Origin of the sequence: Allorhizobium undicola ORS 992 = ATCC 700741, from assembly GCF_000621665.1 — a bacterium.
Taxonomy (GTDB): domain Bacteria; phylum Pseudomonadota; class Alphaproteobacteria; order Rhizobiales; family Rhizobiaceae; genus Allorhizobium; species Allorhizobium undicola.
Map to the genome: position 1 here is coordinate 1 of NZ_JHXQ01000026.1, position 50223 is coordinate 50223.

Sequence of the window (50223 nt, forward strand, 5' to 3'; positions counted from 1 at the left end):
ACTGTCTCGAAATTGACAAGAACTCACCTCTCTCACTCCAAAAAGTAAGAGCAGTGTCCTTGCTTCAAAACGTGAAAGGCCTTCTGTCTTCAACGTCAGGGCACAAACCCCAACTCGCAGAAACCGCCGTCCACGTTTCTCTTTCTTCTCTATTCAATTGTCAAATAACAGACACATCAACGTGTCAAAACTCATCCGAACCAATCCATCCCTGGACCAGTCATACCAACTCGCGTCAGCCGGAAAAATCAGAGACAAACAATCCCGCCGCCAGAAGCGCCGCTGCCGTCGTCTCGTGAAGCGGCTTATAAGGCCCCAATACGCCAAACGTCAACAGGGTTTTTTGCCGAATTCCCATTTATTAGGCAAAATGCTGTTTTAATGGACATTTTTCCCTTTTTAGTCGCTATTGTTTTTCGGCATGACCGGCCAGGCTCGATCTTGCGGGCTCCCGACACCATTATGAGCATGAATTCTCATGTTTAGGCCATGCGGCCTGCTCGGTGGTTTCTCTTTGAAAAATCCACAAAATTAGGGTAGGCGCGTCTTACGGTTATCTTAAACCTTTATTCCATGTCCAAGGAGACCGATGCTATGCGCATCCTGTCAGACGCCGTTTTCCCTGAACTTCCCAATCATTACCGGGGCAAGGTGCGGGAGAACTACGATCTTCCCGATGGCACGCGCATTATCATCTCCACTGACCGCCTGAGTGCGTTTGATCGCATACTGGCCTGCATTCCGCATAAGGGCGAGGTTTTGACGCAGACAGCGCGTTACTGGTTTGAGGAAACAAGGGACATTTGCCCCAACCACGTGGTTGCCTACCCCGATCCCGCCGTCGTCGTCGGGAAACGTCTCGACATTCTGCCAGTGGAAGTGGTGGTTCGCGGCTATCTGGCCGGCACGACGGGCACATCTGTTCTGACGCTTTATAAAAAGGGCCAACGGTCCATGTATGGGCTCAGCCTGCCGGACGGCATGAAAGACAATCAAAAACTGCCAAATCCGATTATTACGCCCACCAGCAAGGAATTCGACGGTGGTCACGATGAGCCTTTGACGCCGGATGAGATTATCGGCCGCGGGTTGCTGACGTCCGGGCAATGGGAAACACTGTCGAGATACGCACTCGCGCTCTTTGCCCGTGGCCAGCAAAAGGCGGCAGAACGTGGCCTGATTCTGGTTGATACCAAGTATGAGTTCGGCACCGACGAAAACGGCACCATCATACTTGCCGATGAAATCCACACGCCGGACAGCAGCCGTTACTGGATTGCGGCTTCCTATGCCGAGGCCTTCGAAAAGGGCGAGCGTCCGCAGAGTTTCGACAAGGATTTCGTGCGTGCCTGGGTGGCCGAACGCTGCGATCCGTATAAAGACGAGATCCCTGCCATTCCGCAGGACCTTATCGAAGCGACCTCGAAGGTCTATATTCAGGCTTATGAAGCCATTACCGGCCAGACCTTCGTGCCGGATCTTGGCGAGGCAAGCCCGCTTGAACGGGTCCGGAAGAATGTGTTCAGTTATCTGAACCAGAAATAGGCAACGGGCGATGAAACCTGGCGCGCAATCAAAAACCTGCGGCAAGGGCTGCAACGGAGGCGATGAGAAGCCGCGGCGTTCGCGCCGTCCGGCCGAGCAGACGCGGCAGGACATTTTGCAAACAGCGGAAAACCTGTTTCGCGACCGGGGCTATCAACAGGTTGCCATGGCCGATATTGCCGCGCAGCTCGGAATGTCGCCTGCCAATGTGTTCAAGCACTTCCATTCCAAGGGCGCGCTCGTGGATGCCATTGCCTGCGCCCAGATCGACGACATGATGGGTACGCTGGATGGAATTGAAACCCTTCCAAACCCGCAACAGAAACTGCATGAGGTGGCCGAGCGTCTTCTTCGCGCGCTGCTCCAGCATGTTACCGAAAACCCCCACGTTTTCGAGATGATCGTACTGTGCTCCGATCCTTCCCGCATGGCCGGGGCCTTCTACCGTCACAAATTAGGAAAGGCCCTGGAGATCATCATAGAAGAAGGGCACCGCGACGGTATTTTTCACGTAAAGGACGCAGCCCACACCGCCTCGGTTGTCACGACGGCTCTCGGCGGTGTTCTCAACCCCTTGGCGGTGTGCCAGGAAGGGTCTGACATTCTATATTCACGCTGCCGTGATCTTGTGGTTCTCGTGATTGCGGCACTGCAAAATCCGCTTGCCAAGTGATGATTTCTAGCATACGTCACAAGCTGGATGGCAAGCGCGTTTCCATGCCCGATTGTCAAAAAATAATTTCGATTCCGGTAATATATACGGGATATTGTAACTGCGCGTCTGTCGGCCGGGCCTTTTACCCGGCTGCGGCGTGGGCATAGCAAGTTCGACACGGCACCCGATGGCGAGGATGTATTCGCTGGTGCGCCGTGCATTTCACCGGGCGTTTCCGTGGGAAGCGGAAACGCTTTCATGAATCGCGACAGCCCGCACTGGCCTGTTCGTGATTTGGCGCAGCACACTGAACGGAGCCAGGACGAAGCACATGTCCAGAAAACTCACCCTGATATCTCTTCTCGCCCTGACCGCCTTGACTGCCGTCGGGTGCAGCGACCAGGGAAAACAGCAGGGCAATGCCGGTGGCGCAGGTGCGCCTGGCGCTGGCGGGCAGCGTCCCCCAAGCCCCGTTAGCGTCGTCGTCATGCAGAAGTCGGAGCAACCCCTCACAACGGTTCTCTCCGGACGTGCAGATGCCTTTCAGTCGGCTCAGATCCGGCCACGTGTCGGCGGCGTGATCAAGCAGATCGCCGTGAAGGAAGGAAGCTTCGTCAAGGCTGGCGACATTCTCTACAAGATCGACGACGATACCTATCAGGCCTCGCTGGCGGAAGCACAGGCCGCCCTTGAAAAGGCTGAGGTCAGCGTGCCGGCCGCAGAAACCAACCTTCAGCGTTACGAGCGCCTCGCCAATACCGGCGCCTCGCAGAAGGACTATGAAGACGCCCGCACCACGCTGTTACAGGCCAAGGCTTCCGTCGCTGAGGCGAAAGCAACCCTTCAGACCGCGCAGATCAATCTCGACCTGACCTCGGTGCGGGCGCCCTTCGACGGCGTGACCTCCGCAACCAGCTATTCGGTCGGCAACGTGGTCACGGCAAGCCAGACCGATGCGCTGATGACCCTGCGCCAGATCAATCCGATCTATATCCAGCTCAACGAATCCAGCGTTAATTTGCTGCGCCTTCAAGCTGCGATCAAGGCCGGCAAGCTCGAACGCAAGGACGGCGATGCAACCACCGACATCCGGCTGACGCTGGAAGACGGGTCGGACTATGCCCATCCCGGCAAGCTCGACATGTCGGAAATGGCTGTCAGCACCACGACCGGCACGGTTTCCATCCGCACACTTTTCGATAATCCCGACAATGTCATCCTGCCGGGCGCCTATGTGCGCGCCACCATCACGGTTGGCAAGGAAACGGGTTATCTCATTCCCCAGCGTGCCGCTGGCCGCAATGCCAATGGCGAGTTGACCGCCAAATTCGTTACTGCCGAAAACAAGGTTGAAACGCGCACGTTCCGCAGCAGCCAGCTTTCCGGCAATAACTGGCTGGTGACGGAAGGCGTCAATGACGGCGACAAGCTGATCGTGGACGGCTTCCAGTGGATCGCCGACAGTGTCACCGTCAATCCCGTTCCTGCGGAAATCGATGCCAAGGGCTTCGTGATCCCGAAGCAGGGCGAGGCAACCGCTCCGGCGCCGAAATCATGATGTCACATGACATGCTCGGCAACATCGTGATCAGGAACTAGTCCATGGCCAAATTCTTCATTCGGCGGCCGATCTTCGCGTGGGTCATCGCCATCGTCATCATGCTGAGCGGCGCGCTCGCCATCAAGACGCTCTCGATTTCGCAATATCCCGAAATCGCGCCTCCGACGGTGCGCATCAGCGCGACCTATACCGGCGCCAGCGCCGATACCGTGCGAAAGACCGTGACACAAATCATCGAAGACGGCATGACAGGCCTCGATGGCCTGACCTACATGACGTCGTCGTCCGCGACCGGCTCATCGAGCATCACGCTGACCTTCGACAACAGCGTCAATGCCGATATTGCCCAGGTGCAGGTGCAGAACAAGCTGCAACTCGTCACCTCGCAATTGCCATCCGTGGTTCAGACGCTTGGCATCGAAGTCACCAAATCCACCTCCAGTATTCTTCTGGTCGGCGCGCTGGTGTCTACCGATAACAAGCGCTCCTCCGCCGATCTCGGCGATATTTTCTCCACGCAGATCCAGGATCAGGTGAAGCGTCTTGCAGGCGTCGGTTCCATCAACTCCTTCGGTTCGGCCTACGCCATGCGTGTCTGGCTCGATCCGTTCAAGCTGAAGAAATTCTCGCTCACCCCCTCCGACGTGACCTCCGCCATCGAGGCGCAGAATACACAGGTTTCGGTGGGTTCCGTCGGCGGTCTTCCTGCCGCCGAAGGCCAGCAGATCAACGTGACGATGACGGCGCAGAGCCAGCTCAGCACCGTTTCCGATTTCGAGCGCATCATCCTCAAGGTCGATACCAGCGGTGCGAATGTACGTCTGAGCGACGTGGCACGGGTGGAAATCGGCCAGGCGACCTATTCGACGGAATCGCGCTCCAACCGCCAGCCGGCATCCGGCTTCGCGGTCAACCTTGCCACCGGCGCGAACGCCCTGGATACGGCAGCCCTCGTCAAGGCGAAGCTTGCCCAGATCGCACCTTCCCTGCCGCAGAACATCAAGATCATCTATCCTTACGACACCACGCCCTTCGTCTCGCTATCGATCGAAAAGGTCGTACACACGCTGATCGAAGCCATCGTGCTGGTTTTCGTGGTCCTGTTGATCTTCCTGCAAAACCTGCGGGCCACGTTCATCCCGATGATCGCGGTTCCGGTCGTTCTGCTCGGCACCTTCGGCATTCTGGCCATCACGGGCTATTCCATCAATACACTCACCATGTTCGCCATGGTGCTGGCCATCGGCCTGCTCGTGGACGATGCCATCGTCGTGGTTGAAAACGTCGAGCGCATCATGGCCGAGGAGCATCTGGAGCCCCTGGAGGCCACGGAAAAATCCATGGGCGAGATCACCGGCGCAATCGTCGGCATCGCGCTCGTGCTGACGGCCGTGTTCATTCCCATGGCCTTCTTCGGTGGCTCCACCGGCATCATCTACCGTCAGTTCTCCGTCACCATCGTTTCGGCCATGCTGCTTTCGGCGCTGGTTGCCATCGTGCTGACGCCAGCACTGTGCGCAACGATGCTGAAGCCGATCGACCATCACAAGAAGGGTCGCGGTCTCGGCGCATGGTTCAACCGCAATTTCGACCGGACGACAAACGGCTATGTCGGCTCGGTCGGCTATCTTCTGAAGCGTCCGCTGCGCGTCATGCTGGTCTTTGCGCTGGTTATCGTCGGTTGCGGCTGGTTCTTCACCCGCCTGCCCTCCTCCTTCCTGCCGCAGGAAGACCAGGGCGTGCTGATGACCATCATCCAGCTGCCGAACAGCTCGACCAGCGCCCAGACGGCCAAGGTCATCGAGAAGGTGGAAAACTACTATCTCGACAAGGAAAAGGACACGATCGAAAGCGTTTTTGCCGTCAACGGCTTCAGCTTTGCAGGCAGTGGCCAGGGCTATGCGCTGGTCTTTGCCAAGCTGAAGGATTTCGATCTGCGCAAATCGCCCAACCTTGCCGCCGGTGCCATCGTGCAGCGCGCCATGGGCTATTTCTTCACCATCCGCGAAGCTCAGGTCTTCCCGATCCTGCCTCCGCCCATCCAGGGCATGGGCAGCTCCAGCGGCTTCTCCATGTATCTGGTCGATAACGGCAACCATGGCAGCGAAGCGCTCGTCAATGCCGCCAACCAGCTGATCCAGCAGGCCAATGCCAGCGGCGTGATTTCCTCCATGCGCGCCAATGACCGCAATCAGGAAAGCCAGGTCAAGCTGATGCTGGACCAGGAAAAGCTGCGCGCCATGGGCGTGAGCATTTCCGATGCCAACTCCATGCTGACCACGATCTTCGCCGGCAGCCAGGTCAACGACTTCACCTTGAACAACAAGATCAAGAAGGTCTATGTTCAGGCGGACGCGCCCTACCGGATGCAGGCTGAAGATCTGAAATACTGGTATATCGACAATTCCGATAATGAAATGGTGCCCTTCACCTCCTTCACCGATGCGAAGTGGGTCAACGGTCTGCCATCGATCTCGGCTTTCAATGCGGTGAACGCCTTCTCCATCGACGGGTCGGCGGCGCCGGGTGTCTCCTCCGGCGATGCCATGAACAAGGTCGAGGAACTGGTATCGAAAATGGGCGGCGGCTATAGCGTGGCCTGGACGGGCATTTCCTATCAGGAGCGGCTCTCGGGTTCGCAGGCGCCACTGCTCTATGCGCTTTCGGTTCTCATCGTCTTCCTGTGCCTTTCGGCCCTTTACGAAAGCTGGTCCATCCCCTTCTCGGTCATCATGGCCGTACCGGTGGGTGTTTTGGGCGCGTTGCTTGCCGCACATTTTCTCGGCCAGTCCAACGACGTCTATTTCAAGGTGGGCCTGCTGACGACCATTGGTCTTGCGGCGAAAAACGCGATCCTGATCGTGGAATTCGCCAAGGAGCGGCAGGAACATGGCCTCGGCATAATGGAGGCGACACTTCAGGCGGCGCGTCTTCGCCTTCGCCCGATCATCATGACCTCGCTTGCCTTCATTCTCGGTGTCGTGCCGCTGGCCATTGCCACGGGTGCCGGCTCCGCCGCACAGAATGCCATCGGTATCGGCGTTCTGGGTGGTATGCTTTCTGCAACACTGCTTGGAATTTTCTTCGTCCCCTCGTTCTTTGTGATTATTCGCAAGCTTTCAAGCCGGGGAAAAGCCAAGCAGGGCCTGTCCTAATGCAGGGAAACCCGCTAGGTTAAGAAATCATTGCCGCGCCCGGGAGGACGCGGCAATGTCGTGATTGCGTCGGCGGACCGGGCATGAAGGCCGTTCTCCGCCTTTCAGATGGAAGATAGGGAATTACGAAATGGTCTCCGTACGCATAGCAGCACCTCTCGCCATGCTGTTTCTGTCGGGCTGCGTCATGGGCCCGGAGCATACTCCTCCCCAGACTGCACTTCCGATCAAATTCAGCGAAGGCGGAAAAGAGTCAGCCGGTGACATTTCAACCGTCAAATGGTGGAGCGCTTTCAACGATCCCAAGCTGGACAAGCTGGTGGATCGCGGCATCGAGCAGAATCTCAGCGTGCTTCAGGCGCTTGAAGCCATCGAACAATCGCGTGCAGCCGTTGTTTCAGCCGGTGCAGGCGGCCTGCCGAGCCTCAGCCTGTCGGCCGACCACACGCAGAGCCAGACGAATGGCGGCTTCTCTTCCACGCCGCGCACGGCAAGCACCAGCGGTACGGTCACGGCCTCCTGGCTTCTCGACCTTTGGGGCGAATATCGCCGGTCCAAGCAGGCGGCCAAGGCCGAGCTGGATGGCGCCTATGATTCGGTCGATACTGCGCGCCTGACGCTGCTGAGCGACCTCGTCACCAACTATATCAATATGCGTTACTATCAGGCGCTGATCTCGATCTCCAACGACGCCGTGAAGTCGCGCCGCGAGACGCTGTCGCTGACCAAGCTCCAGCTCGATGCCGGCGCGGCATCGCGTCTTGACGTGGTTCAGGCAGAAGGTCTGGTCAACTCGACGCTGGCCAACCTCCCCGGCTACGAGGCCAACGCCTATAACAATGCCTACAAGATTTCGCTTTTGCTTGGCCTGCCAGCCTCGGCCCTTCTGGACGACCTGAAAAAGCCCGGCGGCCAGCCGATGGCGCGCAGCAAACCGATCACCGGCATTCCGGCCGACCTGATCCGCAACCGTCCAGACGTGCGCAAGGCCGAAAGAACGCTTGCCGCCGCCGTCTACGACATCGGCGTTGCCAAGGCCAAGCTTCTGCCCAGCCTGACGCTGAGCGGCGCGATATCGCCTTCCTATCTGCATCGCAGCAATCTTGCCGGAACGTCCAACAGCTGGTCCTTCGGCCCGTCCATCAACCTGCCGATCTTCGATGGCGGCGCGCTGCGCGCCAACGTCAAGAGCGCCGAGTCGGTTGCCCGCCAGAGCTATCTGGCCTGGAAGCAGACCGTGCTGACCGCCGTTCAGGAAGTGGAATCGGCCTTGGCCGCCTATAATCGCGACGCACGCGCCGTTGCTGCCAGCCGCAAATATGTGAAGTCCTATCAGGAGGCGCTGAGCCTCTCGACGGCATCCTACAAGGATGGCGCCTCCTCGCTGCTCGACGTTCTCGACGCGCAGCGCTCGCTGATCACCGCGCAGGAAAGCCTTGCCTCGGCGATCCAGCAGATGGCTGCGGATTTCGTGTCGCTGAATGTGGCGATCGGCGGCGGCTATGCCTTCAACGGCTCGGTGGAATCGGTTCTGGCCCGCACCCAACCGGCACAGGTGCCGGGCGTTGGCCCGACCCGCGTGGCGGCCGCTCAGAAGTAAACAGAACAGCGCTTCAAACAAAACCCCGGCCATCGCGTCGGGGTTTTTCTTTATATCACCATGACCGCGAAGACTTTACAGTGCCGTATTCTCGATAAAACGCTAAAATGACCGCCGAAGGCTTATGCAGCAGCTCGGCATCAGAAGGTCGGCGGCGTGTTGATCCAGATTGCAACCGTTTCACCATCGGCCGTGTTGCGCCAGGAATGGGGTCTCCGGCTTTCGAAATAGAAGCTGTCTCCAGCATCCAGCGTGAAGAACTGGTCGCCATCCAGCACGATTTCCATGCTGCCCGCCAGCACGTGGATGAATTCCTCTCCCTCGTGTTGATAGGCCCCTTCGCTGGAGGCGCCCGGAGCGAGCTGGAACCGATGGCATTCCATCTGGTTCCGCCCTTCGGACAGCACCTGCACCACCACCCCGGACGATGTCGCGGGCCAGGCCGGCCAGTGGCCGGAGCGAATGAGCGACTGGCTGTTTTCGCGCATCTCCTGCCCGCTCAAGGCCGCGATGGTCGTGCCAAAGTGGCGGGCCAGTTCATGCAGGGCGGGAAGCGAAAGTCCCTGCGACGTCCGCTCGAAAGTGGACAGCAGTGAGACGGCAATGCCGGTTGCACCGGCCACCACATCGAGGGTCTGGCCCGCTTCACGGCGCAAATGGCGGATTTTGATCCCAATCGATTGTGCGGACTTCTCCCGTTGAGAGCGCAAGTCTTTTGCCGGACGCCGCTTTTCCCCGCCCTGGCGCCGCGCGGATGGTAAAGCCGACAGGCTGTCCAAGGCGCTTTTCTCCAGCGTCTCCCGGATTGCTGCCGGATTGAGCCCTTTTTCCGTGCGCATCCAGCTGATCTGCTTCAGCCGTTCCACGTGCTGTCCATCGTAAAGCCTCTGGCCAGACGAGGTGCGATGCGGCTCGATCAGGCCATAGCCCTCCCACAGCCGCAGCGTGGAGGGAGATACCCCTGCCATGCGGGCCGCTTCCGCGATTTTGTAGCGAATGTCGTTCATGCGCTCTTCTTATACCAAGCCTCGAAGATGCTACTGCATAATTCCTTAAATCGGAATCGATTTAAGGTGAAAATTATGCAGCAGCTTTAAAGTGTTACAGCGTCCTTCGTGCGTTTGATAAAACGCACGGCGCCGTAAAGCACCATCGTCTTGAAGGCATTTCGAGTAGCGAGACGGCCCCAGAAACGTGAGATCTTCGAAAAAGAAAGGATGAAATCTTGCCGCAGAATGCGTTGAGATGTCGCCGTTCTTTCTGCCATGTGGGCGCTTGCAAAGCTACAGAAAAAATGTAGAGTTTTTTATAATAGATCAGCCTCAGAGGGAAAAGCCATGCTGAACACCGAGATTTCCGCCCGCAAGAATGACGCGATTTCACGCGGCGTGGGCATGACCACGCAGATCTATGCCGACCGGGCCGAGAATGCGGAAATCTGGGATGTCGAAGGCCGCCGCTATATCGATTTTGCCGGTGGCATTGCGGTTCTCAACACCGGCCATCGCCACCCCCGCGTCATCGAGGCCGTCAAGGCGCAGCTCGATCGCTTCACCCATACCTGCCATCAGGTCGTTCCCTACGAGAACTATGTGGCGCTGGCCGAACGGCTGAACCGGCTGACGCCCGGCCATTTTCCGAAAAAGACGATCTTCGCCACCACCGGCGCCGAAGCGGTGGAAAACGCCATCAAGATTGCCCGCTGCGCCACCGGCCGCTCTGCTGTCATTGCCTTTACCGGCGGCTTTCACGGCCGCACCTTCATGGGCATGGCGCTGACCGGCAAGGTCGTGCCCTATAAGGTCGGCTTCGGCCCGATGATGGGCGATGTCTTCCACGTACCCTTCCCCGTCGATCTGCATGGCATCAGCGTGGAAACGGCACTGGACGTGCTGGACAAACTGTTCAAGGCCGATGTCGATCCGAAGCGCGTTGCCGCCATCATCGTTGAGCCGGTGCAGGGCGAAGGCGGCTTTTATGACGTGCCCCGCGCCCTGATGAAGGCACTGCGCGAGATTTGCGACAGCCACGGCATTCTCCTCATCGCCGACGAGGTGCAGACCGGTTTTGCCCGCACCGGCAAGCTGTTTGCCATGGAGCATCACGATGTGGTGGCCGATCTTACCACCATGGCCAAGAGCCTGGCGGGCGGTTTTCCGCTTTCGGCGGTCACGGGCCGCGCCGAGTTGATGGATGCACCCGGACCAGGAGGCCTTGGCGGCACCTATGCGGGCAACCCGCTGGCCATTGCCGCCGCCCATGCCGTTCTCGACGTGATCGAGGAGGAAAAGCTGGTGGAGCGCGCCAACCAGTTGGGCGGCCGCCTGAAACAGCGGCTGGAGGGCTTGCGCGCCGACATTCCGCACATCATGGATATTCGCGGTCCCGGCTTCATGAATGCCGTGGAATTTGGCGTTGCGGGAACCGGAAAGCCCAATGCGGACTTTACCAATGCCGTGCGGGTCAAGGCGCTCGAAAAGGGGCTGATCCTTCTGACCTGCGGGGTCTACAGTAACGTTATCCGCTTCCTCGCCCCCATCACCATTCAGGACGAGGTATTCAATGAAGCGCTTGACATTATTGAAGCATCCATTCGCGAAACCGCCGCAGAGGCCTGATTCATGACCATTTCTCCCTCCCTCACCGCAAAGCTCAAAGATCCCACCCTTGCCACCGACAAGGCATTGGCGGGCGAGCGCTGGACCAGCACGGCCAAAAGCGGCAAAACCTTCGATGTCACCAATCCCTCCACAGGAGAGGTCATCGCCACTTTGCCGGATATGGACCGCGAAGAGCTTTCCGCGGCCATCGACGCCGCCCACAAGGCCCAGAAGGCCTGGGCGAAGAAGACCGGCAAGGAACGCGCCGCCGTGCTGCGCAAGCTCAACGACCTGATGGTCGCCAATGCCGATGACCTCGCCACCATCCTGACCATGGAAATGGGCAAGCCCTGGCCGGAAGCCCGTGGCGAAATTCTCTACGGCGCCTCCTATGTCGAGTGGTTCGCGGAAGAAGCAAAGCGGCTTTACGGCGATGTCATTCCCGGCCACCAGCAGGACAAGCGCATCCTCGTGATCCGCCAGCCTGTGGGCGTGGTGGGCGCGATCACGCCCTGGAATTTCCCCAATGCCATGCTGGCCCGCAAGGTTGCGCCGGCTTTGGCCGCAGGCTGCGCCATTGTTTCCAAGCCTGCTGCACAGACCCCCCTTTCGGCGCTGGCAATGGCGGTTCTCGCGGAGCGGGCGGGGCTTCCCGCCGGGCTCTATTCGGTGATCACCGCCACCGACGCCGCCATGGTCGGCAAGGAGTTTGCCGAGAACGACAAGGTGCGCAAGATCACCTTTACCGGCTCAACCAATGTCGGGCGCATTCTGATGCGCCAGGGCGCCGATCAGATCATGAAACTGGGGCTTGAGCTTGGCGGCAATGCGCCCTTCATTGTCTTCGACGATGCCGATCTCGACGCAGCCGTCGAAGGTGCAATGGTGTCGAAATACCGCAATGCCGGGCAGACCTGCGTTTGCGCAAACCGCATTTACGTTCAATCGGGCGTCTATGAAGCCTTTGCCGCCAAGCTTGCCGAAAAGGTGAAGGCGCTGAAAGTGGGCGATGGCTTTGCCGAAGGCGTGACCATTGGCCCGTTGATCGATGCCAATGCGGTGAAGAAGGTCAAAGACCATATTGCCGACGCCGTTGCCAAGGGCGCGAAGGTGGAACTGGGCGGCGACAAGGCGGAAGGCGGCGAGCTGTTCTTCCAGCCCACCATTCTGACCGGCGTTACCACCGAGATGAAGGTGGCGCGGGAAGAAACCTTCGGCCCCGTCGCCCCCCTCTTCCGCTTCGAAACGGAAGAGGATGTGATCGCCATGGCCAATGATACCGAATTCGGGCTTGCCTCCTATTTTTACGCCCGCGACATCGGCAAGATCTTCCGCGTGGCGGAGGCGCTGGAATATGGCATGGTCGGCGTCAATACCGGCCTGATCTCCACCGAAACCGCTCCCTTTGGCGGCATCAAGCAGTCCGGTCTTGGCCGCGAGGGCTCGAAATACGGGCTGGAGGATTATACGGAGCTTAAATATATGTGCCTTGGCGGCATCGAATAATTTCAATCTGCCGCCCGGAGATGGATTCCGGGCGGCAGACCAGGCTTCTGTAGCCGTCATTTTCAGACCCGCAGGGGCTCACTGCCGACCAATCCGGCCGCAATGGCCTTGCCCAGCGCCGCCAGCGCCTCGAAATGCGGCTTGCGGGCGCTGATGCGCCGCCAGTAAAAGCCGATCACGCGCTCCCCCGGCCAGCCATCCAGCCGCAACAGGCGCACATTCTCCTCCCGTCCCATTTCCGAGCGCACATAAAGTTCGGGAAACAGCGACAGCCCCATTTCGATGGAGACCATCTGCCGCAGGGCATCAAGGCTGGTGCCTTCGTAATCGTCGGCCAGCGTCGCGCCGGAGAGGCTGGCAAGCGCCCGCACATCGTCCAGCAGGCGGTGGCCGCTGCCAAGCGTCAGCAGACGTTCGCCCTTCAGTTCGTCCAGCGGCACATGATCGCGGGCCGCCAGCCGGTGGTCGCGGTGAACGCCAAGATAGATGATCTCCCGGCAAATTGGCTCGAAAGCAAAAGCATCCGGATCGTCAGGCTGCTGGCCAAGCCCGCAATCCACCTCGCCCGCCAGCACGGCCTGTTCCAGCGCCCTTGGCCTGTCCTCGCGAATATAGAGCTTCAGCTCGCGATGCCGGGCGTGAAGCCTGGGCAACAGATAGGGCAGGAAATAAGGCCCGAAGGACGAAACCACCCCAAGCCGCATCACCCCGCCCAGATGGTTGCGCGCACTGTCCGCCAGCACCTTGATGTCGTCCAGCCCCGCCAGAATGACACGGGCAGCGGCGATGATTTCCGCCCCAACCGGCGTGGGGCTGACCTTGCCGGGCGTCCGCTCCACAAGCTGCGTGCCGAGCTGCTTTTCCAAAAGCGCGACCTGCACGGAAAGCGTTGGCTGCGAAACATGGCAGCGGCGCGCCGCTTCGCCGAAATGGCCGGTTTCTCCGAGCGCCACGAGATATTCGAGCTGCCGATGGCTTGGACGAAAGGGCATGGGGCCTCATAGAAAAAATCTATCGGATCGATATTATCAATGAATTGGAATAATCGGCAAGGACCCCCCATATGGAAAGGGCAGAAAGGAGGTTGCATCATGGCTCTCTTGAACGCTCTCAAGGCACGGCACCGGATCCTGTGCATTAGCATGGATGAGGAAAGGCGCAAGCCAAGGCCCTGTGGCCAGCGGCTGATCGCCCTTCGCGACATCGCTTGCGGATTGCGCAACCAGATTGCCGCCCTTGAACGTCACGAACGCTTGAAATCAGCCCACTGATCTGTCCGGACACCGTCCGCCGTCCGGAAAACCACAACACGACCCTCAATCTGGCCGGTGAGATCCCTACACTCACCGGTCATTTCTCGCCACACATCCGCCGATGACCTTGCCAGTGCCGCTGCCCCCGCGACGCTGCCATGGCGTGCGGCCATAAACCTGTGCCAGAGCTTCACCATGACCTTTCTCGATATGGCGCTTGCCAATCTCGCTTCCGCACCCGTACTGTTTTTTCTGCTGGGCATTGCCGCAACGCTGGCCGGCAGCACGCTGTCCCTGCCGGAAGGGGCGGCCAAAATGCTTTCCATCTATCTCATGATGGCCATCGGCTTCAAAGGAGGGGCTGCCCTTGCCGGTGGCGAGGGCGGTGGCCACCTGCCTCTCATCCTGCTTGCCGGGCTTGCGCTTTCCGCCCTCATGCCGCTGATCGGCGAGCGCTATCTGCGTGTCCTTTCCCGTGTCGGCCCGATCGAGCGGGCCGCCATTGCCGGACATTACGGGTCGATTTCCATTGTCACCTTCGTGGCCGCCACCTCGGCGCTGGCAGCCCTTGGCATTGCCCATGATCCGGGCATGGTGGCGGTTGCCGCAGCGATGGAAACCCCTGCCATTCTCACGGCGCTGATCCTTGTCTACCGGGCCCGCGCAGCGGCAGGCAAGGGCGAAGGCATAAGCTGGAAGCCGCTTCTCAGGGAAGTGTTCCTGAACGGCGCCATCGTCATTCTCTTCGGCTCCTTCCTCATCGGTCTTGCCACCGGCAAACCGGGGCTGGCAACCGTCAAGCCCTTCCTGGTCGATCCCTTCAACGGCGCGCTTTGCCTGTTTCTGCTGGATCTCGGCGCGCAGGCCGCCAAGGGGCTGAGAACCGGCTGGAAAGAGTTGACACCGCGCCTGTTGAGCTTTGCGCTTCTCATGCCGGTGACAGGCGTGGTGCTGGCAGGCGGGGTTGCCTTTGCCGCAGGCCTCGATGCGGGCAACACCATGCTGCTGATGACGCTGGCCGCCAGCGCCTCCTACATCGCCGTGCCTGCCGCCATGCGCTTTGCCGTGCCGGAGGCAAGGCCTGCCATGTCGCTCAGCCTGTCGCTGGGGCTGACCTTCCCTTTCAACATCCTGATCGGCATTCCGCTTTATGTGGCGATTGCCGGCTGGCTGGCGGCAAGGACGTGAACCCTAAAGCGCCGTGCGTTTTATCAAACGCACAAAGAACACTGTAGCACTTTAAAGCTGCTGCATAATTTTCACCTTAGAGCATTTTCAGGAAAAGTGGAAGCCGGTTTTCCGTCTGAAAATGCGTAAAAACAAATAGTTAGAGCGGTTCAATGTTTCCGTGAAACAATGAACCGCTCTAACTCGATTTTGATTTAAGGAATTATGCAGAAGTGAAAATGAAAGAAGCCCGGCTTTTGGCCGGGCTTCGGGCATTGATAATGCACAAAGTTTCAGTTCTTGGCGCGTTCCACGTAGGAATTGTCTTCCGTGGCGATCACGACGCGAGTTCCGGCATCGATATGCGGCGGCACCATGGTGCGCAGGCCGTTGGAAAGAATGGCAGGCTTGTAGGAGGAAGAGGCCGTCTGGCCCTTCACGACCGGCTCGGTCTCGACGATTTCCAGCGTCACATGGCGCGGCAGTTCGACGGCCAGCGGCACGCCTTCATGCATGGAGAGAATGCAGGTCATGCCTTCCTGGAGATAGGCTTTCTGTTCGCCCATGGTGTCGATATCGACCACGACCTGATCGTAATTTTCCGGGTTCATGAAGTGGAAGCCTTCGCCATCTTCATACAGGAACTGGTGGTTCACGTCTTCCACAAAGGCGCGCTCGACCTGTTCGGTGGTGCGCCAACGCTCCGACACCTTCACGCCATCGACGATACGGCGCATATCGACCTGCGTGACCGGCGTGCCCTTGCCGGGATGGAAGTTCTGGGCGGTGAGAACGACGTAGAGCTTGCCTTCCACTTCCAGAACATTGCCCTTGCGGACGGAGGAGGCGATGATCTTGACCATGCGGTTATCCTTTTGTTTTCCGGCCCGCGCGGCGGGAAACCCGGTTCCCGCCTTGCTGCGCAAGCTTGTATCTTAGCCTTGCACGTCGTAAAGGACGGCCCGCGCCCACTGGACATGCAATGAAATCCATGGCGCGCACCTAACCTAATTTTGCCGAAATAGCCAGCCCGTCGCCGCTCATTTCACCGCAGCCGGGGACAAGAAGGATGAAAGCCGCGCCATGAGCGAAAAGCGCCCCTCTGCCTCTGCCTGGTGGACGCCGTCGGTCCATGCGGACCGCAGGCCTTTTCTTCTGGGGCGCAATGCCATTCAGGCCGCGTTTCGCGGCTTTTTCGCCGCCCGCGATTTCATCGAGGTGGATACGGCCACCTTGCAGGTATCGCCTGGCAACGAGGCGCATCTGCATGGTTTCGGCACGCAGGCCATCGGCCATGACGGGCGTGCCCAGCCGCTTTACCTGCATACATCGCCGGAATTTGCCTGCAAGAAGCTGCTGGCCGCGGGAGAAAACCGCATCGCCTGCTTTGCCCATGTCTATCGCAACCGCGAGCGCGGGCCGCTGCACCACCCGGAATTCACCATGCTGGAATGGTATCGCGCCGGCGAAACCTATGAGCAGCTTATGGAAGACAGCGCAGCCCTTCTTCGCCTTGCCGCCGAAACCGCAGGCACAAAGGCCTTTCACTATCGCGGCGGCACCTGCGACCCCTTCGCCACCCCGGAGCGGCTGAGCGTGGCGGAAGCCTTCAGCCGCCATGCGGGCATCGACCTTCTCGCCACCACCTCCCCGACCGGCGAAACCGACCGCGAGGCGCTGGCCGCGCAAGTCAGGGAAAAAGGAATGCGCGTGGCCGAGGATGACGGTTGGGCAGACCTTTTCAGCCGCGTCATCGTGGAAAAGGTGGAGCCGCATCTGGGCTTTGGCCGCCCCACCATTCTCGATGAATATCCGGTGGCGGAAGCCGCCCTCGCCCGGCCCTCGCCCCGTGACCGGCGCGTGGCGGAGCGCTTCGAGCTTTACGCCTGCGGCGTGGAACTGGCCAATGCCTTCGGCGAACTGACGGATGCTGCCGAACAGCGCCGCCGCTTCGAAGCGGAAATGGCGGAAAAGGCGCGCATTTATGGCGAGCGCTACCCGCTGGACGAAGATTTTCTCGCCGCACTTGCCATCATGCCGGAGGCTTGCGGCATTGCGCTGGGCTTTGACCGGCTGGTGATGCTGGCCACGGGCGCGCCGCGTATCGAACATGTGCTGTGGGCGCCGGTCGCGGAGCCCGGTCCGTGAGCGCAAAGACCCTGAAAACCATCGAGGAGCTTGCCGAAGCAGGCCTCGTCACCGGGGCAGACCGGGCAGAGCTTGACGCCGTGGCAAGGCGTTATGCCGTGGCCATCACCCCATCCATGCAGGCGTTGATCGATCCCGCAAACCCTTTGGATCCGATTGCCGCGCAATTCGTGCCGGACGGACGCGAACTTTTCATCCGCAACGAAGAGCGCGCCGATCCGATTGGCGATCACGCCCACAGCCCCGTCACCGGCATCGTGCACCGCTATCCGGACAGGGTGCTGCTCAAGGCCACCCATAGCTGCCCCGTCTATTGCCGTTTCTGCTTTCGCCGCGAGATGGTGGGACCGCAAGGCGACGGCACGCTTTCGCCGAAAGAGCTGGAACAGGCGCTGGCCTATATTGCCGCCCATGAGGAGATCTGGGAAGTCATTCTCACCGGCGGCGATCCGCTCGTGCTGTCCCATCGCCGCCTCGCCGCCATCATGGAAGGGCTGAAGGCAATTTCGCATGTGAAGATCGTGCGGTTTCACAGCCGCGTGCCGGTGGTGGATGCAGGCCGCATCGATCAAGGCCTGATCGAGGCGCTGAAATCCGCGCAAAAAACCGTCTATATCGCCATCCATGCCAACCATCCGCGCGAGCTGACGCCAGAGGCCAGGGCCGCCATTCAGCGGCTGAACGAAGCAGGCTTCTCACTCCTGAGCCAGACGGTGCTGCTGAAAGGCATCAATGACGATGTGGCTGTGCTGAAAGAACTTATGCGCGCCTTCGTGGAGCTTCGCATTCGCCCCTATTACCTGCACCATCCGGACCTTGCGCCGGGCACGGGGCATTTCCGCCTGTCCATTGGCGAAGGTCAGGCGCTGGTAAGCCAGTTGCGCGGCCATGTTTCCGGTCTTTGCCAGCCCACCTATGTGCTGGATATTCCCGGCGGTCACGGAAAAGTGTCCATCGCCGCCTCCAGCATTCTGGAGGATCCGGAAGGCCATATTCTGACGGACTTCCGCGGAAAGCGGCATGTCTACCCCGGCTTCTGAGGGCCATATTTAACCATATGCTAACGTGACCCGTGGCAGATGCTTGAATTCCGAACGTCTCTGTATGAATGATGGACAGGACCTGACGCATTTTAGCGAAGGGTTTAGCGCGATTTTACGCTTTTTCATCTATCTCCAGCAGCGACGACACGCATTCCATGATGGAAGGGGATTTGCATGAATGACACCATCCGCACTCTGCTCGCCAAGGTTGGCGGACTGCCGGTCGCCGCGGCCGACATTGCCAGTGATGCCGATCTCTATGCGCTGGGGTTGACATCCTTTGCCTCCGTGCAACTCATGCTGGGCCTTGAGGATGCTTTCGACATCGAGTTTCCCGATCATCTGCTCAACCGCAAGTCCTTTGCCTCCATCGAGGCGATAGAGCGGGCGGTCAGCGAGATCCTTGGCGACCGGAAGGTCGCCTGATGACCCTTCCCCTGCCCCCAGCCAGCGATCTTGCCGCCCGGATGGGGCGGGTCGCCAGCATTGCCGCCGCCCATGCCGACAGCGTGGACCGTGATGGCCGCTTTCCCTTGCACACCTTGGAGGCGCTGAAGGCAGAGCGGCTTCTCGGCATCCAGATTGCCGCAGACCTTGGTGGCGAAGGTGCAGGCTTTGCGGCAATCGCCGAATTGTGCAGCCAGCTTGGGCAGGCCTGCGCATCGAGCGCCATGATCTTTGCCATGCACCACATCAAGTGTTCGAGCCTGGTGGAACATGCCGGGGACAATGAATGGCAGCGCGGCTTCATGCGCCGCGTGGCGGCAGAACAGCTTCTTCTGGGGTCCGCCACCACCGAGGGCGGCATTGGCGGAAACCTGCGCAATTCCATCTGCGCCATAGAGGTGGCGGATGGCATCTGCCGACTGGAAAAGGACGCCACCGTCATTTCCTATGGCACTGAAGCCGATGCCATTCTCATCACCTCCCGCGCCCACAAGGATGCCGCCCCCTCCGATCAGGTCATGACCGTTTTTCTGAAAGGCCAATACAGCCTTGAAAAGACGGCGGACTGGGACACGCTGGGAATGCGCGGCACCCGTTCCGACGGCTTTATCTTCAAGGGTGAAGCGCCCGCCGAACAGATCCTGCCCAAGCCCTTTGCCGAGATTGCCGCGCAATCCATGCTGGCCGCCTCGCATATTCTCTGGAGCGGTGTGTGGTATGGCATTGCCGTGGATGCCGTGGCGCGTGCCCAGAGCTTCGTGCGCGCTGCCGCCCGCAAGAGCCCCGGCGTGGTGCCACCCGGTGCGCTGCGGCTGGCAGAAGTGGCGAACCTGTTGCAGATGGTGCGCTCCAACGTGGTTGCGGCGCTGAAGGCCTATGAGGATGCCCGCCATGACGGCGACCGTCTTTCCTCCTTCGGGTTTTCGGTGGCCATGAACAATGTGAAGCTCGCCTCTTCCGAAACGATCATCGACATCATCAATCAGGCCATGCTGATCTCTGGCATTCAGGCCTACAGGAACGGCACGCCCTACAGCCTTGGCCGCCATCTGCGCGATGCGCATTCGGCCCGGCTGATGATTTCCAACGACCGCATTCTGGGCAACACGTCCAACATGCTGCTGGTCCATAAACTCGACACGCGATTGCTGGGATAAAGCCAATGGATACTCAAATCAGTTTTCTCGACCGGCTGTTCGAATCCGGCCTGCTGATCGATACGGGCGTCGATGGCCTTTATGGCCGCAGCGGCCAGTTCGAGGAGGTGATTGCCGCGTTCGAACGGCTGATCGACCGTTTCGGCGGCGCCGACGGCGCCGAAGCCATCCGCTTTCCGCCGGGCATGAACCGCGCCTATTTCGAAAAAAGCGGCTATATGAAAAGCTTTCCGCAACTGGCGGGCACCATTCACAGCTTCTGCGGCAATGAGCTGGACCATATCGGCCTGTTGCAATGCATGGATGCCAACGAGGACTGGACAAAGGAGCAGAAGGCAACGGACATCGTGCTGACGCCTGCCGCCTGCTATCCGCTTTATCCCACTGTTGCCAAACGCGGCGCCTTGCCGGAAACAGGCGGGCTTTTCGACCTGCAATCCTATTGCTTCCGCCATGAGCCCTCCACCGATCCGGCACGCCAGCAGCTTTTTCGAATGCGCGAATATGTCTGCATGGGTACGGAAAAACATGTCACCGATTTCCGACAGCTCTGGATGGATCGCGGCCTGAAGATGATGGAAGAGGTGGGCCTGCCGGTGGAGATCGACGTGGCCAACGATCCCTTCTTTGGCCGGGCGGGCAAGATGCTGGCCAATAACCAGCGCGATCAGAACCTGAAATTCGAGTTGCTGATCCCCATCACCTCCACGAGCAAGCCCACGGCCTGCATGAGCTTCAATTATCATCAGGATGCCTTCGGTGCAAAATGGGGCTTGAACCTTGAGGATGGATCGGTGGCGCACACGGCTTGTGTCGGCTTCGGGCTGGAGCGCATTGCGCTGGCGCTGTTCCACCATCACGGGCTGGATGTGAAGGCGTGGCCGGAACAAGTCCGCAAGGCGCTGTGGGGCTGAGGCGTGAAGAGCGTCCTCAAGCTTGATCCGGCCTCCTATCAACCCCATGCGCTGCATTCCGCCGAGAGAATGTGGCCGGAAACCAATTGCTATGCCGATCTGTGGATCGAGCTGCTTTCGGCGCTGAAAACCGTGCCGGAGGCCATGCTGGGCTTTACGCTGGCACAGGATTTCGAAGGCGACCAGTTCACCTTTTTCAAGGTGCCGCTGGAGGATCTCGAAAGCCTTTATGGCATCCGCGTTACCGAACTGGCGATTTTCGACAGCGTGGAAGCCCATGTTGCCGAGCAAATCGGTCGCGGGCGGCTGTGCCTCGTGGAAATGGACAGTTTCTATCTGCCTGATACGCGCGGCGTCGGCTATCGGCAGGAGCATGGCAAGACCACGGTCGGCATCAACCGGCTGGACCTTGAAAACCGCAGCATGGACTATTTCCACAATGGCGGTTTCTTCTTGCTGGAGGGCGAGGATTTCGACGGGCTTTTCCAGCATGATGCGCCGGAAGGCTGGCCGCCTTTCCTGCCCTATACGGAATTTGCCAAGCTGCCGCAGACGCCTGCCTCGGAGGCACATCTGCGCAAAGAGGCCGAGCGGCTGTTTGCCGCCCATCTCGCCCGCCGCCCCGGCAAAAACCCGATTGCCGCCTTTGCCTCCGTCTTTCCCCGGCAGGTGGAGGCCGTGGCGGAACGCCCCTTCGGCTTCTTCCACAAATATGCTTTCAACACGCTGCGGCAGGTGGGGGCGAATTTCGAGCTTCTCGCCGGCCATCTCGACTGGCTGGATGAAGCGCGCTTTGCCGCGCAGAAGGCCGATGCGCTCAAAATATCGGAAGTGGCAAAATCCGTGCAGTTCCAGCTTGCCCGCGCCGTGACGCGCAGGAAATTCGAGCCGCTTGCAACCGCCCTTGACCCCGCCACCGAGGCATGGGACAGGCTGATGCAAGGGCTGGAAAACCGGGCATAAACAGGCTTCACGCACATGACACTCTTTCTGGACGCCGATATTCGCCCGCTGGAGGCAGGCTGGACCCTGCTTCTGACGGAGGCTGGCGCCCATGAGAGCCCTGACACCATCCGCCGCGCCGCCGCACGGCTTGCCGCCCCCGTTCCCGGCACGGTCGCCGAGGCGCTGACAAAAGCCGGACTGTTCGATCCGCACCATCCAGTGCCGCTGGAGGGCAAGGATGCCTGGTATTTCCGCAGCTTGAAGGGCGAGCAGCCCGGCCCGGCCGTGCTGCGCTTCGAGGGACTGGCGACAATCACCGAAATCTGGCTTAATGGTAAGCTTGAACTTACCATTGAAAGCATGTTCGAAGCCCATGATCTTTCGCTGGAGCTGACGGGAGAAGATGAGCTTGCGCTGTGCTTCCGCGCGCTTGCTCCGCATCTTTCAAAGCGTGGGCCCCGTGCCCGCTGGCGTCCGCAGATGATGGACAGTCAGGGGCTGCGGCTTGTCCGCACCACGCTGCTTGGCCATATGCCGGGCTGGTGCCCCTCCATTCACGCCATCGGCCCATGGCGGCCGATCAGCCTGATCCGTCCTGCGGCCCATAGCATTGAAAACCTGCGCCTGACGGCCGATCTCGATGAAGACGGCACCGGCCTTCTCGACGTGGCCTTTACCTACAAGGGACCGGCGCAAGACCTCACCCTGTCGGTGGCAGGTGAAAGCGTCACGCTGACGGCAGATGATGCGGGCCATTACGCCACCCGTCTCACCATCCCCGCCGTCAAGCCCTGGTGGCCCGCCACCCATGGCGAACCGGCGCTGCATGATGTGTCGCTCATCCTTGATGGCACCCGCCATTCGTTCGGCCTCACCGGCTTTCGCCGCATTCGGCTGGATCGTGGCGATGACGGCAAGGATTTCGCGCTGATCGTCAATGGCGTGAAAATCTTCTGCCGGGGTGCCGTCTGGACCAGTGCCAACATCACCCGCCTGCCCGGCAGCGCCGAGGACTATGCCCCATGGCTGATGATGGCGCGGGAGGCGGGCATGAACATGCTGCGCATCGGGGGCACCATGGCCTATGAAAGCCCGGATTTCTTCCGGCTCTGCGACCGGCTGGGTCTGCTGGTCTGGCAGGATTTCCAGTTTGCCAATTACGATTATCCGGTTGCCGACGAAACCTTCGCAACCCATGTGCGCAATGAAGTCACCGGCCTGCTCTCGAGCCTTCAGGGCTCGCCATCGCTGACGCTTTTGTGCGGCGGCAGCGAGAGCGAGCAGCAGGCCGCCATGCTGGGGCTGCCGCCCGCTGCGGGCAAAACACTACTTTCGCAATCCATTCTGCCGGCGCTTTCGGCAAGCCTTCGTCCCGATGTTCCCTATATCGGCAACTCCCCCTCCGGCGGCCCGCTGCCGTTCACGGTCAACGAGGGCGTCAGCCATTATTATGGCGTGGGCGCCTATTGCCGCCCGTTGACCGATGCCAGGCTTTCCGGCCTGCGCTTTGCCGCCGAGTGCCTGGCTTTTGCACATGTGCCGCAGCAGATGACGCTTGACCGGCACCTTGCCGTGCCGCCGGTGCATGATCCGCGCTGGAAGGCGCGCGTGCCCCGCGACCGTGCCGCGTCATGGGATTTCGAGGATATTCGCGACCACTATCTTTCGGAGCTTTACGACGTCAATCCGGCGCGGCTCAGGCGGCAGGATCCGGCGCGATACCTGCATCTTTCCCGCGCCGTCTCCGGCGAAGTGCTGGAGGCCTGCTTTGCCGAGTGGCGCAGGCCAGGCTCCTGCTGCAATGGCGCGCTGGTCTGGACCTTTCAGGATCTGCTGCCCGGCCCCGGCTGGGGTTTGATCGATGCCACCGGCCTGCCCAAGCCGGTCTGGTATGCCGCCCGCCGCGCTTTCCAGCCCGTCCGCGTCAGCCTGACGGATGAGGGCCTGAACGGGCTTGACGTCCATGTCGTCAATGACGGGCCAGAGAACGCCGCCCTCACACTGACACTTGCCTGCCTGCGAGAGGGCCGGACGCCCGTCCTGTCGGGAAAAACCGCACTGCGTCTGGCGCCGCGCACAGGCCAAAGCCTTCATGCCACCGATGTGTTCGGCGCATTTTTCGATACCACCTATGCCTATTGCTTCGGCCCACCCGCCCATGACGTGACGGTAGCGACCCTTTGGACGGAAGGGGGAGACATGCTGAGCCAGGCCTTCCATTTCCCGCAGGGCCGCGCCACCGCCACGGCACCGGCGCAGGTCACGGCTCAGCTTGTGGAAGGCCCGCAAGGCTGGCATTTGCAGCTTGAGACCGACCGGCTCCAGCAATCTCTCCATATCTCTCTGGAAAATGGCAGGCCGGAAGACGATTTCTTCCACCTTGCGCCACTGACGCCCCGCCGCATCCGCCTGACTGGCACCACGGGACGGCCGAAGGGAACGGTGGAAGCCCCCGGCCTTTCGCCGATTTCCTTCTGAAAGCCTTTGCTACGGCTTTCCGGATGGCACCTCGTTGCAGACAAGGGCCAGCTCCACCACTTTTTGCGTGTAGCGCTCGCGCGACCAGGCCGGGGAAAAATTGTGATCCACCCCTTCCAGCATTTCCAGCTTCGCGGTTGAATAGCGCTGAAGCCCCCGGCCATCCACGCCGAATTGCTGATAGAAATGTTCCAGTCCGACATCGTTTTCGCTGTAAAGCAGATAGAGCGGCACGCCACGCCCCTCAAGCCGCCCGAAGGCCCGGCGAATATCGCGATGCATGGTCCGCGCCTCGGCACTGACCACGTGGTGAAGGCCGGTTTTCAGCAGGAAACGCTGTATTCCGACCCGCAGGAAATTGCGCATCGCATTCTTCAAATCCACCCTACCGTCGAAAATCCGCCGCAGCGTTTGCGGGCTCAGCAGCAGCTTGCGATAGGTATCGAGAGAACGCGGCACGACGGAAAGGCTGGCATCGACAGGCCGGGCTGGATCCCAATAGAACACATAGGGATTGGCAAGGCAGCCGCCCCGCAGCCGCTCGTCGCGGATCAGGCTGCGAAAGGCCAGATAGCCGCCGCTGCATCGGCCAACCGCAATGGCAGGCAGGAGGTTGCGGCTTTCCAGCACGTCCAGCGCCGCCAGCACGTCATCTTCCTGGCTTTTTGCATAAAGAACCTGTTGCGCTGCGCCGGGCACCGGCGGGCTGTCGCCCACATTGGCGGGGTCGAAGCGGAAAGAGGCAATGCCCTGCGCCGCAAGCTTTCGCGCCATGGCCACGCCATTTCGCCCCCAGCCGCAATGCCGGTCATAAGCGGTATTGAGGAGAAGCGCCGCAGCACCCCGCCGCTTGCCCAGCGGTTCCGTCAGCACGCCGTAAAGCCGCTGCGAGGGTCCAAAGCGCATCGCAGTCTCGCAAAATCCATCGCCGCGCAAAATTGCAGGCTCCTGCTGCGGATCCAGCACGGTTCTTGCGTCCTGCGAGGCCTTCGCATCGATCCACTGCACCACGGTTTCGCCAGCCTCATGCGGCATTTCCGCCATGGCGGGATTGGCGACCATGGCATCATAGCCGATATAATCCGCCACTTCCGCCTGCGGATTGCCGGCAATTGCCGCATCCGCCAGTTCCTTGTCCGCGGCCCGGTCGCCCCGCACCAGATAAAGCGAAGGTCTTGGCATTTGCGGCAAAAGCGCGCCCGCCGTCATGGCCTTTACCCCCGCGGCAATGGCTGGCGCCATCACATGGCCGCCGATCGAGACGGCATCGGTGCTGCGCAAATGTTCCGGCAGGCCCAGGCCGTCATCGATCACCCGTGACCACAACTGCAATTCCCGCAGATAGCTGCGGCCGGAAACCACCGGCGCCATCACCGCAATGCCTGCCAGCGCCGCGCCGAAGCCATCGGCCATGGAAAGGCCGATCGACGCCCCGATGCCGTGGCCGATGATAAAAACCGGCGCATGGCCGGTGAGGCGCGAAAGCTCGCCAAAGGCGGCCGTCACGGCATTGCGCCACACATCGAGGCTTGCCGCCTCAGGCGGCAGATCCAGGGCATCGCCGGTGCCGGGATAATCGAAACGCAGGCTTGCAATGCCCCTCTCGGCCAGTTCATCGGCGATCAACCGGAAAAACTTGTGCGTACACTGCTCCTCATAGCCCCATGGCTGGAGAAACAGCACACAGGCCCGCCGCGCCACAGGCCCTCTCGCCTCGGTATAAAGGCCAAAGCTGCCATGAAAGCTCACGGGCAGTCCGGCAGGCTGCTGCCTGCCGGTGGAAGCCGGCTCCGGCGCGTCAGGATTTTGCATCGATCCCACTTCGAAATTCAACCGTCCCTGTTCCTGTCTAAAGGGGCGGGGGGCGATGTGTAAAGTAACGAAAGTGCAAGTTTCATCACCCTTGAAACTTTGGCAGGCAGCCTCGCCGCCACGCCATCCAGCACGGCCGCATCTGCCGCAGGCACAGTGCGCAACAGCCTGAGCGCCGTGAAATAGGCAAGCGCGCCGCAGATAATTGCCAGTATCAGACCGGCTATGCCGCTCACGCCGCCCAGAACGCCAAGGGCAGCCGCCGCGCACAGCATGGAGGCCGCCGTGATTTTCAACAGGCTGAGGCCAAGCCCGGCCAGCGAACCTTCGAATTTCATCCATCGCAGCATGGCAAGGCTCATCACGGTAAAGACGATGATGCGCACAAAGGCTGCGCCCTCCCCGGCAAAATGCGGCACCAGCGCAATATCGCCCACCACCATGATGGCCGCCCCGCCAAGCCCCACGTAAAGACGCTCCCGGACCTTGTCGATGGCAAAGAGATATTGCGTGGCCACCTGGCTTGCAACGGCTGCCGGGACGCTCAACGCCAGAAACACCAGCATGGAGCCGCTTTCCTGAAAGGCATTGCCAAAGACCGTCGTGACGAGTTGCGGCGCAATCGCCGCAAGGCCAAGGCTCATGGGAAGGGTGAAATAGGCAAGGCTGCGGACCACGCTTGCAAAAAGCTCCACCGGCAGGTGGCCCTGTTTCTGCGCCTCCAGCTTTTCGGAATAATAAGGCACGAGACTGCCAGAAAGCTGAATGGGCAATTGCAGCGCCAGATTGCTCAGCGAGAAGGCCACCGCATAATATCCAACCTCTTCCACCCCCTGATAGCGCTGGAGAAAGAAAAGCTCGATCCGGTTCAGGAAAACGGAATCGACGATGAATTCCAGCGACAGCACGAAGGAGGACGTGACCAGATAGGAAAGCCCGATGCCGCAACTGTCGGGCGCCTGGCGCAGCAGCGAAAGCGCGAAGGTGAACTGCGAGACATAGGCCAGCACATAGCCCGCAAGGGCGCCGGGAATGCCGAAGGCGAGCGCTCCCCCCACCACGCCCGCCACTTGCAGGCAGCCGGCCGTCAGCGTGAGACGAAAGAAAACCGGCACCTTCTGCTCGCCGATCAGGTAGTTCTTGGTGAACATGCCGATGGATTGCACCACGAACAGCACCCCCGTCACGACAATGACGGACGGGGCGGTTTGCGCCCAATGCTCCCGCTCCGCGATCCAGAAGAACAGGACATAGAGCAGGAGCAGCAACAAGGTCGCCCCCACCACCGGCCAGAGAAGATAGGCGGCAAAGCCACGCCGCTCGCCGTCACCATAGCCTTGCGCGCGCAGTTGCGGCAGAATGCGCAGCAGCAGAATGCCCGTTCCAAGCTCTGCCACCAGCGCGGCAGTGCCTGCCAGCCAGACGGAAAAGGCAATGACGCCATTGGCTTCCGGCCCCAGCAGGCGCGCGGCGAAAATGGAGGAGGCAAAGCCGGTGGCAAGCAGGGTGAGCCCGGCTGCGGCATTGAAGGCGGAATTGGCAAGAATGCCGGTTTTCATCAACGATCCCTGTCAGGTTCAGGCTTTGGCTATGGATATATCAGCGGCTTTAACACTTCCGTAGCGCCCGTGGCTTATCCCGGTTTGACCATGCAAGGGAAACGGAAGGGGTGCGCCGTGTTCAGCCTGATTGTTTGCAGCGTCGATCGCACCGACCATCTGGCGCGGCTTTTCCGCTCGCTGGCCACTCAGGATTTTACGCATTTCGAAGTTATTCTCGTCGATCAGAACGAGGATGACCGGCTTGTGCCGCTGGTCAGCGCCCATCAGGACCGCTTTGCCATTCGCCACATCCGTTCGCCACGCGGCCTTTCGCGGGCGCGCAACACGGGCATTGCCTCGGCAAGCCAGCCCCTGATCGCCTTTCCCGACGACGATTGCTGGTACCGGCCCGATACGTTGACGCTTGCCAGCGCCATTTTCGAGGCCGATCCGGCGCTCGGCATCGCCACGGGCCGCACGCTGGATGCCGATGGCCTGCCCTCCGTCAGCCCGACGGGACAAGAGGCCTGCGCCATCACCCGGCGCAACTACCTTTCCTGCGGCAATTCCAACGGCATTTTCCTGCGCCGCTCGCTGATCGAAACACTGGGAGGCTTCGATGAGCGGCTGGGCGTTGGGGCGTCCACGCCCTTCCAGAGCGGGGAGGAAGCCGATCTTCTGCTGCGCGCCATCGCAAGCGGCGCCACGCTTGGCTACCATCCCCATCTCATCGTTCATCACGATCAGGTGGTGGCGGCCAACAATCCCCGACGCATCGAGCGCGCCGCCAAATACGGGGCAGGCTTTGGTGCTTTGCTTCGCAAACATGGCTTTTCCCCAGGCCATCTTGCCTACCGGCTGCTGCGCCCGCTGGCGGGCATGGTGCTTGCGCTGGCCAGGGGCGACCTTGCCGAAGCCCGCTATAAGCGCGCCTGGGCCTGCGGCATCTGGCGCGGCTGGACGGGCTGGCGAAGGCTCGGCTCTAAAAGCTGAAGAAGGCTGCCGCCTTGCGGATTTTACAGGATCCAGCCCGGCAATCATGCCATCTCCCGATCAAGGCCGGGAAACAACCGTTTGCTCAAGACTGTCGCATAAAAGCTGATATGGGTGCGCGCCACACCCTTCCATGAATAGCGGCCAGCCTCTGCCGCAAGCCTGTTCTGAAGCTCCCCGCCTTCGGCGCAAAGCCGCTGATAGGCAAGCTCCACGCGCTCCGCCGTCGCCTGCGGCTGGCTGAAATCGGCAAGGACCAGATCCCCATGGCGGGCAGCCAGAACCTCATAGGCCTGGTTTGCATTCAGCACCGGCAGGAGACCGGCGCTCATCGCCTCCACCGCCACAAGGCCGAAACCCTCGTAATCGGAGGCCGACAGGAAGAGCGAGGCCCCGGCGGCCAGCCCGCGCAAATGTGCATCGCCTGCCCCCACATGCACGACCACATGATCGCCGAGGCCACGATTGGCAATCAAACCGCGCAGATCGCTCTCACTCAGGTCGGATGGCACACCGGCAATGTCGAGGCGCCAATCCGGCTGGCGCGCGACAAGTACGGCCATCACGTCCAGCAGCCATTCCAGCCGCTTGTTGCGGGAAAAACGGCCAATGGTCAAAAGGCGTCTTTGCGGCTCCCGACGTTCAAGGCCTGCGAATTTCACCGTATCCACGCCGTTTTCCACCAGAACGGCCCGGCGCGGATGGATCAGGCGAAACAGTTCGAGGTCCGACACGCTGCAACAAATCAGCTTGCGATAGGCAAGGCCTGAAAGGCGCGTGACGGTGTTGAACCAGATCTTTTTGATGCGCCCATGAGCATCGGTGTGGAAAAAGCCACCATGCGTGGTGGCAAACAAGGGCCGGCGATGGGCAAGCCAACCCCAGGCAAGTGCGTCGAAAAAGAAATCCACCCCATGCACATGCACGAGATCGGCATCCTTCAAATGCCGGAAAACCGAAAAGGCCAGCGGATAGCGGCTGCTGCCCCGCCAGGCAAGGCGCACCACCTCGGCCCCCTCGATTACCTCACGGGCGGGCAAAACCGTGCCGGGGCTGGAAAACAGCCGGTCGAGCGTGACGATGCGAACCCGGAAACCCTGCGCAATGAGCTGCCGGGAAAGATTGCGAACCACATCTTCCAGACCGCCGCGATTGGGCAGATATTGCCGCACGACCTGCACCACCAGCGGGCCTTTGCCGGTTCCGAACGAAGCGCCGGCTGCGCCAATGCTATCGAAATCCATGCCCGGCTCCGCCATCCGTACCCATGATGAGCTTTATTTTTCTATATTCTTGTACTCGTTAAAGCGCCTTGCCCACGCGGTAAAGCCTCTGGCCGACTTCTGTCCCGCCCTTGCACAAATGCGGTAAAGATTTTTGATTAACACGGCATATGCTTATCTATCGTTAACCATGTGGTGACATGGTGCGGCATGAGCCAGTGCGTTCGTGGTTGGCTTGAAACCCGGACGCCCTCCAATTTTTTGTTTTACGCATTTCCAGACGGAAAGCCGGGTTCCACGTCTCTGGGGATGCTCTATGAAAACCGCCGCAGGCGGCTGGGCAGACATGGACATCGATATTTTTCAGATTCCCGGAATTTTGAAAAGACGATGGCTGATCCTTGCCCTCTGCACGCTTCTTTGCCTTGGCGCTGCCCTGCTTTTCGCAGCCACACTCAAGCCAAGCTTCAGCTCCTACACGCAGATCCTGCTGGATCCGAAAGCGCTCAGCGCCGATACCGCCGATAATCGGGCCGTTGTCGCAAGCCAGCCCGATCCCGCCAGCATCGACAGCCAGATCTATGTGGTGCAGTCTTCCGCTGTGCTGGGAGAGGTCATCCGCGACCTGGACCTCACCAGGGATCCCGCGCTCTACAAGCCGAAGCCCGGTGCCGCCGCGACCGATGAGGAAGTGATGGCCGCCACCATGGCCGGCCTTTTGAAGCGTATGAAGGTGGAGCGGCAGGGTCAGTCTCTCATCATGGCGATCACCGTCGATCACCCCGTTGCCCAGAGCGCGGCCACCATTGCCAATCGCATTGCCGCCATTTACCTCAAGCAGGTGGACGAGGCCCGCAACGATGCCGCCCGCCGCGCCAGCAACGCCTTTCAGGCGCAGGCAAGCGAATTGCGCGACCGCGTGCTGAAGGCCGAAATGGCGGTGGAACAGTTCAAATCCGACAATGGCCTGGCCAGCACCGCCGACAAGGGGCTGGTGATCGACCAGCAGCTTGCCGGCCTCAACGACCAGCTCATCGCCGCGCGCGGCGCCGAAGAACAGCAGCGCGCCATCTACGAGCAGACCCGCAACCTGACCCTTCAAGCCATAGAGGCGGGCGCCATTCCGGAGGCCGTTCAATCCACCTCCATCGGCCTGCTGCGTGACCGCTATGTGCAGCTTCTCGACCGTCAGGCCGAAGCAACCACCAATCTCGGCGCCAACCATCCGCAACTACGCGCCATCAATTCGCAGGTGGCCAGTATGCGCACCGCCCTCCAGCAGGAGCTGGACCGCGTGCGCCAGTCCATGAAGGCCAATTTCGACCGCGCCAGCGCCAATACCAAGGCCCTTTCCGACCGGCTGGACAGCCTGACGCGCAGCAGTTTCGACAGCGGGGAAAAACAGATCAAGCTTCGCCAGCTTGAAAGCGAGGCCGATGCTGTCCGCACCATCTACAAGGCCTTTCTCAACCGGGCCGAGGAACTTGGGCAGCAGCAGACCACGGCCATCAACAATTCCCGCGTGATCACCGAGGCCGTGCCGACGCCCAAATCAGTGACGGTGCTGCGATTGATGATCGTGCTGGCGGCTCTTCTCTTCGGCCTTGCGCTTGGCAGCGTGCTGGCCGTATTGCGGGAATTGGCAAGCGCGGGCCGCCAGCCGCAGCCAGACATTGTTTTCACGCAGCCCTCGTCCGCCGCGCCCGGCAATGACATCTCCCGCCTCACCGCCCGGATCATTCCGGTGCTGGCCGATGCCCGCACCCCTCCCACCCCGGCCAGATCGCGGTTTGGCTGGCTGCTCAGGCCTTTGTCCAGCCGCACCGGGGACATGGCCGCCAGCCTGCAAGACAGCGAAGCGCGAATGCGGCACGCAAGCGCCACAATCAGTCGCTTTCTGCTGGACTGCGCGCAAGAAAGCCCGCGCCTGACCATTGTTTTTCTGGCCAGCGGCAGGCCCGCCATGACCGCGAGCTTTATTGGCGACGTGATCCAGCGGCTGGCAGACCGTGAGCACAGCCTGCTTTATGCCGCCGGGCATTTTGCCAGCCGCACCTATAGAGGCCGTTATCCCGCCCTGGCCGAAGCGCAAGCGGAGCCGGGACAAGACGCGCCTCCCCTCTCCGGCCTGCTGAAATACGAGCGCTTCGGCCCTGCCCGGATACCGCCCGGCGAAACGGATGGCCGCCCAAGCTTTGCCCGCTATCTTGCCCGCAACGGCGTCGGGCTGGATGCGGATTTCATTCTTGTCAACGCCTGCGGCACCGAAGCGGAAACATGCCTGGCCGAACTTGCGCCGCAGGCCGATCTCATCCTGCTTTTTACCGATGACGAGAGTGAGGCGCCGCTTGCCGACATGCAGGCCCGCCTTGGCGCCGCCGCCGACCGGCTGATGGGTCGCATTCTTCTGGACAGCAGCGCAGGCGGGCACACATAATGCGGCGAACAGGCAGCTCGAATTCCGGGCATGTCCGCATTGCGATGAACCCGGGCCGTCGGGCCATCTCCGCCGAACAGGCCTTCATGGAGGGGCGTGCGGACGCAAGGCCGGTTTCCGGCTTTGCTGGTCATATTTTCGGATCGAGCCTTGCAAGTTTCGCGGTCATCGGCGGACTTTTGCTCAATCTCTTGCTGTGTTTCATCAACACGCGCATCATGCCGGTCAGCGATACGCATGTCATGCTGGGCGAGATGGCCATGCTGGGCGCGGCCTTTCTGCTGGCCTTTGACCGGCGGGCGGGTGTTTATCTCACGCTGCTGCTGTTCGTCAGCTACATGCTGATGATCTTTGCCCTGCGCGGCATCAGCGACCTGAAAGCCCTGCGCGATGTGTTCATTCCGGTGGCGTTCTACTTCATGGGGCGGCGGCTGGCCAATCCGGTGCTCGCCGACAGGCTGGTTCTGGCCAGCGCGCTGATCGTCATGGCCATCGCGTTGTTCGAATACCTCCTGACGGAGACCTTTCTCGATTACTTCAACGTGCTGGGCTATTATCTCGCCCGCGGCACGGTGACGCTGAAGGAGGTCTATGGCCAGACCCGCGGCCTGTTTATTTCCGGCCTCAGGCCGGAGCCGCGCACGCTTCTGCCCTTTCTTGGCCAGCACCGCGTGTCGTCGGTGTTTCTGGAGCCGGTCTCGGCGGGCAATTTCGGCGTTATCGCCTTTGCCTGGGCGTTGTTTCGGCCGGACATGCGCGGGCGTTTTGCGGTCATGGCACTGGCGCTTTCCGGCATTGTGCTGGCAGATGCGCGTTTCGGCTTCATGACCTGCGTGGTAATCGGCCTTTTGCTGCCGGTCTACCGGCTTATCCCGCGAACGGTGTGGCTGGTCGGCCCCTTTTTCGTGCTGGCGGCAGTGGCCGCCTATGGGATTTTGATCGGCGCGGAAGGCGGGCCAAACGACGTATCCGGCCGCCTCAAGGTGACGGCGGCAATTCTCACCCAGCTTGATCTCTCCGTGGTCCTGGGGGTGAAGGCCACCGACATGTTCACCGCCGATTCCGGCATTTCCTATACGCTCACCAATTTCGGCCTGCCCGGCTTCATCGGCTTGTGGGCGGCGTTCATCCTGGCGCCCTTTCGCCAGCCGCCCGCCTGGGTATTTCGCAGTATGATCGTCGTTTATCTGCTGCTGCTGATGCTGATCAGCAACTCCTTTTATTCGATCAAGACCGCAGCACTGATGTGGTTCCTGCTCGGCACCGCGGATACGGCGGATTGGGCGGCATACAGAACCTTCTTTCGAAGACGGTGAATCAGGCCTTTCACCTTCCCATGCTGGAGCGAGGGAGCAGACGGGAGAAACCCGCCGCTTATCGCCCGGCAATCAGCCGATGAATGAAATCGAGCTTCGCCACCACCGGATCTGACACCACGAAGGGATAGAGATCCGGCTGCCCCATGCTGCGGTTGATGCCATTGATGGCAACCGTCAGCGGCACCCATGCTCGGATCAGCGTCTTGACGCTGCGCACGCGGTAGGGGTCGAAATTCACGTCCAGCGCCAGCCCGTCCTCGTCGGTATCCGGATTGGTCTTCAGCCCGAAGGCATAGGCGGTTTCCAGCGCATCGACCATGTGGAAATAATGCGCCCAGCATTCGGCGAAATCCTCCCAGGGGTGGCTTGCCGCATAGGCGCTGATGAAGCTTGTCTCCCATCCGGCGACGGGGCCTTGCTGATAATGCCGGTTGAGGGCCTCGCCGTAATCCTCCTCGTCATTGCCGAAAAGCGCCCGGCATTCCTCAAGACGTCCCGCATCGCGCACCAGCACATTCCAGTAATAATGGCCGACTTCGTGGCGAAAATGGCCAATCAGCGTGCGAAACGGTTCGCCAAGCGCCACCCGCCGGGCTTCCCGCTCGGCATCGGACGCCTCGGCGATATTGAGCGTAATCAGTCCACGGTCATGGCCGGTCATCACCGGCTGGCCGTTGGTCAGGGCTGGATCGTCGGACAGGAATTCAAGCGCCAGACCCTCGGGATGGGCATCGTCGCGCGGCGGCATGGGCAGGCCAAAGCGTTGCAGCGAATAGAAAAGCATATGCTTGGCAGCCTCGATCTTCTGCCAGTTCTCCAGATTTTCCGGCACGGAAAGATCTGGAATGACGAGGTTATGGCGACAGGCAAGACAGAATTCCTCGCCGTCCTCAGCCAGCCAGTTGCAGGCATTGTGAATGGCATTGGCGCAGAGGTTACGCGGCGCGCCTTGCGGCGTTCCATCCACCAGCGGCACGTCGCCATCGCCCAGAGCCAACATGTCCATGGTCTCGGGGTCAAGCGCCACGGGCGACTGGCAGGAGAGGCAGCGGCTATTGTCGAAGTGAAGGGTGGTATGGCAATTGCTGCAAGAAAACAGACGCATGGGGCCTCCGAAGGCAAGGGAAACGCCGCCCCGGAAAACACTTCGCGGGCAAGGCGGTTTTTAAACGCAAACCCTGACCGCAAGGTTCCTGTGATCCAAAGGGTGATTGCACATCACCCTTTAAAGATGCTCAACCTGCCTTGCCCTTTGCTCAATCATGCATTTCGGCGGGGAAGGTCAGCTCGTAATGGACACCGCCCTCTTCCAGCCTATGCACAACCCGGCCATTGACGGAGGCCGGAACGACCCGTTCCAGCACCGTGCTGCCAAAGCGGGCATTGCGCGTGGCGGCGACACCTGGCGCAGAAGAGGGGCCAAGCGGCTCCTCCCAGATCACGCGGATTTCCTCGCCGTCCGGCCCATGCAGGCGGCTGCATGAAATGTCGATGATCGAGCGCGTGCCAATGAAATCGCCATGGCTGACGGCATTGACCACGAGCTCATGCAGGGCGAGGCCAATATGCAGCGCGGCATTCGGGCTGAGAAGCACGTTCTCACCCTTTATCCGCACAAGATTTGCGGTTTCCGGCACATATTTCTCAAGCTGCTGGCGCACGAGATCGCGAAAATAGGCCCCTCGCCAGCTGCTGTCCGTCACCAGATCCTGAGAGGTGGAAAGCGCATGAAGCCTTCCCCGGAACTTGGAGAGGAAATAATCCAGCGTGCCGGAATAGCGCGCGGTTTGGAAGGCGATGCTCTGGATAATCGCCAGAAGGTTTTTCGAGCGATGGCTGACTTCGCGCAGCAAGGCGCGAAGCAGCCTTTCACGGCGTCTTTCCTCGGTACGATCCACCAGCACGGTCATCAGGCACACATAGTCTGCGGACATGCGAATCATCCGGCAGCGAAACTCGAAGACGGTGTCGTCTCCGGGCTCGACCTCCAGATTGGCGCCGTCACCGGGATTTTTGAGGCCCGCCTTCAGCGCACGCAGCTGCGCACCGATTTCCGGGCCGAAAATCGAATCGTCGCTGGGCTCCTCGCCTGCCGCCAGCGGCCAGCGCGGCGGCAGTGAGGTGATGCAGATATAGTGTCCGTCGGCATCCTGAAGCGTCAGGCTTGCACCTATATCCAGAAGTGCGGCAATGAAGAATTCCCTCAATTGCCCGTCGGCGCGCCTCGGTTCAAACCATGTCAACCGATGTGTCAACTTACATGCTCCATCGGCTCAAGAAAAAATCCAGCCGCAGCACCCTCCCCGGCTCGGGGCCATGGCAGGCGCAATTGAAAAAAATCATTATACCCTGTCCTGCCTCAGACCCCCTGAGCGGCCTGTTCGTGGAAGAACAAGGCCTGACTGATGAGAGCTTTCACCATGTCGGGATTGAAAGGCTTGGTGACTAGGAAAGCCGGCTCCGGGCGCTCGCCTGTCAAAAGTCTTTCCGGGAAAGCTGTAATGAAAATCACCGGAATGGTATCGACCTTCAGAATATCGTTGATCGCGTCGATGCCGGAGCTGCCATCGGCAAGCTGAATATCGGCAAGCACCATCTTCGGGCTGGTACGGCCAAAAAGATCGACGGCTTCCTTATGCGTGCGGGCAATGCCGGTGACGCGATGACCGAGATCCTCCACCATCTGCTCGATGTCGAGCGCAATCAGCGGTTCGTCCTCGATGATCATGATGTCGGTGGCAACCTGTCGGGAAATTTCAGCCGAGGCCTCGTTGAACAGAACACGGAAATCGCTGCCGCTGACATCGAGGATTTCGGCGGCTTCCTCATAGGTAAAGCCCTCGACCGCGATCAACAGAAAGGCGTGGCGTTCGCGCGGCGGCATGGCGGCCAGATTGGCGGCGGCACGCTTTTCCCACGCAAAGGGCGAGCTGATCGGGCGGATTTCCACATTTGCCGTATCGAAGATTTTCACAAACAGTTTATAGACGGCAACGCGATCGCTGCTGGCATCGGGATAGATGGAAAGGTCGGCGATCAGCGCTTCGAGAACCGCTGCTACATAGGCGTCTCCGGAGGTCTGGGAGCCCGTCACGGCACGGGCATATCGCCTCAGATAAGGAATATGAACGGCGACGCGGGAGGTAAGAGACATTCAGTTTCTCCAAATTGGCAGGACGGAGGGTATACAAACACCGTGGGAAACGCAGTGTCACAAAAAAAGTTCCACCTTTCCGGAACAATTAACATATTGGTCTATTAAATAGTCTGGATGGGCACGCCATCCAGGGCCGGGATGTACGACAATGACCGTTAAAGAAGACGATCGCAACAACAAACCACCCGTCGCTGCGGAAATGACCACGGCCGATGCGTTGATCTCCTCGAAACTGAGGAACTATTACGACAGTATTGTCGAACAGGGAACGCCCGATCACTTTCTTGACCTTTTGGAAAAACTCGACGCCGCCGAGCGGGCGGCAAAGGGTAAGGCCGTTTGATTTTATGCCGTCAGAGCGCTTTTCGATCTTATTGGATCAGATCGGCGCTCCAAGATTTTCTTTCTGAAGCATAATCTTGTCGATCCTCGCTTCGCTCCGGTCGGATTATGCTTGAATGCCGGATTTCCCTGGTCTGCGCATGGCCCACCTCAACCAGCCGGTTTGTTTTCGCTCTCTCGGCCTTCAGCGTCCGGGGATGCCGGCACCTGGCGCCCTTTTCACGTACCAACACTGCGCATATTCAGGCGAAGTATTTCGGGAAGCCTGGAAGAATCATGGTAATATCACAACTTGATAATACTACTTATAATTGTTTATATATATGAAATATAACAGTTTATCTATTCAAAATTGTATTTTTTCACTTTTAATTAACGTCGATTATCTTCCATCGGAGGTAGAAAGCGAGGCGGGCCGTTCCCCGGAATAAACCGGGCTTCACGGTATTTTTCCTCGTTCAAACCGTCACTGCGCACTGCGATCATGGCCAAAGGCTCACGGCGGTCAGCGCGCACTATTCATTCCGGGGGAGATCCGATGAAGAACATGTCCTTGACCCGACAGCTTTTTGCGGTCGTTGCCATTCTCGTCTGCGGCTTCGCCGCCGTCCTTTATTTCCAGATGCGCACATCCAGCCACTCGATTTTCAGTCAACGCTACGACATGCAGCGAATTCTGACGGAAAGCGCCGTGGGCGTCATGAAAGCCTATCACGAACGGGAGGTGAAGGGAGAAATGACCCGTGCCGAGGCGCAGGCAGCCGCCTTCGAGGCGATTTCGGCCATGCGCTACGTGCCGGACGGCTATCTCTTTGCCTATGACTACGCCGGAAACCGCGTTGCCTTTCCGGGCAAGGCGGGCGTGGGCAAGAATTTCTACGACCTTGCGGACAAGTTCGGTGTGCGCCTGGTTGCCGATCTGATCGCCGCCGGGCGCAAGGGCGGCGATTTCACGCTTTACCACTGGACCCGTCCCGATGGGCCGGCGGATGAGACCTTTCCCAAGGTGGGTTACGCGCTGGCCTTCGAGCCCTGGGGCGTGGTCGTGGGAACAGGGGCCTATCTCGACGATCTTCACACCTTCGTGGCCAATGACGCGAAAAAGACCGTTACTGCGGCGTTGTTCGTTCTCGTCTTGACCCTTGTCGTCGCCTACCGTGTCATCAGCGGCATTACCGGCGGGCTGGGCGAATTGCGCGGCGCGCTTCTGCGGGTTGCCGAGGACGATACCGATCTGGCAATCCCGCACACGAACCGCGCCAACGAGCTGGGCGCCATGGCAAAGGCAACGGCTGTGTTGCAGGACAAGGCGCGCGAACGCAAAGCCATGGCGCTGGCCCAGGCCGCCCAGCAGCAGGAACTGGATGGCGAAAGGCAAAACAACCTCTTGCGACAGCAGGAAGAAAGCCGCCAGCAGGCGCTTGTCGTCAACACGATCGGCACCGCCCTTGCCCGAATGGCCGAAGGTGATCTTGCCGTTCGCTGCGGCGATCTCGGTTCGGCCTACGCACAATTGCGCGGCAATTTCAACGACGCCGTCGCGCGGCTGGAAGAGGCCCTGCTGCGCGTGCGCCTGAAAAGCGGCGACATCGGCATCAGCAAGGAAGACATTCGCCACGCATCGCGGGAACTGGCCAACCGCACGGAACAACAGGCCGCCAATCTGGAGGAAACCTCTGCCGCGCTGGATGAATTGACCGTTGCGATCCGCCAGACCGCGGAGGGTGCGCGGGAGGCCGCCAACCGCGTGCAGACTGTCAGCAACGAAGCCCGCGAAAGCGACGATGTCGTCAATAAGGCCATGGACGCGATGAGCAATATCGAACGGTCTGCCGAGGAAATCGCCAAGATTATCGGTGTGATCGACGAAATCGCCTTCCAGACCAATCTTCTGGCGCTGAATGCCGGTGTCGAGGCGGCCCGCGCCGGTGAAAGCGGCAAGGGTTTTGCTGTCGTGGCGCAGGAAGTGCGGGAACTTGCCCAGCGCTCCGCCGCCGCCGCACGGCAGATCAAGGAGCAGATTGCCCGCTCTTCCGATCAGGTGCATCAGGGCGTCGATCTCGTCGGCAAGACGGGTGCAGCGCTAAAGCGCATATCCAGTCAGATCACCGAGGCCAATGACGCCGTGGCCGGTATTGCCGCCAGCGCCCAGGAGCAGGACACGACGCTTCGGGCCATCTCCACCTCGTTGAACCAGCTGGATACCGCCACCCAGAAAAATGCTGCCATGGCGCAGGATACGACACGCTCGGCCGAACAGCTATCCTCCGACGCCAGCGACCTTCTGCACCTTATAGAAGGCTTCCGCCTCGGCGCGCAGGTCCGGGAGGGAGAACAGCTGCGCATGGCCAGCTAAAACATCTCTTGAACGCGTCCGGTGACAACAGGTTCTCCGGACGCGCTCACGTTTCATTGGCACTGTCCCCGCTTTAGGCCGGGGGAAAACGCTTCAGGCCGCCACGATGGCGCGCAGCATCCACAAGGCCTTTTCGTGGAATGTCAGCCGGTCGGTCAGCATATCGGCGGTAACGACATCGCCGGCATCGTCCGCTTTTTCGGCAGTATCGCGCATTTGCCGAACGGCCGTTTCATGATCGGCGATCAGGTCCTCCACCATGTCCACGGCGGCGCGGTGCTCGGTTTCACCACGCTTGGGGGCGAATGCGCTGGAATTTTGCAGATTGACCGGCGCAAGATGGCCAAGAGCGCGGATACGCTCGGCAATGATGTCTACGGCCTCGAACAGCGTGTTGTAATGCTCTTCCGTCAGCTCATGGATCGGCTTGAACAGAGGCCCGACAACATTCCAGTGATAGACCTGCGTCTTGATCGTCAGCGCGTAGGTGGCGGCCAGAATGGCCGAGAGGTCCTGGGCGGCCTGCTGACGGTAGCTGTCTTCAAGACCGATACCGATCTTTTCTTCACGGGCACGCGGCTTGAGTACTTCTGCAACCTTTGCCATGGTGAGGCTCCTTTTCGAATGCGTTGAAACCTCCGCAGACCGGCGGCCTGCGGTTTATGTCTGCCTGTAGGAATGATCTCGAAATGCCGGTCCCGCCGGAAATCCGGACGTCACGGTCCTGCTGCCCGCCTCACGATAAAACGCCATGCATTCTCTCGTGAGGCGGGCCTTCCAAAGCGCGTCAGGCCAATGCGCGTCAGGAACGATCCAGACGGCTACGGGCGAAGAGGTAGGAAAGCGCGCCAACCGCCAGAACCCCGACGACCGGATTGACCTTGAGCATGGATGGCAGAGAGCCCACCACGCCCATCGAAAGCGGGCTTGTGGCCGCCATGGTCGCGGTCTGCAAGCGAATGCGGCGGCGCTCTTCACGGTGGTTGATGAGCGCGGCGATTGCCAGAGTGATCGCCGCAATTACAACCGCTGCGGCAGCGATGATGAGCCCTGCCCAACCGGCGCCAACGACCTCAGCCAGAAAAATCCAGGCCGCGACAATGACCGAGACGATGGCCACCAGAACACAGAAGCCTGCAATCACGCCTGCAAGCAGGTTCCGTTTTGCCTTTTCGATCTTGGGCCGCACGCCTTGCGCACCCACAACGGCCAGCCTTGCAAACAGCGACAGCATGAATCAGCGCCGCGAAAAAAGTGCGAAGAGAAAGCCAAGACCGGCTGCGATCAGCACGGATTGAAGCGGCTTCTCGCGAATGCGCGCTTCCAGATCCTGCTCCATGGCGGAAACGGTCCCACGGGCCGAATTCAGGGCTTCGACGGAGGCCTCCGTTACATCGTCCTTGATTTGCGATGCTTTGCTTGCCGCCTGATTGAGCTTGGCGCTTCCAAGATCGGCAAGACTGCGGCTGAGCGCGGCAATGTCACGCTTCAATTGCTCGATCTGCGCTTCCAGTTCTGCGGAGGAGGCCTTTGCCTCTGCTTCGTTTGCCAGGTTTTCGCCGAAGCCGGACATATCTGCCATGAATCTCTCCCGAGGTTTGGGCTTTTGGAGCATTTCCGAACATGGGTTTGCTGGAAAGGCTCTGGTTTCAAGGCCTCGCACGATCCGGCTTGTCATTCAGCCGGGTCTTGCAAGGCAAGCGGTCCACCCTGTTTGCCGCCCTTCATCGGACGGGCTCATGGGGTTTCTTCTCCGTGGAAACGCCGAAGCGGCGCAAGGGTTCCATCCGCACCGTCAGACAAGCAGCTTCAGCAAAGTTTCCAGCCGGTCAGCCTCCCGCGGCAGCTTGTCCTGCCGCAAACGCGCAATGCGGGGAAAGCGCATGGCAACGCCGGATTTGTGCCGCGAGGAGCGGTTGATCCCCTCGAAAGCCACCTCCACCACAAAGCCGTGCTCCGGCTCGGCGCGCAGCGCACGCACCGGCCCAAAGCGCTCGACGGTGTTGTTACGCACAAAGCGGTCGAGGATTTCCAGTTCCTGATCGGTAAAACCGAAATAGGCCTTGCCCACCGGCACAAGCTCGCCCTCATGCGTCCAGACGCCGAAGGTGAAATCCGAATAATAGCTTGAGCGCTTGCCGTGGCCACGCTGGGCATAAAGCAGCACGGCATCCACGTTCATCGGCTGTTTTTTCCACTTGAACCATGGCCCCTTGGCCCGGCCCGCCTGATAAATGCTGTCCCGGCGCTTGATCATCACGCCCTCGATGACAGCCTCCGGCGGATTACGGCGAAACTGGTCGAGCATTTCCCAGTTGTCGAAGTCGATGAGCGGCGACAGATCGAAGCGATCATGCCGTTCGCCTTCGATAATTGCCGCCAACCTCGCACGCCTTTCCATGAAAGGCAGGCCTCTGAGATCGCCCATGCCTTCGAACAGAAGATCATAAGCCCGGATGAAGACGGGATAATCCTGCATCATCCGTGCCGTCACCGTCTTGCGGTTCAGCCGCTGCTGGAGATCGGAAAAACTGCGGGTCGGAAGATTGGTGCGGGAAGTGCCGCCCACCAGCAGCTCGCCATCCATGACGCCCTCGAAAATCGCCGCCTCGACAATGTCCGGGAAGGCTGCGGAAATATCGTCGCCGGAGCGGGAATAGAGCCGCCTCGTGCCGCCATGATGGGAAAGCTGCACGCGAATGCCGTCCCATTTCCATTCCGCCGCGAAATCCTGCGGTGCAAGCCCGTCGAGATCCCCCTGCCCCACGGGGTTGGACAGCATGACCGAATGGAAAATGGCAGGCGTTGCCAGAACCGGCCGCTCGCCCTTGCCCTCCAGCCAGGCAAACAGACTTTCATAGGGAGGAGAAAGCCCGTGCCACAGGGTTTCGATCTCGGCAATTTCCCGCCCCTGCCCGGTTTGCGCGGCCATTTCGGCCAGCGCCTGCTTGGCAAGGCGTGCCGAGACGCCAATGCGCAAGCCGCCGGTGACAAGCTTGAGAAACGCAAAGCGCCCCGAAACGTCGAGCTGATCGAGAAGCTCGCGCACGGCGCCGCGCACTTCCAGCCGCCCCAACGCCTCCATCCGCTCCACGACATCGCTCAGGCGCGGCTCGGCCTTCAACGCGGAAGAGCCCCCGCCCTGATCCCAGACGAGCGAGATCGTCTCGGCGAGATCGCCGACATAATCATAGGAGTAGCCGAACAGCACCGGATCCATGCGCTCCAGCACCAATTCCTTCAAAAGGGCCGGTTTCACGGTCTTGATGTCCAGCGTTCCGGCCAGCACCGCCAGCGCATAGCCGCGATCGGGATCGGGCGTTGCGGCAAAATAATCGGCCAGCAGCTTGAGCTTGCCGTTGCGGCCGGGCGTCAGAACCAGCCGGTCCAGCAGGGTGGAAAAGGCCCGCATCAGTCGCCCTCGTCCTCATAGCCCACAAGATGCAAGGGGCGTGCTTCAATGCCCTGCAACTGGCACCAGCGCACCAACGCCTCCTCGCGCCCATGCGTCACCCAGACCTGCTCCGGGCCGACATCACGGATCGTTTCCTGCAATTCCGGCCAGTCGCAATGGTCGGAGATCACCAGCGGCAGCTCGACACCGCGCTGTTTTGCCCGCTGGCGCACCATCATCCAGCCGGAGGCGAAAATGGCCAGCGGATCGTGAAAACGCCGCGCCCAGCGATCATTGAAGGCCGAAGGCGGGCCGATGACGACGGCGCCACGAAAATGGTCCGAGGAGCGTCCCTCAAGGGTCGCGGGGCGAAGATCGCCAAGCTCCACACCGTTCTGGACATAGTAATCGCAGAGCCTGACAAGGGCGCCATGGATATAAATGGGCCGATCATAGCCACTGGCGCGGATCAGCGAGATGACGCGCTGCGCCTTGCCCAGCGCATAGGCGCCGATCAGGTGGCTGCGCTCGGGAAACTGTTCGAGCGAAACCAGCAATTTGCCGATTTCGACGGCCGGATCGGGATGATGAAAAACCGGCAGACCGAAGGTCGCCTCGGTAATGAAAACATTGCAGGCCACCGGCTCGAAGGCCGCACAGGTGCGATCCGGCCTGCGCTTGTAATCGCCGGAAACGACGATGCGCAAACCCTGCCGCTCAAGGGCGATCTGTGCCGATCCCAGCACATGTCCGGCCGGATGAAAGGAGACCGTCACGCCGCCCACATCCAGCCTCTCGCCAAAACCGGCAATCTGCCTGGAGGCGGCAAAATCCACGCCGTAGCGCAAGGCCATGATCTCCAGCGTTTCGCGGGTTGCCAGCACGGTCCCATGTCCGGGCCGGGCATGATCGGAATGGCCATGGGTTATCAGCGCGCGCGGCACGGGCCGCACGGGATCGACATGAAAATCCCCGACCGGACAATAAAGTCCCTCGGCGGTCGGATGCAGCAGGGCTTCGGGTTTCAGCATGGAAGGGATCTAGAGCATTTCCAGGAAAAGTGTAGTTACGGTTTTCCGTCCGGAAATGCTTGGCCGCTCGATCAGAAGCGCGCGTCGGCCAGATGCGCCAGTTGCGAACCTGCCTCGTACCAGGCTTCCTTCAGCGGGCGCATCGAAGGTTCGTGGACGGGGGTGAGAGGCAAAGGCAGGTCGTTTTCGGCCCGCTCACCCGAAATGAGCGCGGCCAGCTCCCGCCCGAAAACCGTTCCCGGTGCAATCCCCCGGCCGTTATAGCCGGAAAAACCCACAACCTGCGGCGCAAAGCGGTGAAAGCGCGGCAGGGCGTTATCCGTCATGCCGATCCAGCCATACCATTCCGCCTCGAATTCCATGGAGCCCAACTGCGGGAAAATCCGGGCAAGGCTGCGGCGCGCCCAGTTGCGATGGATCATTGCCCCGCCATTGCGCAGCGCTCCGACACTGCCAAAGACGAGGCGGCCCTGACGGTCCATGCGGAAAGAGGAAAGGATCTCCTTCGTATCCCAGCAACCTTCGCGATTTGGCAGAACAGAGTGGCGCAAATTGTCGCCCAGCGGGCGGGTGGCGAGATTGAAATAGGGAAGGCGCACCTGCTCGCGGCGCACCTCTTCCCAGGGGCCATGGCTGAAGGCATCGGTCGCCACGACAACCCAGTCGGCGGTGACACTGCCGGTCGGGGTGGCGAGACGCCATTTCCCGTTGTTTTCCCGGCACTCGACCACAGGGCTTGCGGTGTAGAGCACGGCCCCGGCGCGGGCTGCGGCATGGGCAAGGCCGCGCGCATAGGCCAGGGGCTGCAAGGTGCCGGCGCGAAGGTCGAGCAAGGATGCGGCGTAATGACGGCTGCCGGTGCGCCGCGCCGTCTCGTCGGCATCCAGCACGCTCACAGGCGCGCCCCGTCTTTGCCACTGTTCGGCGCGGGCCTCGATCTCGCGCAAGCCCGCCTCGCCGACGGCGCAATGCAAGGTGCCCTGCGTTTCCAGCTCGCAATCAATGCCATGCTTGCGGATGAGGTCGATGACCACCGAAGGGCCGTTGCCGAGAAGGTTCAGAAGCCGCTCGCCATATTCACCGCCAAGCGCGCCCGGCAGGTCATCGGGCATGACCCACATGCCCGCATTGATCAGGCCGACATTGCGCCCGGCCCCGCCGAAGCCCATTTCAGCCGCCTCCAGCAAGACGACACGGCAGCCTTTTTCCGCAAGATGCAGGGCTGCCGACAAGCCGGTATAACCGCCGCCAACGATGGCAACCTGCGCCTGCGTATCGCCCTTCAGGGCCTCGGTGACAGGGGCGGCCGGGGCGGTCTTTTCCCAAAGGCCGTGAGAGCGGGGGTCGTCGAGCATGGCATGATCCGTAAAGGCAATGACGCGAAGCGGCCTTTCCAGCAAGCTGAAAGACCGGGGAACCATGATCTTAGCTGACGACAGAGGCCTGAAATACCGCTATTTTCTCAAGACATCATTCCCGCTTCGTATGATCGGGAAAAGCCACCAAGGTTTGCCATGCTTGCCCCGCGCCGCTTCCTGCCATCGCTTTCCCTGCTGACCGCCTTCGAGGCTGCCGCACGCACCGGAAGCATCACCGCCGCCGCCCGCGAGCTGGATCTGACGCAAAGCGCCGTCTCGCGGCAGATCAAGGCGCTGGAAGACCAGCTGGGCGTGCCGCTTTTCCTGCGCGACCGGCAAACCATCCGCCTCACCAATGCAGGCGATGCCTATGCGCGGGAAATCCGCGAGGGGCTGCGGCGGATCTCCACCGCCTCGCTCAATCTCAGAGCCAATCCGGCTGGCGGAACGCTCAACATTGCCAGCGTGCCGGGCTTTGGCGCAGGCTGGCTTGCACCACGGCTGGGCGGCTTCCTCAACGCCCATCCCGGCATTGCCATCAACCTCGTGACGCGCGCCACCCCCTTCGATTTCCGGCTGGAAGCCATCGATGCGGCCATCCATTTCGGTCAGCCGCACTGGCAGGGCGCGGAGCTTTCACCGCTGATGGAGGAAAAAATCCTGCCCGTCTGCCAACCGGAACTGAAGGCACGCCATGGTCTTGCCGTACCTGCCGATCTGCTTTGCGCCCCGCTGCTGCACCAGACAGACAGGCCCGATGCCTGGGAAAAATGGCTGATGGCCGAGCAGGTTGCCTTCGATGCCCTGCGGGGCATGTTGTTCGACCAGTTCGCCCCCGCTATCGAGGCTGCCAAGGCGGGCCTCGGCGTGGTGCTGGCGCCCGCCTTTCTGGTGCGCCAGGAGCTGGCGCGCGGGGAACTGGTGATGGCCATCGACACGTCGGCAAGGCTGACACAAAGCGGGGAGTACTATTTTCTGGCCATTCCCGCCGAGCGCCAGACCTTTGGTCCGGTTCGCCTGTTCCGCAACTGGTTGTTGAATGAGACCGAGAGCAACGATTGATCGAACCGGCTGACTATTATAGAGCATAATCCGACCGGAGTGGAACGAGGATCGACAAGATTACGCTTCAGGCATAAAACCTTACAGCGTCCTTTATGCGTTTTATCAAACGCATAAAGGACGCTGTAAACCGCTGCGGCAAGCACCCCAAGGCATTGCCGGGAAGAACGGTAACAGACACGCAAGGCACAGGACAGAACGATGAAGCCGATTTTTGTACAGCTCCAGTGTGTTCCGGGCAGAACCTATGAGGTGGCGGACGCCATCTACAAGGCGGAAATCGTCTCCGAGCTTTATTCCACCTCCGGCGAATACGACCTGCTGATGAAGGTTTATCTCGAAGAGGGTGAGGACATCGGCAAATTCGTCAATGAGAAGATCACCTCGATCCCCGGCATCGTTCGCTCGCTGACAACCATGACCTTCACCGCATTCTGAACCGTGGCGAAGGCCTACCAGCCTTCGGAAAGCACGCGGTCCAGCATCTGCACGAAATAATTGGCGCTTTCATAGCTCAGGCAGAGCGGCGGCTTGATTTTCAACACGTTGAGATGATCGCCGGTTGGCTGCATGATGACGCCGAAATCCAGAAGGCGGCGGCAGATCGCGGCGGTTTCTTCCCTGGCCGGTTCCAGCGTCTGGCGATCACGCACCAGTTCCAGGCCGAGATAAAGGCCCATTCCATGCACCGCCCCGGCCAGCGGGTGATATTCGGAAAGCTCCACCAGCCTGTCGCGCAGGTAATCGCCGACATCGCGGGCATTGTCCTGAAGCGCTTCGTCGCGCATGATGTCCAGCACCGCCATGCCGATGGCGCAGCTGACCGGACTTGCTCCGGACGAGGAGAAGAAATAGCCGTCCTGCTCGAAGGCTTCCGCAATGGCGCGGCTGGTAATGACCGCGCCGATCGGTTGGCCATTGCCCATGCCCTTGGCAATGGTGATGATGTCCGGCACCACGCCCTGCTCCTCGAAGCCCCAGAACACGTGGCCAAGCCGCCCATAGCCCACCTGCACTTCATCGGCGATGCAAAGCCCGCCCGCAGCGCGCACATCCGCGTAAACCTGTTGCAGATAGCCCGGCGGCAACAGCACGCCACCGGCATTGCCATAGACGCTTTCGGCAATGAAGGCGGCCAGGGGCGCATTGCCGTCAGCAAGTTCCTTCAGCTTTTCCCGCACCGCGCCCGCATAGGCCCCGGCGCAATCCGCGCCGCGATGGACGCCGCGGAAACTGTTGGGCGACAACACCGGATGAACCCAGTCCGGCCGGGTTTCCAGCGCACGGGGATTGTCGGCAAGCGAGGTGGAAACCGCATCGCTTGCCACCGTCCAGCCGTGATAGGCCTCCAGCAGGCTCACCACATTGCGCCGCCCCGTGGCCGCCCATGCCAGCCGGATGGCCAGATCGACCGCCTCGGAGCCGCTATTGACGAAAAACACCGTATCCAGCCCCTCCGGCGCCAGCGCCGCCAGACGTTCGGAAAATTCGGCAACCGCGCCGTAATGGAAGCGCGAGTTCGTGTTGAGCAGCGACCATTGCCGCCATGCCGCAGCCGCAAGACGCGGATGGCCATGCCCGACGGTTGCGACATTATTGACCATGTCCAGATAGCTGCGCCCGGTCATGTCGAAGAGATGCTCGCGAAAGCCACGCTCGATGCGCGGCGGGTCGGCGAAATAATGCTTTTGCGGGCTGGCGAAATGTGCCTTGCGGCGGGCAAGCAGGTCTGCGGCATCATCGGCCGGCGCATCGAGATCGACACCGAACAGCGCCGCCGGTGAAAGGCACACACGCGCCCAGGCCTCGGCATGATCGGGCCGGGCAAAGAGCGGCGGCACGAGGTCGAGATCGTTGCACAATTGCAGCCGCAACCCACCGACCGAACCTTCGGCGCCGGCAATGCGGCCAAGATCCTCGCCTGCGGCAAGGCTTGCGCCCTCTTCCAGCTCGCATTCGAGCCCGTGAACATGCAGGGCAAGCGTTTCCGATTGCAGGATAATGTGCTGGCTGGTGCGGGTCAGCACGCAATCGAAGGGGGCGGCCGCCCGCGTTCCGGCAGGCAGGCAGGCATCCACATGCAGGGCAAAGGTTGCAGGCGGCTGCGGCGACAAAAGCCGCGTATAGGACAGGCGGCATTCGCCATAACGGGTTGCCGCAAAACCGGTCACGCCCGCCGCCTTGGCCAAAAGCTTCCAGTCGATCTGCGGATCGGCCCAGTCGTCTTCCAGGAAATCCGGGCTCAGCGTCGAGAGATCGGTCAGCGTGACGCTGGCCGGCTCTACATCCGGCAGGAGCCTGCCCAGAACGGGGCGCTCCACCGGCCATTCAAAACCCGTGGCAGACAGGATCGCCGCTTCCATGACCGAGAAGGGAACGGAAGTGGCAACGGTAAAGATTTCCCGCTCATGCTCCACATTGCCACGGATGTAATCATTGTCCGGATCGATGGCGAGCTGCTGCTCGCTGCTGGCCACAAGCACCGCCGCCCGCGAGACGATGAGCGGCCACAGCGCCTGACGCTCGGCCTGCGTGAGGGGATTGAGGGCGTTAAAAGCGCGAATGGCAGGCAGCACGTAAAAGGGATCGCCATCGGCATGATGCAGAAGCGCCGCGCAGGTCATGGCAAGATCGGCCACCAGCCAGCTCTTGACCAGATCGCCGAAATCGATCACCGCCGTCGGAATGAGCCGCCCGGCCGCATCCGGCCGCGCCAGAACATTATCATCGGTGATGTCGTGATGGGTCGCCTGCACGCGCAGCTCCCCGGTCAGGGGCTTCAAATGGCGCATGGCGACAATCATCGCCTTGGCCACATCGTCGCGCCGCTTCTGGTCTGTCACCGAAGTCAGCAGATGGAGAGCCACGGGGCCTGCGTGGCGCAGATCCCATTGCAGGTCACGCTCAAGGCCGGGGTGGTCGAAATCACCCAGCGCCAGCGTCATGCGGGCCGAAATCGCGCCCATGGCCTCTACCGTTTCCACCGGCAAATGCTTGCGGCGCGTCAGCACCTCGCCTTCGAGAAATTCAAGAAGCCTGACATGGCAAGCCTGCCCGTCCAGCTCTGCCTCCACGATTTCGCCGCCGGAAAGACTTGGCAGCGGCAAGGGTACGCGCGGCGCATCCGGCTTTGCGGCAAGATGCCGGAGGGCTGCATTCTGCGCCTCCAGTTCGGCCAGCGCATAGTCACCCCGGCAGATTTTCAGAACGAAGGCCTGACCACCGGCCCGCAGCAGAAAATTGCGGTCCTGCTGGCTGCCAAGCTCGCTGACATCGCCGCGAAGCCCGTAATGGATTTCAAGCAGGTTTGCCGCCTGTTCAACCGTCACATCGGGACGCGGCAATTCGGTGCGTTGGAACAGAGCCGTCTCCGACATGGCTGCCTCCCCTCATGGCGCATCGTCTCACGCGGCGGACATATGCGCGACAACAACGGGCGGCGGCGACTCGACAGGGTCGCCAGCCTTCCCGCACGCTCAAAACAGCGGAAGCTTATCAAAGAGTCAATCGGCATCTCACGGCGTCGGGCACGGCGCCGGGAATCCTTTGTTTTTCTGTGGATTACCACAAAAAAGGCGCAATAGCCGCCGCCAGTCAACCCATGCGTTCGGAGGCGTAGCTGCCGGGGCTTGCCGGGAAAACCACGGTGCGGTTGCCGTTGATGAAGGTGCGATGGTGAATATGCGCATGGATGGCCCGCGCCAGAACCTGCGCCTCCACATCGCGGCCGATCGAAACATAATCCTCGGCCGATTGCGCGTGGGTAATACGCGCCACGTCCTGCTCGATGATCGGGCCTTCGTCGAGATCGGCGGTAACGTAATGGGCCGTCGCGCCAATCAGCTTCACGCCGCGCTCATAGGCCTGCTTGTAAGGGTTCGCCCCCTTGAAGCTCGGCAGGAAGGAATGGTGGATGTTGATGATGCGGCCCGACATTTTCCGGCACAGATCGTCCGAAAGCACCTGCATGTAGCGCGCCAGCACCACAAGCTCCGTGCCGGTCTGCTCCACCACCTCCATCAGC

General features: G+C 60.7%; 40 protein-coding genes. 23 read left to right on the plus strand and 17 right to left on the minus strand.

Annotation, left to right across the window (positions count from 1 at the left end):
• Nucleotides 1-594: 594 nt before the first annotated feature.
• The 5 genes from T424_RS0117130 (at nucleotide 595) to T424_RS0117150 (ending at nucleotide 8516) form a co-directional block, all read left to right on the plus strand.
• A complete protein-coding gene (locus T424_RS0117130; protein ID WP_027488818.1) occupies nucleotides 595-1545 on the plus strand; it encodes a phosphoribosylaminoimidazolesuccinocarboxamide synthase in 951 nt (316 codons plus the stop codon).
• Nucleotides 1546-1555: 10 nt separating this feature from the next.
• The gene (locus T424_RS21365; protein ID WP_051559156.1) at nucleotides 1556-2218 is read left to right on the plus strand and encodes a TetR/AcrR family transcriptional regulator; all 663 of its coding nucleotides are present in this window, start codon (nucleotides 1556-1558) and stop codon (nucleotides 2216-2218) included.
• Nucleotides 2219-2531: 313 nt separating this feature from the next.
• A complete protein-coding gene (locus T424_RS0117140; protein WP_027488819.1) occupies nucleotides 2532-3758 on the plus strand; it encodes an efflux RND transporter periplasmic adaptor subunit in 1227 nt (408 codons plus the stop codon).
• 44 nt (nucleotides 3759-3802) lie between these two features.
• On the plus strand, nucleotides 3803-6916 hold the full coding sequence (locus T424_RS0117145) for an efflux RND transporter permease subunit (protein WP_027488820.1): 3114 nt from the start codon (nucleotides 3803-3805) through the stop codon (nucleotides 6914-6916).
• 130 nt (nucleotides 6917-7046) lie between these two features.
• The gene (locus T424_RS0117150; RefSeq protein ID WP_027488821.1) at nucleotides 7047-8516 is read left to right on the plus strand and encodes an efflux transporter outer membrane subunit; all 1470 of its coding nucleotides are present in this window, start codon (nucleotides 7047-7049) and stop codon (nucleotides 8514-8516) included.
• A 140-nt stretch (nucleotides 8517-8656) separates the two neighbouring features.
• On the opposite strand, the gene T424_RS0117155 is transcribed toward T424_RS0117150, so the two are convergent.
• Nucleotides 8657-9523: a MerR family transcriptional regulator gene (locus tag T424_RS0117155; RefSeq protein WP_027488822.1), complete on the minus strand. Its 867-nt coding sequence runs from the start codon at nucleotides 9521-9523 to the stop codon at nucleotides 8657-8659.
• Nucleotides 9524-9853: 330 nt separating this feature from the next.
• On the opposite strand from T424_RS0117155, the gene T424_RS0117165 reads away from it, so the two are divergent.
• Both T424_RS0117165 and T424_RS0117170 read left to right on the plus strand, forming a co-directional pair.
• On the plus strand, nucleotides 9854-11134 hold the full coding sequence (locus T424_RS0117165) for a 4-aminobutyrate--2-oxoglutarate transaminase (RefSeq protein WP_027488823.1): 1281 nt from the start codon (nucleotides 9854-9856) through the stop codon (nucleotides 11132-11134).
• Between the two features lie 3 nt (nucleotides 11135-11137).
• Nucleotides 11138-12622: an NAD-dependent succinate-semialdehyde dehydrogenase gene (locus tag T424_RS0117170; RefSeq protein WP_027488824.1), complete on the plus strand. Its 1485-nt coding sequence runs from the start codon at nucleotides 11138-11140 to the stop codon at nucleotides 12620-12622.
• Between the two features lie 62 nt (nucleotides 12623-12684).
• Here the strand turns inward: T424_RS0117170 and T424_RS0117175 are convergent, their stop codons facing one another.
• Entirely contained in the window at nucleotides 12685-13614 is a 930-nt protein-coding gene (locus tag T424_RS0117175; RefSeq protein WP_027488825.1) for a hydrogen peroxide-inducible genes activator, read from the minus strand.
• A gap of 99 nt (nucleotides 13615-13713) precedes the next feature.
• Here T424_RS0117175 and T424_RS22690 point away from each other — a divergent pair, with 99 nt between their 5' ends.
• Nucleotides 13714-13893 (plus strand): hypothetical protein, encoded by a 180-nt coding sequence (locus T424_RS22690; protein ID WP_154664969.1) that lies wholly within the window; start codon nucleotides 13714-13716, stop codon nucleotides 13891-13893.
• A gap of 177 nt (nucleotides 13894-14070) precedes the next feature.
• A complete protein-coding gene (locus T424_RS0117190; RefSeq protein ID WP_027488828.1) occupies nucleotides 14071-15063 on the plus strand; it encodes a sodium-dependent bicarbonate transport family permease in 993 nt (330 codons plus the stop codon).
• 272 nt (nucleotides 15064-15335) lie between these two features.
• Here T424_RS0117190 and efp read toward each other — a convergent pair whose 3' ends face one another.
• Nucleotides 15336-15905, minus strand: coding sequence for an elongation factor P (gene efp, locus T424_RS0117195; protein WP_027488829.1), 570 nt, complete (start codon nucleotides 15903-15905; stop codon nucleotides 15336-15338).
• A gap of 220 nt (nucleotides 15906-16125) precedes the next feature.
• Here efp and epmA point away from each other — a divergent pair, with 220 nt between their 5' ends.
• The 7 genes from epmA to T424_RS21370 all read left to right on the plus strand — a co-directional run bounded on the left by epmA (nucleotide 16126) and on the right by T424_RS21370 (nucleotide 24174).
• Nucleotides 16126-17190 carry an EF-P lysine aminoacylase EpmA gene (epmA, locus tag T424_RS0117200; protein ID WP_027488830.1) on the plus strand — a complete coding sequence of 355 codons (1065 nt, stop codon included), beginning with the start codon at nucleotides 16126-16128 and terminating at the stop codon, nucleotides 17188-17190.
• Nucleotides 17187-18230, plus strand: a complete 1044-nt coding sequence (locus T424_RS0117205) for a lysine-2,3-aminomutase-like protein (protein WP_027488831.1) — start codon at nucleotides 17187-17189, stop codon at nucleotides 18228-18230. Before epmA ends, T424_RS0117205 begins: the two co-directional genes overlap by 4 nt.
• Before the next feature lie 177 nt (nucleotides 18231-18407).
• On the plus strand, nucleotides 18408-18659 hold the full coding sequence (locus tag T424_RS0117210; RefSeq protein WP_027488832.1) for an acyl carrier protein: 252 nt from the start codon (nucleotides 18408-18410) through the stop codon (nucleotides 18657-18659).
• Nucleotides 18659-19837 carry an acyl-CoA dehydrogenase family protein gene (locus T424_RS0117215; RefSeq protein ID WP_027488833.1) on the plus strand — a complete coding sequence of 393 codons (1179 nt, stop codon included), beginning with the start codon at nucleotides 18659-18661 and terminating at the stop codon, nucleotides 19835-19837. The genes T424_RS0117210 and T424_RS0117215 overlap by 1 nt, the downstream gene beginning before the upstream one ends.
• Before the next feature lie 5 nt (nucleotides 19838-19842).
• Nucleotides 19843-20751, plus strand: coding sequence for an amino acid--[acyl-carrier-protein] ligase (locus T424_RS0117220; RefSeq protein ID WP_027488834.1), 909 nt, complete (start codon nucleotides 19843-19845; stop codon nucleotides 20749-20751).
• 3 nt (nucleotides 20752-20754) lie between these two features.
• Nucleotides 20755-21714 (plus strand): DUF1839 family protein, encoded by a 960-nt coding sequence (locus T424_RS0117225; RefSeq protein WP_027488835.1) that lies wholly within the window; start codon nucleotides 20755-20757, stop codon nucleotides 21712-21714.
• A gap of 15 nt (nucleotides 21715-21729) precedes the next feature.
• The gene (locus T424_RS21370) at nucleotides 21730-24174 is read left to right on the plus strand and encodes a glycoside hydrolase family 2 protein (protein ID WP_051559159.1); all 2445 of its coding nucleotides are present in this window, start codon (nucleotides 21730-21732) and stop codon (nucleotides 24172-24174) included.
• 9 nt (nucleotides 24175-24183) lie between these two features.
• On the opposite strand, the gene T424_RS21375 is transcribed toward T424_RS21370, so the two are convergent.
• Both T424_RS21375 and T424_RS21380 read right to left on the minus strand, forming a co-directional pair.
• Nucleotides 24184-25986, minus strand: a complete 1803-nt coding sequence (locus T424_RS21375) for an alpha/beta fold hydrolase (protein WP_037068182.1) — start codon at nucleotides 25984-25986, stop codon at nucleotides 24184-24186.
• 17 nt (nucleotides 25987-26003) lie between these two features.
• Nucleotides 26004-27545, minus strand: a complete 1542-nt coding sequence (locus tag T424_RS21380) for a lipopolysaccharide biosynthesis protein (protein ID WP_037068173.1) — start codon at nucleotides 27543-27545, stop codon at nucleotides 26004-26006.
• Nucleotides 27546-27662: 117 nt separating this feature from the next.
• Between T424_RS21380 and T424_RS0117240 the strand changes: the two genes are divergently transcribed.
• Nucleotides 27663-28520 (plus strand): glycosyltransferase family 2 protein, encoded by an 858-nt coding sequence (locus tag T424_RS0117240; RefSeq protein WP_027488836.1) that lies wholly within the window; start codon nucleotides 27663-27665, stop codon nucleotides 28518-28520.
• Between the two features lie 44 nt (nucleotides 28521-28564).
• Here T424_RS0117240 and T424_RS0117245 read toward each other — a convergent pair whose 3' ends face one another.
• Entirely contained in the window at nucleotides 28565-29764 is a 1200-nt protein-coding gene (locus T424_RS0117245; RefSeq protein WP_051559171.1) for a glycosyltransferase family 4 protein, read from the minus strand.
• 295 nt (nucleotides 29765-30059) lie between these two features.
• On the opposite strand from T424_RS0117245, the gene T424_RS0117250 reads away from it, so the two are divergent.
• Together T424_RS0117250 and T424_RS21385 are read left to right on the plus strand one after the other, a co-directional pair.
• Nucleotides 30060-32180, plus strand: coding sequence for a GumC family protein (locus T424_RS0117250; protein ID WP_027488838.1), 2121 nt, complete (start codon nucleotides 30060-30062; stop codon nucleotides 32178-32180).
• A gap of 44 nt (nucleotides 32181-32224) precedes the next feature.
• Nucleotides 32225-33496 (plus strand): UDP-phosphate alpha N-acetylglucosaminyltransferase, encoded by a 1272-nt coding sequence (locus tag T424_RS21385; protein WP_154664970.1) that lies wholly within the window; start codon nucleotides 32225-32227, stop codon nucleotides 33494-33496.
• 58 nt (nucleotides 33497-33554) lie between these two features.
• Here T424_RS21385 and T424_RS0117260 read toward each other — a convergent pair whose 3' ends face one another.
• The 3 genes from T424_RS0117260 to T424_RS0117270 form a co-directional block, all read right to left on the minus strand.
• Nucleotides 33555-34604 (minus strand): zinc-binding metallopeptidase family protein, encoded by a 1050-nt coding sequence (locus T424_RS0117260; RefSeq protein ID WP_027488839.1) that lies wholly within the window; start codon nucleotides 34602-34604, stop codon nucleotides 33555-33557.
• A gap of 151 nt (nucleotides 34605-34755) precedes the next feature.
• Entirely contained in the window at nucleotides 34756-35754 is a 999-nt protein-coding gene (locus T424_RS0117265; protein ID WP_027488840.1) for a sensor histidine kinase, read from the minus strand.
• Between the two features lie 104 nt (nucleotides 35755-35858).
• Entirely contained in the window at nucleotides 35859-36653 is a 795-nt protein-coding gene (locus tag T424_RS0117270) for a response regulator (RefSeq protein WP_027488841.1), read from the minus strand.
• A 151-nt stretch (nucleotides 36654-36804) separates the two neighbouring features.
• On the opposite strand from T424_RS0117270, the gene T424_RS0117275 reads away from it, so the two are divergent.
• Nucleotides 36805-36999, plus strand: a complete 195-nt coding sequence (locus tag T424_RS0117275; RefSeq protein ID WP_027488842.1) for a NepR family anti-sigma factor — start codon at nucleotides 36805-36807, stop codon at nucleotides 36997-36999.
• 537 nt (nucleotides 37000-37536) lie between these two features.
• Nucleotides 37537-39354 (plus strand): methyl-accepting chemotaxis protein, encoded by a 1818-nt coding sequence (locus T424_RS0117280; RefSeq protein WP_027488843.1) that lies wholly within the window; start codon nucleotides 37537-37539, stop codon nucleotides 39352-39354.
• Between the two features lie 93 nt (nucleotides 39355-39447).
• On the opposite strand, the gene T424_RS0117285 is transcribed toward T424_RS0117280, so the two are convergent.
• The 6 genes from T424_RS0117285 to T424_RS0117310 all read right to left on the minus strand — a co-directional run bounded on the left by T424_RS0117285 (nucleotide 39448) and on the right by T424_RS0117310 (nucleotide 45134).
• A complete protein-coding gene (locus T424_RS0117285; protein WP_027488844.1) occupies nucleotides 39448-39960 on the minus strand; it encodes a Dps family protein in 513 nt (170 codons plus the stop codon).
• A gap of 196 nt (nucleotides 39961-40156) precedes the next feature.
• A complete protein-coding gene (locus T424_RS0117290) occupies nucleotides 40157-40588 on the minus strand; it encodes a hypothetical protein (RefSeq protein ID WP_027488845.1) in 432 nt (143 codons plus the stop codon).
• 3 nt (nucleotides 40589-40591) lie between these two features.
• On the minus strand, nucleotides 40592-40936 hold the full coding sequence (locus T424_RS0117295; RefSeq protein WP_027488846.1) for a DUF883 family protein: 345 nt from the start codon (nucleotides 40934-40936) through the stop codon (nucleotides 40592-40594).
• A gap of 213 nt (nucleotides 40937-41149) precedes the next feature.
• A complete protein-coding gene (locus T424_RS0117300) occupies nucleotides 41150-42766 on the minus strand; it encodes a cisplatin damage response ATP-dependent DNA ligase (RefSeq protein ID WP_027488847.1) in 1617 nt (538 codons plus the stop codon).
• On the minus strand, nucleotides 42766-43776 hold the full coding sequence (locus T424_RS0117305; RefSeq protein WP_027488848.1) for a ligase-associated DNA damage response exonuclease: 1011 nt from the start codon (nucleotides 43774-43776) through the stop codon (nucleotides 42766-42768). The genes T424_RS0117300 and T424_RS0117305 overlap by 1 nt, the downstream gene beginning before the upstream one ends.
• A 74-nt stretch (nucleotides 43777-43850) precedes the next feature.
• Nucleotides 43851-45134, minus strand: coding sequence for an NAD(P)/FAD-dependent oxidoreductase (locus T424_RS0117310; RefSeq protein ID WP_027488849.1), 1284 nt, complete (start codon nucleotides 45132-45134; stop codon nucleotides 43851-43853).
• Nucleotides 45135-45293: 159 nt separating this feature from the next.
• Here T424_RS0117310 and T424_RS0117315 point away from each other — a divergent pair, with 159 nt between their 5' ends.
• A complete protein-coding gene (locus T424_RS0117315) occupies nucleotides 45294-46199 on the plus strand; it encodes a LysR substrate-binding domain-containing protein (protein WP_027488850.1) in 906 nt (301 codons plus the stop codon).
• Nucleotides 46200-46400: 201 nt separating this feature from the next.
• On the plus strand, nucleotides 46401-46637 hold the full coding sequence (locus T424_RS0117320) for an Lrp/AsnC ligand binding domain-containing protein (protein ID WP_027488851.1): 237 nt from the start codon (nucleotides 46401-46403) through the stop codon (nucleotides 46635-46637).
• A 14-nt stretch (nucleotides 46638-46651) separates the two neighbouring features.
• Here T424_RS0117320 and T424_RS0117325 read toward each other — a convergent pair whose 3' ends face one another.
• Entirely contained in the window at nucleotides 46652-49576 is a 2925-nt protein-coding gene (locus T424_RS0117325; protein ID WP_027488852.1) for an aminotransferase, read from the minus strand.
• Nucleotides 49577-49793: 217 nt separating this feature from the next.
• A partial coding sequence (locus tag T424_RS21390) for a formyltetrahydrofolate deformylase (RefSeq protein ID WP_037068188.1) occupies nucleotides 49794-50223 on the minus strand: 430 nt, incomplete at its 5' end.

What these genes read in the sequence shown, in the direction of transcription:
- T424_RS0117130 (WP_027488818.1), top strand. Translation starts at nt 595, where the DNA reads ATGCGCATCCTGTCAGACGCCGTTTTCCCTGAACTTCCCAATCATTAC.
- T424_RS21365 (WP_051559156.1), top strand. Translation starts at nt 1,556, where the DNA reads ATGAAACCTGGCGCGCAATCAAAAACCTGCGGCAAGGGCTGCAACGGA.
- T424_RS0117140 (WP_027488819.1), top strand. Translation starts at nt 2,532, where the DNA reads ATGTCCAGAAAACTCACCCTGATATCTCTTCTCGCCCTGACCGCCTTG.
- T424_RS0117145 (WP_027488820.1), top strand. Translation starts at nt 3,803, where the DNA reads ATGGCCAAATTCTTCATTCGGCGGCCGATCTTCGCGTGGGTCATCGCC.
- T424_RS0117150 (WP_027488821.1), top strand. Translation starts at nt 7,047, where the DNA reads ATGGTCTCCGTACGCATAGCAGCACCTCTCGCCATGCTGTTTCTGTCG.
- T424_RS0117155 (WP_027488822.1), bottom strand. Translation starts at nt 9,523, where the DNA reads ATGAACGACATTCGCTACAAAATCGCGGAAGCGGCCCGCATGGCAGGG.
- T424_RS0117165 (WP_027488823.1), top strand. Translation starts at nt 9,854, where the DNA reads ATGCTGAACACCGAGATTTCCGCCCGCAAGAATGACGCGATTTCACGC.
- T424_RS0117170 (WP_027488824.1), top strand. Translation starts at nt 11,138, where the DNA reads ATGACCATTTCTCCCTCCCTCACCGCAAAGCTCAAAGATCCCACCCTT.
- T424_RS0117175 (WP_027488825.1), bottom strand. Translation starts at nt 13,614, where the DNA reads ATGCCCTTTCGTCCAAGCCATCGGCAGCTCGAATATCTCGTGGCGCTC.
- T424_RS22690 (WP_154664969.1), top strand. Translation starts at nt 13,714, where the DNA reads ATGGCTCTCTTGAACGCTCTCAAGGCACGGCACCGGATCCTGTGCATT.
- T424_RS0117190 (WP_027488828.1), top strand. Translation starts at nt 14,071, where the DNA reads ATGACCTTTCTCGATATGGCGCTTGCCAATCTCGCTTCCGCACCCGTA.
- efp (WP_027488829.1), bottom strand. Translation starts at nt 15,905, where the DNA reads ATGGTCAAGATCATCGCCTCCTCCGTCCGCAAGGGCAATGTTCTGGAA.
- epmA (WP_027488830.1), top strand. Translation starts at nt 16,126, where the DNA reads ATGAGCGAAAAGCGCCCCTCTGCCTCTGCCTGGTGGACGCCGTCGGTC.
- T424_RS0117210 (WP_027488832.1), top strand. Translation starts at nt 18,408, where the DNA reads ATGAATGACACCATCCGCACTCTGCTCGCCAAGGTTGGCGGACTGCCG.
- T424_RS0117215 (WP_027488833.1), top strand. Translation starts at nt 18,659, where the DNA reads ATGACCCTTCCCCTGCCCCCAGCCAGCGATCTTGCCGCCCGGATGGGG.
- T424_RS0117220 (WP_027488834.1), top strand. Translation starts at nt 19,843, where the DNA reads ATGGATACTCAAATCAGTTTTCTCGACCGGCTGTTCGAATCCGGCCTG.
- T424_RS21370 (WP_051559159.1), top strand. Translation starts at nt 21,730, where the DNA reads ATGACACTCTTTCTGGACGCCGATATTCGCCCGCTGGAGGCAGGCTGG.
- T424_RS21375 (WP_037068182.1), bottom strand. Translation starts at nt 25,986, where the DNA reads ATGCAAAATCCTGACGCGCCGGAGCCGGCTTCCACCGGCAGGCAGCAG.
- T424_RS21380 (WP_037068173.1), bottom strand. Translation starts at nt 27,545, where the DNA reads ATGAAAACCGGCATTCTTGCCAATTCCGCCTTCAATGCCGCAGCCGGG.
- T424_RS0117245 (WP_051559171.1), bottom strand. Translation starts at nt 29,764, where the DNA reads ATGGATTTCGATAGCATTGGCGCAGCCGGCGCTTCGTTCGGAACCGGC.
- T424_RS0117250 (WP_027488838.1), top strand. Translation starts at nt 30,060, where the DNA reads ATGAAAACCGCCGCAGGCGGCTGGGCAGACATGGACATCGATATTTTT.
- T424_RS21385 (WP_154664970.1), top strand. Translation starts at nt 32,225, where the DNA reads ATGAACCCGGGCCGTCGGGCCATCTCCGCCGAACAGGCCTTCATGGAG.
- T424_RS0117260 (WP_027488839.1), bottom strand. Translation starts at nt 34,604, where the DNA reads ATGCGTCTGTTTTCTTGCAGCAATTGCCATACCACCCTTCACTTCGAC.
- T424_RS0117270 (WP_027488841.1), bottom strand. Translation starts at nt 36,653, where the DNA reads ATGTCTCTTACCTCCCGCGTCGCCGTTCATATTCCTTATCTGAGGCGA.
- T424_RS0117275 (WP_027488842.1), top strand. Translation starts at nt 36,805, where the DNA reads ATGACCGTTAAAGAAGACGATCGCAACAACAAACCACCCGTCGCTGCG.
- T424_RS0117280 (WP_027488843.1), top strand. Translation starts at nt 37,537, where the DNA reads ATGAAGAACATGTCCTTGACCCGACAGCTTTTTGCGGTCGTTGCCATT.
- T424_RS0117285 (WP_027488844.1), bottom strand. Translation starts at nt 39,960, where the DNA reads ATGGCAAAGGTTGCAGAAGTACTCAAGCCGCGTGCCCGTGAAGAAAAG.
- T424_RS0117290 (WP_027488845.1), bottom strand. Translation starts at nt 40,588, where the DNA reads ATGCTGTCGCTGTTTGCAAGGCTGGCCGTTGTGGGTGCGCAAGGCGTG.
- T424_RS0117295 (WP_027488846.1), bottom strand. Translation starts at nt 40,936, where the DNA reads ATGGCAGATATGTCCGGCTTCGGCGAAAACCTGGCAAACGAAGCAGAG.
- T424_RS0117300 (WP_027488847.1), bottom strand. Translation starts at nt 42,766, where the DNA reads ATGCGGGCCTTTTCCACCCTGCTGGACCGGCTGGTTCTGACGCCCGGC.
- T424_RS0117310 (WP_027488849.1), bottom strand. Translation starts at nt 45,134, where the DNA reads ATGCTCGACGACCCCCGCTCTCACGGCCTTTGGGAAAAGACCGCCCCG.
- T424_RS0117315 (WP_027488850.1), top strand. Translation starts at nt 45,294, where the DNA reads ATGCTTGCCCCGCGCCGCTTCCTGCCATCGCTTTCCCTGCTGACCGCC.
- T424_RS0117320 (WP_027488851.1), top strand. Translation starts at nt 46,401, where the DNA reads ATGAAGCCGATTTTTGTACAGCTCCAGTGTGTTCCGGGCAGAACCTAT.
- T424_RS0117325 (WP_027488852.1), bottom strand. Translation starts at nt 49,576, where the DNA reads ATGTCGGAGACGGCTCTGTTCCAACGCACCGAATTGCCGCGTCCCGAT.